A 57512-nucleotide genomic window follows, 5' to 3' on the forward strand; every position below is an offset into this window, starting at 1 on the left:
CAAAAGCGGCCTCGTTGTGACGGTTGTCATTACCGAAGGGGATCAGTACAAGACCGGCACCATCGGCTTCAAGGGCGATCTCCTCGAACCGGAAGCCGTCCTTTCCCAGAAGATCAAACTGAAATCGGGTGAAATTTTCAACCGCTCGAATCTCCGTGCCGACGTGGCGATGCTGACCGATTTTTACGCCGACAAAGGATATGCCTTTGCCAACGTTACCCCGCTGTCGAAGATCGATTCCGAGAAGAAGACTGTCGATATCACTTTCGACTTTGAAAAGGGAGACAAGGTCTTCATCGACCTGATCAATATCAGCGGCAACAGCAAAACCCGCGACAAGGTAATCCGGCGCGAAGTTCGCGTCAACGAGGGGGGGACCTACAGTAGCACCGGCCTCAAGCGGACCAAGCAGAATCTGATGAACCTCGGCTTCTTCGAGGATGTCAATATCAACACCATCAAGGGCCGGGCGGACAACAAGCTTGATGTGAACATCGATGTCAAGGAGAAGCCGACCGGCACCTTCAGTATCGGCGCCGGGTACAGTTCCCTCGACGGCCTGATCGGCCAGGGATCGGTGTCGCAGAGCAACTTCCTCGGTCTGGGGCTCAAGGCCAACCTTGCCGCTTCGCTGGGGGGGAAATCGTCCACCTACAACCTCGGCCTTACCGATCCTTATTTCCTCGACAGCAGATGGACCCTTGGCGGCGATATCTACCGGACCGAGCGCGACTACCTGGACTTCACCCGGCGTTCCACCGGCGGCGACATCAAGGCCGGCTATCCCCTGAGCGATACCATGAGTACCCTCTGGATGTACAAGTACGAGGATAAACAGATCTACGATATCTCGCAGGCGTTGCGACTCGTGCCGGAAACGAGCTCGACCACGAGTTCCATCTATCTCAGCCTGACCCGGAACACCACCGATTACCGCCTCGATCCGACCACCGGGATGATCAACAATCTCTCAATCGAGTTTGCCGGTCTGGGGGGCACTAACCGTTTCCTTCGCTATTTCGGCGACACGACGGTGTTCTTCCCCTGTAAATGGGAGACGGTCCTCAGCCTGCGGGGTTCGCTCGGTTATGTCCAGGGACTGGGCAAGGACGTGCCGATCGACGAGCGGTTCTATGCCGGGGGGATCAGCACCCTGCGCGGCTTTGAAGGGCGGAGCGTCAGCCCGTACATCCTTACCGACGTCCAGTCAACGTCCCAGAACTCCGGCGCCGTTACGTCGAGCCTGGAGCGGGCATTTGTCGGCGGCGACAAGGAAGCGATCTTCAATGCCGAGTATACCATTCCCCTGCTCAAGGATGCCGGCCTGAAGGGGGTACTTTTCTTCGATGCCGGCAACGTCTATGGCGAGAACCAGAGCATGTTCTCCAGCGTGCTGATGAGCTACGGCGCGGGGATTCGCTGGATTTCGCCGCTGGGGCCGTTGCGGCTCGAATACGGCATTCCGCTCAACCCCCGCGATGGGATCGACAAGAAAAGCGGCCGGTTCGAGTTCTCGATCGGCAGTTTCTTCTAGCTGTTTTCCGCTCTGCCGGGCAACTGCCGGGGAGCATTCAGAACTAAAAAAGGAGAAGATATGAAAAGGGTAATTACCGCGGTGGTTGTCCTGTCGATTTTGGGCCTGGCGTCTTTCGCTTTCGGGGCGGAAGGGGCCAAACTCGGCTATGTCGACATGCAGAAGGCGCTGAATCTTTCCGAAGCCGGCAAGGGGGCCAAAGAACAGCTGGCGGCCAAGGTAAAGAAATACCAGGACGAGATCAACGCCAAGCAGGATGAATTGAAAAAGCTGAAGGATGATCTGGAAAAGCAGAGCGTGCTCCTTTCCGAGACGGCCCGCGTTGCCAAGGAGAAGGATTATCAGCAGAAACTCAAGGAGTTCCAGCGGTTCACCAAGGATGCCCAGGATGAACTGCAGGCGAAGGACGAGGAATTCACCCGTAAGATCATCGAAGACCTCGAACGGGTGATTCAGGATTACGGGAGAAAGAACGGCTATACCTTTATCTTCGTCCGCAATGACAGTATGGCGTACGTTGACGACAAGGCCGACCTGACCGAAGAAGTCCTGAAACTGTTCAACGAGTCACGGAAGAAGTAAGACGATGGCGGGACCGAAAACAGTCAACGAACTGGCCGCGTACCTCGGCGGCACGGTGGCCGGCGACGGAGATAAAGTCATTACCGGCGTCTCCAGCCTGGATGATGCCGGCGCCGACCAGATCACCTTCCTGGCCAACCCCCGCTATGCGGCCAAGGTCGCGACGACCGGTGCCGGAGCGGTGGTCCTGCCGCCGGGTGCCGAACGCCACGGCCGCAATGCAGTTGTCGTGGCCAATCCCTACCTGGCGTTCGCCAAGCTGCTGACGCTGTTCTATGTGGCGCCCTGCCAGTCGCGAGGGGTGATGGACGGCGCGGTCATCGGCCGGAATGTCACGCTCGGCGCCGATGCCACGATCTATCCGGGGGCGGTAGTCGGCGATGGGGTCAAACTCGGCGACCGGGTGACCATTCATCCCGGCGCGGTACTCTATGACGGGGTCGCCCTTGGCGACGACGTCACCCTGCACGCCAACGTCGTCGTCTACCAGGGATGCCGGCTCGGCAACCGGGTCACGGTGCATGCCGGGACGGTGATCGGCTCCGACGGCTTCGGTTATGCCCCCGACGGGGCGGGTTACTACAAAATTCCCCAGTTGGGGATCGTGGTCATCGAGGATGATGTCGAAATCGGGGCCAACTGTGCCGTCGACCGGGCCGCGCTCAACGCGACGATCATCGGTCGGGGGACCAAGCTCGATAACCTGGTGATGATCGCCCATAACTGCGTCATCGGCGAAAACTGCATGATCGTTTCCCAGGTGGGGATTTCCGGTAGCACCAAAGTGGGTAACCATGTGACCCTGGCCGGTCAGGTGGGGGTTGCCGGGCACCTGCAGATCGGCGACAACAGCATGGTCGGGGCGAAGTCCGGCATTCCGGGCAATCTTCCCGCCGGTTCTATGGTCAGCGGCATTCCCGCCTTCAACCACAAGGAGTGGCTTAGAGCTTCCGCCGTCTATCAGAAACTCCCCGAGATGCGCAAGAGTGTCGCCGAATTGGAGAAAAAGGTCCGCGAACTCGAAGCGAAGCTTGCCGCCGAGTGATCCATCCTCCGAAGGAGCCCGAGATGTTCGATATTAATGAAATCATGAAGATTTTGCCGCACCGCTATCCGTTTCTGCTGGTCGACCGGATTGTCGAGCTGGAGGAGGGGAAACGGTGTGTCGGCATCAAGAACGTTTCCATCAACGAGCCGTTTTTCCAGGGGCATTTTCCCGGCCACCCGGTGATGCCCGGGGTGCTGATCGTCGAGGCGATGGCCCAGGTCGGCGGGATCCTCGCTTATCTTGCCTCCGACGACGAAGTGCGGAACAAGGTTTGCTATTTCGCCTCGATCGACAACGTCAAGTTCCGCAAGCCGGTGGTGCCGGGCGACCAGCTACGGCTCGAACTGGTGGCCACCGGCTGCCGGCGCGGTCTCTGGTGCTTCACCGGCAAGGCGTATGTGGACGACAAGCTGGTTACCGAAGCGGAACTGAAGGCGACCTTCGCGGACAAGAACCGCTAGCCGCATTGCCGCCGGGAGCTGGCATGAATCCCGGCGCGGCGTCTGTTTCATGCCGGGAGACGATTCGTTGATTCATCCTACAGCAATCATTCATCCAGCAGCGCAGCTGGCCGACGGTGTCGAAGTCGGCCCTTACGCGGTCATCGGCGAGCATGTCCGGATCGGCCGCGGTACCACCATCGGTGCCCATTCGGTCATCGATGGCTGGACCGAAATCGGCGAGGAGAACCAGATCTTCCACTTCGCCTCGGTCGGCGGTATCCCGCAGGACCTGAAGTACAAGGGCGAGGCCACCTGGCTGCGGATCGGCCGGCGCAACATCATCCGGGAATTTACCACCCTCCAGCCGGGGACGGTCACCGGGATCGGCGAAACGGTCATCGGCGACGGCAACCTTTTCATGGCTTACTGTCACGTCGCCCATGACTGTGTGGTCGGCAACCGGGTAATCATGGCTAACGGCTCGACCCTGGCCGGTCACGTGGTGGTCGAAGATTTCGCCCTGCTCGGCGGCCTGTCGGCCATCCACCAGTTCACCCGGATCGGCGAGAGCGCCATGCTGTCCGGCGGCGCCATGGTCGGGCAGGATGTGCTGCCGTATACCGTCGCGGCCGGGAATCGCGCGGCGCTGGCCGGGCTCAATGTCATCGGCCTGAAACGGCGCGGTTTTTCACCCGCCCTGGTCGCCGATATCAAGAAGGCTTACAAGATCCTCATCCGCTCGGGGTTGCGGCTGGAGACCGCATTGGCGCGAATTCAAGACGAAGTGCCGGCTTCTCCCGAACTCAACCATTTCGTGGAATTCGCCCGCAAGTCTGAAAGGGGGCTTTGTCGCTGATGGACAGGATACGGACGGCGGTTGTTGGGGTCGGCTACCTGGGGCAGTTCCACGCGGAAAAGTATGCCCAGCTGGCCGAGGCGGAGCTGGTGGCGGTGGTCGATACCGATCGGACGCGCGTCGACGAAGTAGCCGCGAAAGTCGGGACGAGCGGCTTTACCGACTACCGGGAGATTATCGACCGGGTTGATGCGGTCAGCATCGTCGTCCCGACCCATTATCATTTCCCGGTAGCGAAGGCCTTTCTCGAGCGGGGGGTGCATGTTCTCCTCGAAAAACCGATTACCACCACCGTCGAGGAAGCCGATGAACTGATCCGGATTGCCGACGAGCGGCAGCTGGTGTTCCAGGTGGGGCACCTGGAACGGTTCAATCCGGTGGTGATGGCGCTGGATAACATCCTGACGGCGCCCCGCTTCGTCGAGTCGATCCGGATCGCGCCGTTCAAGCCCCGCGGCACCGATGTCAACGTGGTGCTTGACCTGATGATCCACGACATCGATATCATCCAGCATATCGTCGATTCGCCGGTCAAGCAGATCAATTCGATCGGTGCGCCGGTCTTCACCGACGAGGAAGATATCGCCAACGCCCGCATCCAGTTCGAGAACGGCTGCGTTGCCAACGTTACCGCCAGCCGGATCAGCATGAAGAGCGAGCGGCGGATGCGGATCTTCCAGTCCGATTCCTACATCACCGTCGATTTCCAGAACAAAAAGCTGGCCCAGTTCCGGAAAGGGACGGGCGAGATGCTTCCCGGCGTTCCCAACGTGATCGTCGACGAACAGAATTTCGAGCCGGGCGATGCGCTCAAGGCGGAAATCGCTTCCTTTCTGGAGTGTATCCGGACCGGCGCCACGCCGGTGGTTTCCGGCCGGGACGGCAAGCGCGCCCTGGAGACGGCGCTGCTCATCAACAAGAAATTGTAGGGCGCGGCAGCGGACCCTGCGGGAAGAGGAGAGACGATGATTCCGATGGTGGACCTGAAAGGTCAGTATCTGGCGATAAAGGAAGAAATCGACCGGGGAATTCTGGAAGCCCTGGAGAAGACCCAGTTCATTCTCGGCCCCAACGTCACGGCCTTCGAAGAAGAAGCGGCGGCGTTTCTCGGCACCCGTTACGCCGTCGGCGTCGCCTCGGGAACCGACGCCCTCCACCTGGCGCTGGCGGCGGCGGGGATCACCGCAGGCGATGAGGTGATCACCACCCCCTTCACCTTTATCGCCACTGCGGAGGCGATCCGCTACGTCGGGGCGACGCCGGTGTTCGTCGACATCGACCCGCGTACTTTCAATATCGATCCGGCCCTGATCGAAGCGGCCATCACTCCGAAGACCCGGGCGGTGCTGCCGGTCCACCTGTTCGGCCAGCCGGCCGATATGGCGGCGATCGAGGCGATCTGCAGCAAGCACGGCCTTTTGCTCATCGAAGACTGCGCCCAGTCGTTCGGTGCCGAAGCGGCCGGGCGGATGACCGGCTCACGCGGGGCGCTCGGCGCCTTCAGCTTTTTCCCGAGCAAGAACCTTGGCTGTTACGGCGACGGCGGCCTGGTAACCACCTCTTCGCCCGAACTGGCCGAACAGGTGAAGGTGCTCCGCAATCACGGCAGCAAGGTACGGTATCACCATTCGGTGATTGGCTTCAACAGCCGGCTCGACGAGGTCCAGGCGGTCATCCTGCGGGTCAAGCTCAAGCGGCTCCGCGAGTACAACGAGGGGCGGCGTCGCGTCGCCCATCTGTACAGCTCGCTCTTGGCCGGCAGCGGCGTGGTCACTCCCTTCGAGGACGGGAAAGGGGTGCATGTCTATCACCAGTACACCCTGCTGTCCGATCACCGCGAGGCGATCATGAAGGCCCTGGGCGAGGCGGGGATTGCCTCGGCGGTCTACTATCCGATCCCGCTGCACCGGCAGGACGTCTTTGCCGCCGACTATGCAGGGGTAACGCTGCCGGTGGCCGAGGAGGTGGCGGCCCGCTGCATGTCGCTGCCGATCTTCCCCGAGATGACCGCGGCCCAGGTGGAAGAGGTCGTGGCGGTTATCAAGAGGGTTGTCGCGGCCTGAGCGGCGGCGGCAGCAGGCGTTGGTCAGCGAGAGACGCCCCCGGTGGGCGTCTCTCCGATTTTTGAATGGGGAATTCCTTGGCAAAACGGGTGATGATCGTGGCCGGCGAAGCTTCCGGCGATCTCCATGGCTCGAACCTGGTGAAAGAGACGCGCCACCGCGATCCGGAGGTGGCGTTCTTCGGCATCGGCGGGCCGCTGATGCGGGCGGCCGGCGTAGAGACGCTGGTCGATTCGTCGGAAATGGCGGTGATCGGGCTGGTGGAGGTCCTTGCCCATTCGGGAGTCATCTACCGCGCCTACCGGGCCCTGAAAGCCGTCATCAAGAACGATCCCCCCGATCTGCTGATCCTGATCGACTACCCCGATTTCAATCTGCTGATCGCCCGGCTGGCGAAGAAAGCCGGGGTCAAGGTCCTCTATTACATCAGTCCGCAGGTCTGGGCGTGGCGGGTCGGCCGGGTCAAGAAGATCGCCCGGCTGGTAGACCGGATGGCGGTGGTTTTCCCTTTCGAAGTTCCTTTCTACGAGCGGGCGGGGGTGCCGGTTTCCTTCGTCGGCCATCCGTTGGCCGAGACGGTCCGGCCGACCATGGGCCGGGAAGCGGCGATCGCCGCCTTCGGCCTGCAGCCGGCGCGGCGGACGGTGGGGCTTTTCCCCGGTAGCCGCCATGGGGAGATATCCCGCCTTTTCCCGACGATCCTGGCCGCCGCCGGCGCGCTCAGGGAGCGCTATCCGGAACTGCAGTTCATCCTGCCGCTCGCCCCGAGCCTGACCCGCGAGGATCTCGAACCGCAGCTGTCGGCGGCGGGGTTGGACGTCACGGTGATCGAGGGGCGGACCTACGACGTGATGCAGGTCTGCGATGCCATCGTCACCGTTTCCGGCACCGTGACGCTGGAGATCGCCCTGATGGGGGTGCCGATGGTGATCATCTACAAGGTGTCGCCGTTGACCTATCAGGCGGGGAAACGGCTGATCCGGGTCGATCACATCGGGATCTGCAATATCGTGGCGGGTGAGCGGGTGGTCCCCGAGCTGATCCAGCACGATGCGGAGCCGGCGATCATTGCCGATGCCATCGGCCGGTTCCTCGATGATCGGGATTATGCGGCGGCCGTGCGCGAGAAGCTGCGGCAGGTCAAAAATAACCTCGGGAGCGGCGGCGGTTCGGCCAAGGTCGCTGCGCTCGTTCTGGAGATGCTGGGTAGCCCATGAATACCTTCAAGCGACTGGTTCAATACAGCAAGCCGTACTGGTGGCGCTTTGTCATCTCGATGGCGGCCTCGTTCGGCGTCGGCGGTACCGACGCGGCCCTCGCCTACTTGGTCGAACCGCTGATGCGGAAGATCTTCACCGAGAAGAACATGATGATTTTCATGATGCTGCCGGCGGCGATCATGATCCTCTATGTGTTCCGCGGCATCTGCCGGTTCCTGCAGGACTACTTCATCCGGACCGCCGGCCAGTTGGCGATTCAGGACATCCGCAACGAGATCTATGCGCGGACCATGGGGCTGGCGCTCCGCTTTTTCCAGCGCAATCCCACCGGGGTGCTGATGTCGCGGATCATGAACGACGTCGGTTCGATGCAGGACGGGGTGGCCAACGTGGTCACCGGCCTGCTCCGCGACGGGGTGACGGCGATCGGGCTGCTCGGGGTGATCTTCTATCGTGACTGGCGGCTGGCGATCATCTCGTTCCTGGTGATTCCCGTTACCGCCGTCCCCGCCCAGAAGATCGGCCGGCGGATCAAAAACCTGTCGAAGCAGTCGCTGGGGCGGATGGGGGACATTACCAGCATCCTCCAGGAGACCTTTTCCGGGATCAAGGTGATCAAGGCCTTCGGCCTGTCGGAGCGGGAGGTCACCAAATTCCGTGCCACCAACCGCGACTATTACCATTACATCCGCAAGACCTACAAGTACGATGCCCTGAATGCGCCGAGCATGGAGATCATTATGGCGATCGGCATCGCCGCCGTGATGTGGTTTGGCGGCAAGGCGGTGCTCAAGTCCCACATGACCCCGGAGGAGTTCTTCTCGTTCGTGGTGGCGATGGGGATGCTTTACAGCCCGATCAAGCGGCTGCTCAACTCCTATTCCGCCGTCCAGCGGGCGATCGGCGCCGCGGAGCGGGTCTTTGAGGTCATCGACGAACGGCCGGAAATCACCGATCCGGCGCAGCCGGTCCCCTTCGACCGGGCCAGCGGCAACGTGGAGCTGCGCAACGTCTCGTTCCGCTACGGCGACGATTATGTCCTGAAGAACGTCTCGCTGACCGCCCGTCGGGGGGAAGTGGTGGCGTTGGTCGGGCCGTCGGGGGCGGGGAAGACCACGGTGGTGTCGCTGATCCCCCGGTTCTACGATGTGACCGACGGGGCGGTGCTGTTCGATGGCATCGATGTCCGCCAGCTCCGGCTCGACGACCTGATGCGCCAGATCGCCCTGGTCGATCAGGAGACGACGTTGTTCAACGATTCGATTGCCGACAATATCCGCTACGGCAAGACCGATGCCAGCGATGCCGAGGTGGAGGCAGCGGCGCGGGCAGCCTACGCTCATGAATTCATCATGGAGATGCCCGAAGGGTATGCCACCAATATCGGCGACCGAGGCGTCCGGCTGTCGGGGGGACAACGGCAGCGGCTCTGCATCGCCCGGGCCATCCTGAAGAACGCGCCGATCCTGCTGCTCGACGAGGCGACCAGCGCCCTCGACACCGAGAGCGAGCATATGGTGCAGAAGGCGCTCAACAACCTGATGAAGAACCGGACGACCTTCGTTATTGCCCACCGGCTGTCGACGATCCTTCATGCCGACCGGATCGTCGTTCTTGAGCGGGGCGAGATCGTCGAGAGCGGGACGAACGACGAACTGCTGGCCCGGGGCGGACTCTATCGAAAACTGTACGACATGCAGTTCGGAGCGGCCGAGACCCCGGCCTGATCCGACGGCCGGGTACACACGACATGCTCTATGTCCTCTACGACATTCTCTTCTACCTCCTGACGCCGCTCATTATCCCCTATCATCTCTACCGTTCGCTCAAGCGTGGACGGAGTCTCGCCGGGTTCGGGGAACGGTTCGGCTTTATCCCGGCCGACAAGCTGTCCCGGCTGGCCGGCGCCCGAACCGTCTGGATTCATGCGGTGTCGGTAGGCGAAACCATGGCGGTCCGGCCGCTGTTGAAGGAGTTGAAACGGCGCCATCCCGCCTGGCGGCTCGTCCTCTCCAACGGCACGGAAACCGGCCAGCGGATTGCCCGGGGGATCGCCGAGGTCGACCTCTGCCTGTACGTTCCCTTCGATTACCGTTTCGCGGTCGGCCGGGCGCTGCGTGCCGTTGCTCCCTCGCTGGTGATCATCGTCGAAACCGAGCTCTGGCCCAATTTCCTCCTGGCCGCCCGGCGCCGGGGCATCCCGACAGTCCTGGTCAACGGCCGGATTTCCGATCGTTCGTTCCCCCGTTACCGGCGTTTTTGCCGCTTTTTCGCCCCGGTCCTCGCCGAGGTCAGTGCCTTCTGCATGCAGACCGAGGAGGATGCCCGGCGGATCGTGGCGATCGGGGCTCCGCCAGCGCGGGTTCATGTGGCGCGGAACCTCAAATACGATCTGCCGGTCGCGGAAGTCGGTCCGGCCGAACGGCAGCAGTTGCGGCAGACGTATGCGATCCCCGCCGGCGTGTCGGTCATCACCGCCGGCAGCACCCATCCGGGGGAAGAGGAACAGGTCGTGGCCGCCTTTGCGCGGTTGCGGCAGGAACGTCCGTTGGCGCTGGTCCTCGTTCCCCGCCATCCGGAGCGGGCTGCGGAGGTCGGTGAACTGTTGCGGCAGTGGGGTATCCCGTTCATCGTTCGTTCGCGGCTCGCCTCGCCGGCGGCACCGGCGCCACCGGGAACGGTGCTTCTCGTCGATACCATCGGCGAGCTGATGAAGTTCTACGCCCTCGCCGACGTCGTTTTCGTCGGGGGCAGCCTGGTGGACACCGGCGGCCACAATCTGCTGGAGCCGGCGTCGGTTGGGGCGCCGGTCGTGTTCGGTCCGCACATGCACAATTTCCGGGAGATCACCGCCCTGGTGCTGGAAGCCGGCGCCGGCAGCCAGCTGGCCGACAGCGCGGCGCTGGCCGGGGAACTCGACCGGCTGCTCGCCGCCCCGGCGCAGCGACAGCGGATGGGGGGGGCGGGGCTGCAGCTGCTGGCCCGCTGTGGCGGCGCTGCCGCCCGGCACTTGGAGATCATCGACCGGCTGATCCCCGCGGGGGAACGGTCGTGAAGGGTGAGGCCTATTTCCGCCGCCTGGTCGCCGGCGAACGGCGAAGTGTGCTGGAACGGCTGCTCATGGCGCTGCTGGGACTGCTCGCCGTCCCTTACGCCCTGGTCCTTCGGCTGCGGGCGCTGGCCTACGCGACGGGACTCGTGCGGACCCGGCGGCTCGCCCGTCCGGTTATCTCGGTGGGGAACCTGACGGTCGGCGGTACCGGCAAGACGCCAACCACGGCCCTGGTTGCCCGGCTGCTCATGGCGCGGGGGAAGCGGGTAGCGGTTCTTTCCCGTGGCTACGGCGGTTCCCTTGAAGGCGAAGCCCGACTCGTCGCCGATGGCCGGACCGTTTTTCATTCCGCCGCCGAGGCGGGGGACGAACCGGTGCTGCTGGCCGACATGGTCCCCGGCCTGATGGTGGTCATCGGCCGGGACCGCTATGCGGCGGGGCTGTTGGCCCAGGAGCGGCTCGATCCCGATGTCTTTATCCTCGACGACGGCTACCAGCATCTCCGCCTCCACCGGGACCTGAATATCCTGCTCCTCGATTGCCGGCAGCCGCTCGGCAACGGCAGAACGCTGCCGGCCGGCCTGCTCCGCGAGCCGCCGTCGGCTCTCGGCCGGGCCGACCTGCTGATCTATACCCGCTGTCCGGATGCCAGTCCACCGCTGCTTCCCGGCGCCGTTCCCGCCTGCCGGGCCCGTCATCGGCTGCTCGGCCTGGAGCCGGCTGTGGGGGGGCCGCTGCTCGGTTTCTCGGCCCTCCATGGCCGGCGCGGGGTTGCCTTCGCCGGGATCGCCGACCCGGAAGCGTTCTTCACCGCCTTGCGGCAGGCGGGGCTCGACCTGGCGGCGACGGTCCGCTTCCCCGATCACGCCGGCTACGGCGATGCCGAGCGCGACCGGCTGCTGGCGGCCCGTGACGCTTCCGGTGCCGATTACCTGGTGACCACCGGCAAGGATGCGGTAAAACTGGCTGCCCAACTTCCGCGGCTCGGCGCCGTTTACGTTGCGGCGCTGGAGCTGCAGCTCGACGATCCCGCGCCCCTGCAGACGGCGCTCGATAAAGTTCTTCAAAGGAGTTGACCGCTATGGTACTATCATCCGGATTACGTGAAATCCTGGTCTGCCCGCGCTGCAAGGGTGAACTGGCTGCCACGGCCGACGGTCGCTGGCTCACCTGCCGGCCGTGCCGGCTCAAATATCCGATCCGGGAGGGAATCCCGGTTATGCTCGTGGAGGAAGCGGAACCTGTCGATGAGGAGTAATGAGTGAGCAGTGACGAGCCCTTTCCCGACCGCGCCGCGATTCGCAACGTGCTCGTCCGGTCGACCAACTGGATCGGCGATGCGGTGATGACCACTCCGGCGCTCGGTGCGCTCCGGGCGAGTTTCCCCGGTGCCCGGCTGACCGTGCTGGCCAATCCCATCGTCGCGCCGCTCTTCATCCCCCATCCGGCGGTCGACGAGGTGATCGTCTACGACCGGCAGGGGCGCCATCGCGGCTTTGCCGGCAAGCTCCGCCTGGCCGTCGAACTGCGTCGCCGCCGCTTCGATCTGGCCGTTCTGCTGCAGAATGCCATTGATGCCGCGCTGCTTGCCTGGCTGGCGCGGATTCCCCGCCGGATGGGCTACCGGACCGATGGCCGGGGGCCGCTCCTTACCCATGGCGTGCCGCTGGCCGAGGAGACCAAGCGGCTCCATCACGTCGACTATTATCTGACGATGCTTGGCCGGTTCGGTATCTGTGGCGGTGAGCGCCGCCTGGCGCTGCAGACCACCCCGGCAGAGGATGCTGCCGTGGCCGACCTGCTCGGTGCGCGGGGGATCGCTCCCGGCGATTTCCTGATCGGCATCAATCCCGGCGCCAGTTACGGTTCGGCCAAGCGCTGGTATCCGGAACGGTTTGCGGCGGTCGCCGATCAACTGGCCGCCCGCTGGGGCGCCAAGGTGGTGATTACCGGCGGCCCGGGAGAAGCGGCCATTGCTGCCGAGATTGCGGCGACGATGCAGGGGGAGGCCGCGGATCTGGTCGGCACAACCTCGGTCCGGGAACTGCTGGCTCTGATCAAGCGCTGCAATTTCTTCGTCACCAACGATTCGGGACCGATGCACGTGGCCGCAGCCTTTGCCGTACCGCTGGTGGCGATTTTCGGTCCCACCGACCATATGACGACTTCACCCTTCGCGGAACGGACGGCGGTCGTTCGTGCTGTCACCCCCTGTGCCCCCTGTCTCAAGCGGGAATGCCCGACCGACCATCGCTGTATGCTGGCGGTTACCGTTGAGGATGTAGTTGCGGCGGCCATCGATCTCGGCGAGCGGCCGGCCGGCGGCGGAGGTGCGGCGTGACGAACATCTCGGCGACCATCATTGCCCGCAACGAGGAGCGGAATATCGGCGCCTGTCTGGCAAGCCTCGATTTCGTCGCCGAGATCGTGGTTGTCGATTCCGGCAGCAGCGACCGGACCGAGGAGATTTGCCGCGCCGATCCCCGGGTGCGCTATTATCACCACGAGTGGCGCGGATTCGGCGCCCAGAAGAATTTTGCCGCCGACCAGGCGACCCACGACTGGCTTTTGAACATCGATGCGGACGAGCGGGTGTCGCCCGAGCTGCGGGCCTCGATCCTGAATGCCGACCCGACTCGCTGCGACGGCTACCGGGTGGCGCGGGAGAATTACTTCGGCGGCCGGCGGATTCGCCATTGCGGCTGGTATCCCGACTACAATCTGCGACTTTACAACCGGCAGCGCTGCCGGTTCGGCGACCGCCTGGTGCACGAGGCGGTGGAGTGCCCCGGGCCGGTCGGGACGCTGGCGGGCAACCTGATCCATTTTACCTATGCCGGGATCGCCGATTATCTCCAGCGGATGGACCGTTACTCGACCCTGGCGGCGGCGGAAGCCGTCAAGGAGAGACGTCGCTGCCCCGGCTTACTGGCGGTGGTCGGCCGTTCGCTGTTCACCTTCTTCAAGATGTATATCCTGAAGCGGGGGATTCTCGACGGGGCCGACGGCTTCCAGCTGTCGGTGCTCTACGCGTGTTATACCTTTGCCAAGTATGCCAAAATCCGGGAACTTCTCACGGCGCCCAACGATGAACACAAAGCCCAACATCTTTACTAACGTCGAGCGGATCCTGGTGATCAAGCTGCGTCATATCGGCGATGTGCTGCTGACGGTGCCGGTATTCCGCGCCCTGAAGGAAACCTTTCCCGCCGCCCGGGTAGTGGCGCTGGTCAACCGGGGGACCGAGGAGGTCCTGGCCGGCAATCCGCTGATCGATGAGATCATCCCCTACGACCGAGGGATCAAATCGTTGCCGTGGCGCGAACGGCTGGGACGGGAGGCGGCCTTCCTGCGGGAGATTCGCTCTCGCTGCTTCGACATGACGGTGGACCTGACCAGCGGCGACCGGCCGGCGCTGATTTCCTTTCTCTCCGGCGCCCGCTACCGGCTGGCGGCAGATCCCGGCCGCCGGGGCTTCCTCGGCAAGCGGCGGCTGTACACGCACCTGGCCGCCATCGATCGCCAGGCCCACACCGTGCTGCAGAACCTCCAGACGGTGAGTGCTTTCGGGATCACTACCGCCACGCCGGCGGTGACGTTCGCCATTCCCGAGCCGGCCCGGCGGAAGGTGGCGGAAATCTTTGCCCGGGCGGCGATTGCCGACAGCGACACGGTGGTCCATATCCACCCGACGTCCCGCTGGCTCTTCAAGTGCTGGAACGACGAGGCCATGGCCGAGGTGATCCGGCGGCTGCTCAGCGAGGGGCTCAAAGTCGTGATCACCTCGTCTCCGGACCCGCGGGAGATGGCAAAGGCGCAAGGCATCCTCGCCCTGCTCCCTGACGGGTGTCGGCCGCTCGTCCTCCTGGGGGAAACCACCATCAATGAGCTGGCGGCCATCACCGCGCGGGCGGCGCTCTTCTTCGGCGTTGATTCCGCCCCGATGCACATCGCGGCGGCAGTCGGGACGCCGGTGGTCGCCCTGTTCGGTCCGTCCGGCGTCTTCCACTGGGGCCCCTGGGACAATGAGGCGGCCACGGCGGGCATTCCCGCCTATGCGCAACGCAACGGCCTGCAGCGGTTCGGCCGGAACGTCGCCATCCAGGGGGCGGCGGACTGCATCCCCTGTGGCCAGGATGGTTGCGAGGGGAGCAAGATCAGCCGGTGCCTGGAAGAAATCGATGTCGACACCGTCATGTCGATCATTACCGCACAGTTGAAGGAGACACGACCGGGATGCTGACGGTGCTCCATACGGAATCGTCGAAAGGATGGGGTGGCCAGGAACAGCGGACGCTCCGGGAAGCGAGCGGCCTGAAGGCGCTTGGCCAGCGGCCGCTGATCCTCTGCCCGGCCGAAGCGGAGCTGGGTCGGCGGGCCGCCGCCGCTGGGATCGAGGTCCTGCACGCCCCGATGCGGAAGAGCTTCGATCTGCCGGCGATCGTCCGGATCATGCGGGTCATCGCCCGGGAACGGGTCGACGTCGTCAATACCCACAGCGGCCGGGACAGTTTCCTCGCCGGGCTTGCCGGCCGGCTGGCCGGCCGGCGGCCGGTGATCGTCAGGACCCGGCATCTGGCGCTGCCGATCACCTCGAAGATCAGCTACAGCGTGCTGCCACACCGGGTGGTCACGGTCAGCGAATACGTCCGGAGCTATCTGCTCGGCGAAGGGATTGCCCCGGAACAGGTGACGGCAATCCCCACCGGCATCGACCTCGAACGGTTCTGCGCCGAGCGGGCGCCGGCCACCCTGCGTCAGGAACTGGGCCTTGGCGCCGACGAACCGTTGATCGGTACCGTCGCCATCCTCCGTTACCGCAAAGGACACCATATCCTGCTGGAGGCAATCCCGCAGGTGCTGACCCGCTTTCCCGAGGCGCGGTTCGTCTTTGCCGGCAACGGCCCCCAGGAAGAGAACATCCGCCAGGCGATCGACCGGCTCGGGCTGGCATCGCGGGTAATCATGCTCGGTCTGCGCAACGACATTCCCAATCTGCTCAATGCCTTCGACCTGTTCGTGCTGCCGACCCTCCAGGAAGCGCTCGGCACCTCGTTCCTCGAAGCGATGGCGATGGGCAAGCCGGTCATCGGCTGCGGGGTCGACGGTGTCGGCGAGGTAATCCACGACGGGGTCAACGGGTTCCTGGTGGCGCCGAACGAGCCGCAGCAGCTTGCCGAACGGATCATCGCCCTTATCGAGGATCGCCGGCTGGCGGCGACCATGGGGCGGGCGGGGCAGGAAATCGTCCGCCGCGATTTTTCGGTGGAGCGGATGTGCGAGCGGATGCTTGCCCTTTACCAGGAGCTCGTTGAGGGGAGGGCGCGATGAGGCCGGTGCCGGTGCTGATGTACCACCATGTCAACCCGCACCGCGGCGATACGGTCACCGTCACGCCGGAGGTCTTCGACGGCCAGATGCGCTATCTGGCCGAGCAGGGGTACCGAACCCTCAGCCTCGACGAACTCGGCGCCTATCTGCGCGGCGAATTGGCACTGCGGGAGCGGGCGGTGGTCGTCACCTTCGACGACGGCTGGCTGGACAACTACCGCTACGCCTTCGCCACCCTGGCGCGCTACCGGATCAAGGCGACCATCTTCGTGGTGACCGGCCGCACCGGCCAGTGCGGCTGCCAGGAAGGCGCCGCGGCGGCGGAGATTCCCTCCCACGGCGCGGCCAAACGGCTGATTGCTGACGGCGATGCCGACAAGGTGGTCCTGGGGTGGGAGCTGATCGAGGAGATGGCCCGCGGCGGCCTGATCGAATTTCATTCGCACACCGTCTCCCATCGGAAATGCGGCGAGCTGGCGGGCGAGGAACTGCGGACCGAGATCGAAGAGTCGAAGCGGGTAATGGAAGAACGGCTGGGGCGGCCATGCCGCTTTCTCTGCTGGCCCTACGGCAGTTTCAATGCCGAAGGGGTGGCCCTGGCGCGGCAAGCCGGCTACGAGGGGGTATTCACCGTCCGTCCGGATGTCGTCCGGCCCGGCACCGACCCCTATGCGATTCCCCGCATCGTCGTCAAGGATAGTGTTTCGTGGTTCAAGAGCCGGCTGCGGATCTATACCAGCCCGTTTTGGGCGCCGCTGTACCTGGCGACGAGAAAAAAAGCCTGACCAGGCGTCGGCCCGCCGACCCCATTTCATTTACGGAAGCCCATGGCCAGATTCCTCCACAAACTGCTCGACCGGTACCTCGAACGCTACCTGCGAGCCCACCCGCAGCAGTTGCAGCCCATTGAGCGGCTCGAGCGCCCGCCGGCCCGTCTTCTGGTCATCTCTTCGACGGCGCTCGGCGACACGCTGCTCTCGACGCCGGCGATCAAGAGCCTGCGCAAGTCGTTTCCCGAGGCGCGGATCACCTTCCTGGTCCATCGCAACGTGGCGCCGCTCTTTGCCGGTTTTCCCTATGTCGACGAGACGGTTCTCTATCATGGCGGCTACAGGCGTTTTTTCAGCACCGTCGCCGAGTTGCGTCGGCAGCAGCCGGAGGCGGCACTCATCTTCCACGGCAACGGCCCCCAGGATATCGCCCTGGCGGTCCTGAGCGGTGCCCGGTTCATCCTCAAGCACCCGACGGCGAGTCCGCAGCGGATTTACCTTTCGCACCAGTTCATGCCGAAACGGCAACACACCATCGAAGATCGGCTCGACTTGGTCCGGCTGCTCGGCGGCACGGTGATCGATCCGACCATGGAAATCCCGCCGCTTAGGGACGGGAACCGGGACGCCGCGGTCCTGGCCGGTCTGGGCGGAGCGGGGAAAATAGTCGGCTTCCAGGTAGGGGCGTCCCATCCCTACAACATGTGGCCGATCGACAACTTCGGCCGGCTGGCCGAAAAGATCCTGGCGGCCGATCCCGAGGTGACCATCGTCGTTACCGGCGTCGACCGGGAGCGCCCCCTGGGAGAAAAGCTCGTCCATGCCTGTGGCAACAGGGTGCTGAACTGCTGCGGCCGTTACGGGATCGCCGATTTACCCTATCTCATCCGGCGTTTTTCGCTGCTCGTCACCGGCGACACCGGCCCGATGCACTTGGCGATCGCCCTCGGCGTCCCGACGCTGTCGCTCTTCTCGGCGGCCAACCACTTGGGCACCGGCCCGTACCAGGACCCGACCCTGCACCGGGTGATCCAGAAAGACGGGAGCTTTGTCCATCGCCTCCCCAAGAAGCAGCGTGACGACAGCGCCATGCGCCTTATCTCCGTGGAAGAAGTCTTTGCCGCCTATGAAGCTTGTCTGCATCACTGATCAGTTCGAAGGTTCGGATCACTCGTCGATCGAGGGGATTTTTGGCGGCTATCTGCAGGCGCACTGCGATGTTCAGCTGGTCTACTTCTCCCGGGAGCGGCGCGAGCCGTACTGCGATGGGCGCCGGCTTATCCTGCCGTACCGCTTCAAGCGGCACGGGGCCGCCGGCCAGATCGACCGCTTCGTTTCCCTGTCGAGCGTTGACTTCGTCATCGTCCGCAATTTCTTTCCGGTGCTGCGGGACGTCGTGCGCCAGCGCAAAGGGGTGGGGTTCAGGATCGGTTTCTGGAATTCCTTTCCCCATACCTATCGGCGGCTTTTCGAGGCCGAGCAGGAGCGGCGGGCGGTCCTGCGGAAAAGCGTCGAATACCGGGTCCGGAGCTACTTCGAACGGCGCCTGGTCGACCGGTGCGATTTTCTTGTCACCATGTCGCCGGAGTTTCAGGCCAGTTTCTACCCCGGGCTGGCCATTCCCCACCTGGCGCTACCGATGGGGATCGACTTCGCCGGGCTGCCGACCTATCAGCCGGCAGGGGGGGGGCGAAAGCGGCTCATCTATACCGGCACGGTCGATTCGCTCCGCCAGACCGACCTGATTGCCGAGGCGCTGGCCGGGCTCGACGAGGATTTTGCCCTCGATATCTATACCCGGAGCGACAATGCCACCACACGGAAGATTGCGGCACTCGGCGACCGGCGGATCACGCTCTGCCCGCCGCTGCCGCGGCCGGAACTCTTCAGGAAGATGGCCGGCTACGACGCGGGCATCGGACTGATCCCGGAGAACCGGCTCTACAATGTCTCGTCGCCGACCAAAACGCTCGAATACTACGGCATCGGCATGCCGGCGATCGTCAATTACCTTCCTGAATACGTTGCCCTCTTCGATGAACGTTCGGCGTTTTTCTGTGATTTCAGGAAGGATGCCATTCAGAAGGCGGTCCGGCAGGTGCTTGCCGCGCCGGCGCACCGGCTTGCCGAAATGGGCCAGCGGGGCAGGGAGATCGTGGTCAACGGCCGCAGCTACGAGAGTCTGGCGCAACGGCTTTTCCGGTTTCTGGAGGGATTGCAGTGATAGTGGCGCTGTGGTTTCGGCGGATTTATCCGGGGAGTGAGGTTTGCTGACGATGAACGATAAGGTGCCCCGCAGGGTGTTGATTGTGTCGCCGGATGCCTTCTTGCCGCGCTACAACATGTTCCCGGATTTCGTGATCGGCAAGAAGCTGGCGGACGAAGGGACGCTGCAGGTGTTTTTTGCCACCCGGAAAACCGCCGGCACCAGGATGTTCGGCAGCTACGAAGGGGTCCGGACGTACCGGCTCCCCGGCCTGTTTTACCGTAACAACCGGCTCTGGTCGCTGTGCCGTTCGTTTTTTGCCGCGTTGCTGCTGCTACTGTTGGTTCGCCCGGATCTGCTGTTCGTCAACCATTTCCGTTCGGGCTGCTTCCCGCTCGTCTTCCTGGCGCGGCTGTTCGGGTGCCGGACGGTGCAGAGCGAGGCGGGAATCCTCCATGACGACTACATTACCGACGACCGGGACAACCCGCTCCGGGCGCCGGTCAAGGTCGACAATATCATCTGGCGGCTCGGCGCCGTCGGCGGGGGGCGCGGGGCGAAAAAACGGCTCTTCAACTATTTCCGGCACTGGCCGTGGTATCATGTCGACCGGCTGGTGTTCTATTCGCGCCACAACCTCGACTATGCGCGGCTGATCGGCCTCGACGAGCGAAAAATCAAAACGGTGCGGCATTTTTTCAACGCACGCTACCTGGAGCGGAGCACCGCGGCGATCGAGCAGTATCGCCTGCCGGGCAAGAAAGTGGTCTTTCTCATCTGCCAGCTCAAGCTGCGCAAAGGATACGACCTGTTCCTCGAAGCGGCGAAACGGGTTGCCGGCAGCCGCGAGGACGTAGTCTTCATCCTGGCCAGCTCCAGCCCGGACAAGGCCAGGCGGGAGGCGATCCGGGAGTTTGTCGAGGTCAATAACCTGGATGGCAAACTGCTCTTTCTGACGAGTATTTCCAACGAGGTGCGCAATTACCTCTATGAGCGGGCCGATGTCTACCTGATGCCGTCGCGCTACGAGGGGTTCGGCCTGCCGGCGATCGAAGCCGGCCATTCCGGCTGCGTCGTGGTCGCCTCCGACGTGCCGGCGCTCAACGAATTTCTGGAAGATGGCACGAACGCCCTGCTGTTCGCGGTTGACGATCTGGATGACCTCTACCGGCAGGTCCTGGCGGCCCTCGACCTGAACGATGACGAGAAGGCGAAGCTGGCTGCCGGGATGGCCCGGTCGAGCGAGTGGTTCGACATCGGCCGGCTGGAGAACTTTACCCGGGAGTTTCTGGAATTGGTGCAATGAAAAAGGAAAATTATTCGGCGGCATACTACGACGACATCGTCGCCCAGTCCCTCGGCGGGCTGCGGAAGAAATACGCCAAGTTCATCTCCTATGTCAGGGAGCCGCTCCAGCCGCGGCGGATCGTTGACCTGGGCTGCGGTTCGGGGACACTCTGCGCCTATCTGCGGGAGCGTTTTCCCACGGCGGAAATCCTCGGTCTGGACAAGTTCGAGACCCCGCTTGCGTCGGCGCGGCAGCGCTATCCCGGCCTGCTGTTCAAGTCCTGCGATCTCGAAAACGAGGACTTCCCGGTCGAGTCGGCCAGCGTCGATCTGGTGACCTCCCATGAGGTTATCGAGCATCTCGACTCGATCGACCATTTTTTCCGGGAGACGTGCCGGATCCTTGCCCCGGGGGGCATCATGATCCTGAAAACGCCAAACGGCCTCGACCTGATGCGCTATGTCGCCCGGCTCACCGGCTCGATCTGGTATGCCGATCACGACAAGACGCACCGCCGGTATTACGACTACTTCTCGGTCAAGGATGCGCTGGCCCCGTTCGGCTTCAGCCGGCTTTCCGCCCATACCGGCACCAAACCCCTGTATCGCAAGGGGATCGTCATTATTCCGGCAATTCCTTTCCTGGGGAACGGGCTGGTGGTCGTTGCCGGAAAATGAGCCGGCGGCCGCCGCGACCGGGGTGACGCCGGTGATACCCGGCGGCTCGGGCGGCGGCTGTGCCAAGGATTGATCTGTTCCGGAACGACATGCGGAGGAATACCATTCAATGACTCATCCGATTTTATGTGCCCTGCTGCGGGGGGCGGCGCCGGACCGCAGCGCCGCGTTGTGCGGGCGGATTGCCGTGCTGGCTGCCGAGGCCGCGCTGCCGGCCCACTTCCTAATCCGCAACGATCTGGCGGACGCCGTGCCGGCACCGGCTGCCCGAACGACCGTTGCTGCCACCGCCGGCACCGCCGAGCTGCTGCGGACTATCGGTGCGCTGTACCAACAAACGCCGTTCCGGGTCGTCCACGTCCATAACGACGACGATCTGCGCCTGTTCCTCCTTTGGCGTCTCCTGACCCGTCAGCCGTTCATGATCGTCAGGACCTGGTTTCCTGACGACGCCGTCCAGCCGGGGAGGCTGAACAATCTGATCTACAACCGCCTTACCGCCGTCAACCTGCTGCTGGCCGGCACCAGTGGCGACGATGGGGCGGTCATTGCCCTGCTTGACCGTTTCCGGCTGAAGAACCTCTTCACCGTTCGCGACGACCGGCAATTGGCGAACGGCGGCGCCGCCATGTTCGAGCACTGTTATCGCTCGATGACCCAGCCGAGCCGGCAGCAGGCGATCAGCGGCGTCAAGAACGACTGGTCGCACATTGCGCTGACCTATATCACCCATTATTATCTCAATCAGGGATCGCCCAACGCGGTCTTCAACCTGTTGAAGCGGTACGAACAGTGCGACCGGGCGGTGCTCGACCGGCTCCACTTCGTCATCGTCGACGACGGTTCGCCGCTGCAGCCCGAGATCCCGGAACTGAATCTCAATATCACCTGGCTGCGGGTCAACGAGGATATCCGCTGGAACCAGAGCGGCGCCCGCAACCTCGGCGCCGTCTATGCGAAATCGGACAAAATTCTCCTGACCGACCTCGACCACGAATTCCCGGAAGAAACCCTGCGGGCGATGATCGAGGCCCCCGAGTGCGGCCGCTCGATCTACAAGATTTATCGCATCGACCAGCACAGCGGCAAATCCCGCAAGGGGCACGCCAACACCTTTTTCCTGTCGCGGGCCCGTTTCATGCGGTTCTGGGGGTATGACGAAGAGTTCAGCGGACATTACGGCGCCGAGGATTACCGGTTCGTCAAATTCCAGAAAGCCCACGGCTGCCGGCAGCGGTACTTTAATTCCCGTTACCGGTGCCACATCCGGGCCGATATCGACCGAAAGCGGGAATACCACAGCCTTTCCCGGGATCTGAGCTGCAACACGCCGGTCGATGCACGGAAGAAGTTTGAGCTTGATACCTTTGGGCCGGCGGCCGGCCATAGCCGGACATTTCTCGACTTTACCTGGACCACGGTGCGGGAGCACCGGCGCGAGATCTCGACCGAGCCCGCCGTTAACCGGGGCTGGAAGCGGCGCTGGCTGTGGCGGTGGCTGGTCGGGGAACGGTAAACGGAGCGGCCGTGAAGATTGCCCTGATCAGACAGCGATATACGCCGTTCGGCGGCGCCGAGCGCTATATGGCCCGACTGGTGAGCAGCCTGCTGGCCGCGGGGCATGCGGTGCACGTTATCGCCGCTGCCTGGGAGACGGACGATACCGCGGGGGTCACGTTTCACCGGGTGCCGGTCCGGGCGCCGTTCGGCTGGCTCCGGGCGATCGTCTTTGCCCGGAATGCCCGGCGGCTCGTGGCGAACGAACGGTTCGATCTGGTGTTCAGTCTGGAACGGACCCTCCGGCAGGATGTCTACCGGGCCGGCGACGGCTGCCACCGCCGCTGGCTACGGCAGAAGAACCTCGGCAAGGGGTGGCCGGCGCGGCTGGCCACCATGCTCAACCCACTTCATTGGACCTATCTGGCGCTGGAGCGTCGGCTGTTCACCGACCCGGCGCTGCGGGGGGTGATTGCCAACGCGGCGTTCGTTCGGGATGATATCGTTAATATCTATGGCGTGGCGCCGGAGAAGGTCAGAATAGTCCGGAACGGCCTGGAACCGGCCGCCTTTGATCGCAGCGCGGCTCCGGAATCGCGGGCCGGCCTGGCGGAGGAGTTCGGCCTGGGGGATGAGTTGCGGCTCCTCTATGTCGGCTCCGGTTTCGAGCGGAAGGGGGTGCCGGCCCTGATCCGTGCCGCGGCGCGTCTTTCCGTGCCGTTCCGCCTGTTCGTCGTTGGCAAGGGGCGGGCGGCCAAATACCGCCGCCTGGCGGCCCGGTTGGGGATCGGCGACCGTGTGGTCTTTACGGGGCCGAGAAAAGATGTTAATCGTTTCTATCTCGGCTGCGACGTCTTTGCCTTTCCCACCCGTTACGATCCGTTCAGCAATGCCACTCTGGAAGCGATGGCGGCGGGACTGCCGGTGGTCACCAGCCGTTTCAACGGCGTAGCCGAACTGATCGACAGCGGAAAAAACGGCTTCGTGGTTGACGATCCGCTCGACACGGCGGCAATTGCCGCGGCGCTCGAACGCCTGGCGCCTCCCGCAGTGCGGGAGCGGCTGGGCGAGGAGGCGTACCGGACAGTCCTGCCGCTGACTATGGAACGGAATGTTCGGGAAACCCTAGAGGTGCTGCTGTCCGTCTTGCCGGCTTCGGTCGGTGGGCGACCCGGCCGGCCATGAGGTTGTTGCGATGCGTGTACTGATCGTCAAAGTTTCCGCCCTCGGCGACGTGATCCATACCCTACCGGTCCTCGATTATCTGCGCCAGGTAGTGCCGGGGATCGAGATCGACTGGGTGGTGGAGGAGGGGAACCGCGAGGTCCTCGAAGGGCATCCGCTGCTGCGACGGCTCCATATCGTCAAGACCAAGGTCTGGCGCAAGCATCCTTTTGCCGCCGCCACCCGCCGGGAGATCGGGGCACTGCGCGCAGCGTTTCGCGAGGCTTCGTACGACATCGCTTTCGATCTGCAGGGAAACTTCAAAAGCGGCCTGATCGCCTGGCTTTCCGGTGCCGAGCGCCGTTACGGCTTCGATGCCGAGGGGGTACGGGAATCGCTCAACCTCCTCTTTACAACGAACCAAGTGCCGCTCCGCCGCCAGGATTACCATGTTTCCACCCGGTCACTGCGCGTGGTCAGTGTTCCCTTCGGCAAAGACTACGCCGGGATGGGCATCGGCACCGATATTTACACTACTCCTGACGACGACGCGGCGGCCGAAGCGCTCTTGGCAACCCTCGCCGACGGTTTCGTCTTCCTCTTCCATAACGGCACCACCTGGCGGACCAAGCTCTGGCACGAAGAGGGGTGGATCGAACTCGGTCGGCAGGTGGCGGCACGGTACGCCGACGCTTCGATTGTTCTCTCCTGGGGCAATGAAGAGGAGCGGAAGGCTGCCGAAACCATTGCCGCCGGCATTGGCGGCGCGGCAAGGGTTCTGCCGAAGCTGACCGTCAAGGGGCTCTGTGCCCTGATCAAAAAAGTCGATCTGGTTGTCGGCGGCGATACGGGGCCGGTCCACCTGGCGGCAGCCGTCGGTACCCCGACCGTTTCTTTCTATCGGTCTACCGACGGACAGCGGAACGGGCCCCGGGGAGACAGCCATGTGCTCGTCCAGTCGCCGCTACCCTGTCGCGCCTGCCTGCGCAAGGAGTGCGACAAGGATCGCGCCTGCCGATCGAGCATCACTGCCACCGCCCTGCTGGCGGGGATTGATAGGCTGCTGTCGCCCCCCTTTCCATCGGTCGGGTGATATGTTACACTTCCAAACTCACTGCAAATGAGCGGGCGTAAAGGAACCACGATATGCGTAATGTGCTCGTGACCGGCGCTGCCGGTTTTATCGGCTTTCATCTGACGAGGAAGCTGCTGGCTGCCGGCGACCGGGTTGTCGGCTACGACAACCTCAATAGCTACTACGACGTCAATCTCAAACTGGCGCGGCTGCAGCAGCTCGAAGGGAACGAGCGGTTCCGCTTCGTCAAGGGAGACCTGGCCGACCGGGACGCCGTCAACCGGCTCTTCGCCGCCGAGCGGTTCGACATCGTCGTAAACCTGGCGGCCCAGGCGGGGGTCCGCTACTCGCTGGAAAATCCCCACGCCTATATCGAAAGCAATCTTGTCGGCTTCACCAATATCCTGGAAGGGTGTCGGCACAACGGCGTCAAACACCTCGTCTATGCCTCGTCGAGCTCGGTGTACGGGGCGAATACCAGTATGCCGTTCTCCGTCCACGACAACGTCGACCACCCGCTGTCGCTCTACGCCGCGACCAAAAAGGCCAACGAGTTGATGGCCCACACCTATTCGAGCCTCTACGGGCTGCCGACGACCGGTCTGCGCTTCTTCACCGTCTACGGGCCATGGGGGCGGCCGGACATGGCGCTGTTCCTCTTTACTCGCGCCATCATCGAGGGGCAGCCGATCGATGTCTTCAATCACGGCAAGATGCAACGCGATTTTACCTACATCGACGACATCGTCGAGGGGGTGGCGCGGGTAATGGCGCGGCCGCCGGCGCCGAATCCGGCTTGGCGGGGCGATGCCCCCGACCCGGGGACCAGCTTCGCTCCCTACCGGATTTACAATATCGGCAACAATAACCCGGTGGAACTGATGACATTCATCGAGACCATCGAGCAGTGCCTCGGCAAAACGGCGAAGAAAAATCTGCTGCCGCTCCAGGCGGGCGACGTACCGGCTACCTATGCCGACGTCGACGACCTGATGCGGGATGTCGGCTTCCGTCCTGCGACTCCCGTTGCCGAGGGAATTGCCCGCTTTGTCGCCTGGTATCGCGACTATTATCGAGTCTGATCTGTGTTGGCTGCCGGCAGGGAAGGTTGCAGCAACCCGGGCGGCCGCCGATGAGGAAAGAAGGGGGGAGCAATGAAGATTCTGGTAACCGGTGGTGCCGGCTACATCGGCAGTCATGTGGTGCGGCAACTTTCCGAGGCGGGGTACCAGGTGGTGGTCTACGACAACCTCTCCACCGGCAGCGCCGATGCCCTCGTCTGCGGCGAGCAACTGGTGGTCGGTGACCTGGCCGACACGGCCCGTCTCGATGCCTTCTTTGCCGAGCACGGCTTCCGGACGGTACTGCACTTTGCGGCCTCGATCGTCGCTCCGGAATCGGTCACTGCGCCACTCAAGTATTATACGAACAATACCCGCAACACGCTCAACCTGCTGACTGCCTGTGCCAAGCACGGCGTCGAGCGGTTTATCTTCTCCAGCACCGCCGCCGTCTACGGGATGCCGGAAAACGGCCTTGCTGCCGAAGACGGTGCGACGAGCCCGATCAATCCCTACGGGACGTCCAAGCTGATGAGCGAATGGATGCTGCGGGACGTGGGGCTTGCCCACGGACTCCGTTACGTCGCCCTGCGCTATTTCAACGTGGCTGGTGCCGATCCGTTGGCGCGGATGGGACAGCGGACCCCGGAAGCGACCCACCTGATCAAGGTCTCCTGTCAGGCGGCCCTCGGCCTGCGCGATCAGGTGGCGATTTTCGGCACCGACTATCCGACGCCGGACGGTACTGGGATTCGCGACTATATCCATATCGAAGACCTGGCTGCCGCTCATCTCGCCGCCCTTGGCTATCTTGAGCGGGGGGGCGAATCGACGGTGCTGAATGTGGGCTACGGGCGCGGCGAGAGCGTCCGGGAAGTGATCGAGGTTGTAAAGCGGATTTCGGGCGTTGATTTCCCGGTGGTCGAAGCGCCCCGGCGCCCCGGCGATCCGGCAATGCTGGTGGCCCGGGCGGAACGGATCCGCTTGCTGCTCGGCTGGAGTCCCCGCTACGACGATCTGGCAACGATTATCGGCGATGCGTGGCGCTGGGAGCAGAAACTGACTGCCGCCCGATAGAACGTCCCGCGGTGGTCTCTGCCGCCGGCTGGAAGAACGGAGCAACTATGATCAAGAGTATGACCGGGTACGGCAAGGCCGTCACGGAAACCGAGCAGGGGCGGACAACCGTCGAACTGCGGGCGGTGAACCATCGCTACGGCGAGGTGTCCGTCAAGCTGCCGCGCAATCTGATCGCCTTCGAAACTGATGTGCGCAAGCTGGTGGGAAGCCGGCTGAAACGGGGGAAGATCGATGTCTTCATTCAGCGCGAAGAACATGGCGACGCCACCGTCCAGCCCCAGGTCAATCTCCCGCTGGCGCGAGCTTACCGCGACACCTTCAATCAGATGCGCGCCGAGCTCGGTCTCCCCGACCAGGTGACGCTGCAGCTGGTCCTGGCCCAGCGGGACGTCTTGGTTACCGGCGAGGTCGGCGAGGACGAAGAACTCCTGCGCGACGAGGTGCTCCGGACGGTCGGTGCGGCGATCGAGGCGATGGAAGCGATGCGCGGCAGGGAAGGGGCGGCACTGCTTGCCGATCTCGTTACCCGTCGGACAACGCTCGGTCGGCTGATCGACCGGGTGGCCGAACGGGCGCCGGCGGTGGTCACCGAGTATGCCGGCCGGCTTCGGGAACGGCTGGCCCAACTGATCAGCGGCAGCGGCGTTGACGAAGCGCGCTTCGTCCAGGAAGTGGCGATCATGGCGGATCGGAGTGATGTCACCGAAGAACTGGTCCGGTTCAGAAGCCATCTCGTCCAGTTTGACGATACGCTGGCGCTGGCCGAGCCGATTGGCCGAAAACTCGATTTTCTGATGCAGGAGCTGAACCGCGAGGTCAACACCATCGGCTCGAAAGCCAATGATGCGGAGATGGCCGCCCTGGTGGTAGAGCTGAAGGCCGAGCTGGAGAAAATTCGCGAGCAGGTACAAAACATCGAATAGGTAGGTGTGACGAAGTATGAAACGCGAGGGGGTTCTCTTTATCATCTCTGCCCCGTCTGGGGCGGGCAAGACCACGCTGTGCAAGGAAATAATTGACATTTTCCCGGGCCTGCGGCATTCTGTCAGCTACACGACGCGTCAGCCGCGGGGCGGCGAAGTCCACGGCAAGGATTATTTTTTCGTTTCTCCGGAGGAATTCCGCCGGATGGCCGACGCCGGCGAGTTTGCCGAATGGGCGGAGGTCCACGGCAATTTTTACGGGACCTCGATTCGCACGTTGGAAGAGTGCCGCAGCCAGGGGATCGATATCATTCTGGATATCGATTGCCAGGGCGCCCGCCAGCTTAAAGAGCGCTACCACGGTGGCGTTTATGTATTCATCCTTCCCCCGAGCTACGAGGAACTGCGCCGCCGACTCAATGGCCGTTCTTCAGACAGCGACGAGGTGATCAGCCGGCGGATTGGTGCGGCGGCCGGCGAGATCCGTGAATCCCGCTGGTATGATTACATTATCGTCAACGACCAGTTCAGCCGGGCGGTCGAAGAGCTCAAATCGGTGATCATCGCTGAACGGTGCCGGACATCCCGGGTCCTTGAAGGGGTGGCCGAACTTTTTGCCCTGACTTGACTGTCCGGTCGGGCTTTTGGCTATTTTCCGGCCGTTGAGGGCCGGGTTTAAGAAAGGAGCAGTAATGGCACGGGTTACGGTAGAAGACTGTCTGGAGCAGGTTGATAACAGATTTCTCCTGGTGATGCTGGCATCGAAACGGGTGAAACAGCTCTATAAAGGGGCGCGGCCGCTGATCGAGAACAAAGCGGTCAACAAGAACGTGGTGGTGGCGCTGCGGGAAATTGCCGCCGGCAAGGTCGGCTACGAGATGATTTCGCGCAAGGCCCGTTAATCGGTCCCTCCAGAGGGCAGAAGCTCGCCGCTTCCGCCCTTTTTTTGTCTTCACCCGTCCCAACGCTGCGGATCGCCACGCTCCCCGGACAATTCTCCATGATCAGGCTCAACGACATACTTGACAAGGTTGCGTCGTACAACCCCGCCGCCGATTTCGACCTGGTGCGCAAGGCCTACGTTTACTGCGCCAAAGTTCACCAAGGGCAGACCCGGCTCTCCGGCGAGCCTTATCTTATCCACCCCATGGAAGTGGCGGGGCTCCTGGCCGATCTGAGGCTCGATGTCCCAACGGTGGTGACCGGCCTGCTCCACGACACCATCGAAGATACCCTGACGACCCGCGAAGAGCTTGAAACGATGTTCGGGGTCGAGGTTGCCAACCTGGTGGACGGTGTCACCAAGATCAGCAAGATCCACTTCAAGACCAAGGAAGAGAGTCAGGCGGAGAACTTCCGCAAGATGCTCCTCGCGATGTCCAACGATATCCGGGTCATCCTGGTCAAACTCGCCGACCGACTGCACAATATGCGCACCCTGCAGTACCAGCCCGAGCCGAAGCAGCGTTCCATCAGCCGGGAAACCCTCGATATCTACGCCCCGCTGGCCAACCGGCTCGGGATTTCCTGGATCAAGAGCGAACTGGAAGACCTTTCCTTCCGCTACCTCGACCCGCAAATTTATTACGATCTGGCCTCCAAGGTCGCCAAGAAGAAAAAGGAGCGGGAGAGCTACGTCGAAGATGTCCGGCAGATCATCGTCGACAAACTCGCCGATCATGACCTCAAGGGCGAGGTGTACGGGCGCAGCAAGCATCTCTATTCGATCTGGCGGAAAATGCAGAACCGCAACGTCGATATCGACCAGATATATGACCTGATTGCCATCCGGGTGATGGTGGAAGATATCCGGGAGTGCTACGAAGTGCTCGGGATCATCCATTCGACCTGGAAGCCGATTCCCGGACGGTTCAAGGACTATATCGCCATGCCGAAGGGGAACATGTATCAGTCGCTCCATACTACGGTGATCGGCCCGGCAGGCGAGCGGATGGAGGTACAGATCCGTACCGGGGAGATGCACCGCGTGGCAGAGGCGGGGATCGCCGCCCACTGGAAGTACAAGGAGGGCAAAGGGTACGACGAGAAGGAGGTCAAGCGCTTCGCCTGGTTGCGGCAACTCTTGGAATGGCAGCAGGAGCTGCAAGACTCCCGCGAATTCATGAACACGGTGAAGGTCGAGCTGTTCCCGGAAGAGGTCTACGTCTTTACCCCCAAGGGCGACGTGAAGAGTTTTCCCAAAGGCTCGACGCCGATCGACTTTGCCTACAGCGTGCATACCGACATCGGCCACCGCTGCGTCGGCGCCAAGGTCAACGGCAAGCTGGTCCCGCTCAAGCACGAGCTGAAGAATGGCGATATCGTCGAGGTGGTCACTTCTCCTCACCATACGCCGAGCAAGGACTGGCTAAAGATTGTCAAGAGTTCGCGGGCGCGCAACAAGATTCGCGCCTGGGTCAAGACCGAAGAGCGGAAACGGAGTATCTCTCTCGGCCGGGAGATTGTCGAGAAGGAGTTCCGGCGCTATTCGCTCAGTCTTTCCAAACTACAGAAATCGGGTGAACTGAAACGGGTTGCCGGCGATTTCGGTTTCGTCGGCGAAGACGATCTGATGGCGGCGGTCGGCTATGGCAAACTCTCCAGCGGTCAGTTGCTCGGCAAGCTGTTGCCGCCGGAAAAACTCGAAAATCGTCCCGAACCCCAGGAGTCCCGGATTGGCAAGGTTATCGGCAAGCTGACCGGGAGGGCATCGACCGCCGCCATCCAGATCGGCGGCATCGATGATGTGCTGGTCCGCTTTGGCAAGTGCTGCAACCCGGTACCCGGTGACGACGTGGTCGGCTTCATCACCCGCGGTCGGGGAGTGACGGTTCATACGGCTGACTGCCCGGTGGCACTGGAAAACGATCCCGAACGGCGCATCGCCGTCGATTGGAACCGTGAGCGCCGGGTGGCCCTGCCGGTCAAAATCCGTGTCTCCTGCCATGACCAGAAAGGTATCCTGGCCAATATTACCCAGGCGATCACCTTCTGCGAGGCGAACATCTCCAGTGCGTCGATCCAGAGTACCGTCGACAAGCGGGGGGTGAATATTTTTGAGGTCGATGTCACCGACCTGGATCACCTCAATCGGGTGATGAACAATATCATGAAGGTCGTCGGCGTTACCAAGGTCGAGCGGCTCAAGAGCTGAGCGAGTGCCGTGCCTGCCGTCGCCACGTGGCGGGTCGATGCTCGCAATAACGGCTTTGCGGAGGGGAAGATGAAGAAAATTATCGCGACGTCGGCAGCGCCGCAGGCGATTGGCCCGTATTCTCAGGCGGTCAAGGCGGGCGGGTTCCTGTTCCTGTCCGGGCAGATTCCTCTCGACCCGGCAACAGGCGAACTGATTACCGGTGATATTGCGTTGCAGGCATCGCGGGTGATGGACAACATTGCCGCAGTGCTCGCTGCGGCCGGCCTCGACTTTGCCGCGGTGGTTAAAACGACCATCTACCTGACCGACCTAGCCCATTTTGCGGTGGTCAACGAAGTGTATGGCAGCCGCTTTGCCGCCGCTCCTCCGGCGCGCTCCACGGTCGAGGTGCGGGGGCTGCCCAAGGGGGCGCAGGTCGAGATTGAGGTGGTGGCTGCCTGCGGTAACTAACTGATCCGGCGATCAAGCGGCTGCGGTGCAACGACAAAAAGCCGCAACGCGTGAGCGCTGCGGCTTCTCATTCGCCCCCGGCCGTTGCGGGCCGGGGCGTGACCGTATGTGATTACAGGGCCTTGGTGACGTGGCCCGAGCGGATGCAGCGGGTACAAACCCGGATGCTCTTGACGCTGCCGTTACGCACCGCCTTGACTTTCTGGAGGTTGGGGTGCCACGTGGTGCGGGTTTTATTGTTGGCGTGGCTGACGTTGTTACCGAAACTGGGCCCTTTGCCGCAGATTTCACAGACCTTGGACATGGTTCAACTCCCTCTCTAAAGTATCTGAAGCGTTTTTTTATAGCAGAGCTGTAGAATTATTGCAAGTGAAATGTTTCGCTAAGGTGGCATAATGGCACTCTTCTTTCGGGGACTGCTCTCCCTGTTGATCGTTCTGGCGATTATTACCACGGTGCTCTTCGTCGACTTCGTCTACAAGACCTTCTCGCTGCGCCAGCGTGACGTCCATACCGATGCCATCGTCGTCCTGGCGGGGGGGCGGGGACGTGTCGAGGAGGGGGTGAAACTGTTCCGAGAGCGAAAGGGCGACTACCTGTTCCTGATCGGGGTCGACCCGGTGGTGAAAAAGGGGGAACTGTTCCACGAACAGCCGGGCGAACATCTTGCCGGCCGGGTTTTCCTGGAAAACGTCTCGACGAATACCCTGGAGAACGCGTTGTACGGGCGGGAGCTCTTGGCGGGTAAGGATATCCGTTCACTGCGGCTGATCACCTCCCGCTACCACATGAAGCGGGCGACGTTGATCTTCCGGCAGGTATTGCCGAAGGACGTTGCCATCTATCCCCATCCGGTGGACAGCAAGAACCTGAAAGAGGAATGGTGGAGCCACGGTGGCAGTTTCCGGCTGCTGTTCAGCGAGTTCTACAAGTATTGCCTGTTTCGGTTCTTCTTTCTGTTTGCCTCGGGTGAATTGCGGCCGGGAGCCGGCGGCTGACGAAAAGGATGGGGTAATCGGGGGGCGCGACGCCCCCCGTTGCATTTTGATGAAGGTCAGGCTTCGGTTTTTTCTTCGATTCGCGGGAAGAGGGGCTCGGCTTTGATAATCGTCGTCCCCGGCGCCAGCCGACCCCAGGTCAGGTCATCCGCCTTGGGGGGCTCAACCCAGTTCAGGTAACGGAGCCCCTTGGCTGCCGAATTGGGCATGAACGCGGTCAGCAGCAGGTAGACGAGCCGTTGGGCCTCAAGCAGCGTGTACATGACGGTGCCGAGGCGTTCCTGCTGTGCGGGGTCTTTGGCGAGGGCCCAGGGGGCCGTCTCGTCGATGTACTTGTTGCCGGCGGAAATGACTTCCCAGATCGCCTGCAGGCCCTTGCTGAAGGCCAGCTCGTTGATGCAGGTGTCGAGCTGTTCGATCATCGCCTCTGCTTTGGCCCGGAATGCCGTATCGACCTCCGTAAACGGGCCGGGCGCCGGCAGCGTGCCGCCAAAGTACTTGTTGACCATGGCGGTGGAGCGGTTGAGCAGATTCCCCAGATCGTTGGCCAGGTCCGAATTGATCCGGTGCACCAGCGCCGCATGGGAGAAATCGCCGTCGAGGCCGAACGGCACCTCGCGGAGCAGAAAGTAACGGACGGCGTCGATACCGTACTTGTCCACCAGCATGTTCGGCTCGACCACGTTCTGCAGGCTCTTGCTCATCTTCTGCCCTTCGACGGTCCACCAGCCGTGGGCGAAGACCCGCTTCGGCACCGGCAGACCGGCGGCCATCAGGAAGGTCGGCCAGAAGACCGCATGGAAGCGGAGGATGTCCTTGCCGATCAAGTGGACGTCAACCGGCCAGAATTTTCCGAAGTTGCCCCCCTCTTCCGGGTAGCCGAGGGCGGTGATGTAGTTGGTGAGGGCATCGAACCAGACGTAGATGACGTGCCGGTCGTTCCCCGGCACCGGGATTCCCCAGTTGAAGGAGGTGCGGGATACCGACAGGTCGCGCAGCCCTTCCTTGACGAAGGAGATGATTTCGTTGCGCCGCGATTTCGGCTGGATGAAGTCCGGGTTTGCCTCGATGTGGGCGAGCAACTGCTCCTGGTATTTGCTCATCCGGAAAAAATAGGATTCTTCTTTGAGTTTTTCGACCGGCCGGTTGCAGTCGGGGCACTTGCCGTCGATCAGCTGCGTTTCGGTCCAGAACGTCTCGCAGGGGGTGCAGTACCAGTCTTCGTACTCGCCCAGGTAGATGTCCCCCTTGTCCATCACCTTCTTGAAGAGGTGGGAAACCCCTTTCTTGTGCCGTTCCTGGGTGGTGCGGATAAAGTCCGAATAGGAAATGTCGAGCTTCTCCCAGAGCGCCTGGAAGCGTTTCACCACCCGGTCGGCCAGTTCGAGCGGCGTTTCTCCGGCCGCATTGGCGGCTTTCTCGACCTTCTGCCCGTGTTCGTCGGTCCCGGTAAGGAAGAAGACGTCATACCCCTTGAGCCGCTTGTAGCGGGCCAGAACATCGGCGGCGAGGGTAGTATAGGCGTGGCCAATGTGCGGTACGTCATTGACGTAGTAAATCGGAGTCGTGACATAGAACGTGCGGCTCATTTCTTCTCCTTTTTCTGTTTATCCCTGCGCCGGTCGCGATGCTGGTGCCCGTTCCGCTGTTGCTCGTCGCCGCCTTTTTCGGTAGCCTCCCCGTCCGGTGAAGCCTTCGGTTCCTTCTCTTTGCCGCCATCCTTGCGCGGTTGCTTGGGGCGGTCGAAAATCTGGTCGGGTTTGATGTCCGCGCCTTTCAGGATCATTTCCCGATCATCGTCGGTGCGGATGGCGACCGTCCCCTCCAGGATGTTCAACTTAACGACCTCTCCCTCGACGGCGCCGCAGCGAACCCGCTTACCGCACTTGGGGAGGCATTTTTTCAGTGAGCAGTAGGTCTCGAATTCATAACCGAGACAGCAGAGCAGCCTGCCGCACTGGCCGGAGATCTTGGTCGGATTCAGGGCCAGGTTCTGTTCCTTGGCCATCTTCACCGATACCGGTTCGAAGTCGCGCAGGAAGGACGAACAGCAGAGTTCCCGGCCGCAGATGCCGATGCCGCCGATCATCTTCGATTCGTCGCGCACACCGATCTGGCGCATTTCGATCCGGGTGTGGAACTGGTGGGCCAGGTCCTTGACCAGTTCGCGGAAGTCGATCCGCCCGTCGGCGGTGAAGTAGAAAATCGCCTTGCTCCCATCGAACAGGTATTCCACCTTGACCAGCTTCATCTCCATGTTCCGTTCGCTGATCTTGCGCAGGCAGAATTCGAAAGCATCACGCTCTCTGGTGGCGTTGCGGGCCGCCGATTCGAGGTCGGCCGCATCCGCTTTCCGCTGGATGGTCTTCAGCCCTTCCGGGGCGTGTTCATTCTCGAATTCGCGGGGGGGCGTCACCACTGTGGCAAGGCTTCTGCCACGTTCGGTTTCGACGATCACCCGGTCGCCCGGCTTCAATTCGAGGTCGCCGGCGCCGAAGTCGTAAAGTTTTCCCGCGATGTGAAACTGAACTTTGACTATTTTGACCAAACTATCCTCCCGGGAATGATCCCGTGTTCGTGTGGTATGATCCGCGCCGGCAATCCGGAGCGGCTTCTGCCGCCCGGTTAGGCGGCCAGGCGCATCAGGAGCCGGTCCATCGTCAGGCGGGGATTGGCGTTGCGCTGCAGCGCGAGTTGGGCCTCGCTCACCCAGGCGATTCGTTCCATGATGGCGTTTTGCGGCAGGCGTCCCGCTTCTTCGTGCAAAATCTCGCTCAGGTCGCGGTTGACGATGGCGTCGCTTCCCGCCTGGCAGAGCAGGATATCGCGAAACAGCGTCACCAGCAGTTCCAGTTGATTGATCGCCTGCTCCCGGTCCCCGGCCAGCTCTTCCGCCGCGGCGAAGAGGGGGGTGATGTCGTTGAGCGACAGGGCGCGCAGCCGTTCGAGCAGTACCCGGCGCTGGGAGACGTCGGTTTCATCGCCCTCTCGTTCCCGCGCCCGGGAAAGGCTGCCGCCGGCCAGCGAAGCCGCCAACCGGGCAGCGTCCGGCTCGACCCCTTCCGCGCGGAGCTGCTCCTCGATGAGGGGGGCGGGGAGGGGGGCGAAACGGAGAAGCTGGCAGCGGGAGCGGACGGTCGGCAGGACCCGAGCCGGATTGGTGGTCAATAGAATCATGAGTGCGTTTCCCGGCGGCTCCTCCAGGGTCTTGAGCAGGGCATTGGCCGCTGCCGGGTTGAGCCGGTCGGCGTCGTCGATGATACAGGCCTTGACCGGCGCCTCCACTGGGCGCAGGTTCATTTCCCGCTGGAGCTCCCTGATCTGGTCGATCTTGATGAATGCCCCATCGGGTTCCACCAGGTGGAGATCGGGGTGTTGGCGGTTCCCCATCTTGCGACAGGATGGACAGCTGCCACAGCCGTCGTCCGTACCGCAGAACAGCGCTTCGATAAAGGCCAGGGCGGTACTTTTCTTGCCGCAGCCCTCGACTCCTTCGAAGAGGTAGGCATGGGCTGTCTTGCCGGAGCGGAGAGCGCGGCGCAGGACATCGATCGGAACCTGTTGGCCGAGAATCCGGGCGAATGGCATGGTCAGCTCCGCGGAAGCCGGGCGGCGATGGCTTCCGTAACGACGGTTTCGGTTTCCTCGACGGTGCGGCTGCCGTCGAGGACGACAAAGCGTTCCGGCTCGGCGACTGCCAGCGCAAGAAAGCCGTCCCGGACCCGTTCATGGAACAGCAGCGATTCCTGTTCGAAGCGTTCCTCTTTATTCTGTTCCAGCATGGCGATACGCTGCATCGCCCGCCCGAGACCGATCTTGACCGGGCAGTCGAGAAGCAGGGTCAGGTTCGGCTTGAGCGTGTCGACTGCCAGCGCGTTCAGCTGTTGGATCATCTGCCGGTCGAGGTTGCGGCCGTATCCCTGGTAAGCAATGGTCGAATCGGTGAACCGGTCGCAGAGCACGATCTTGCCGGCCGCGAGGGCCGGAGCGATTACTTCGGCGACATGCTGCGCCCGGGCGGCGGCATAGAGAAGCAGTTCCGTCGTCGGCACCATGGCGCCGTTCGCCGCGTCGAGCAGGATGCCCCTGATCGCATCGGCGATCGGGCAGCCGCCCGGTTCGCGGGTTACCACGACCGGAAAGCCCTGCTTTTCAAGGGCGGTTGCGACCCGGCGGAGCTGGGTCGTCTTGCCGCACCCCTCAATCCCCTCGAACGTTATGAAAAAGCCCATGCGCCAGGAAGTGCCTTTCGCTTTGTAAAAGCTGAATTATAGGGAATACCCCCTTATTAATCAAGACAAAAATCCCCGGCAAGCGGCATATCTATTGATAAAAACAACGAATTCAGGTTATACTGTCCAGTCATGAATGAAACCGGTAAGAAAGAGGCGGATAGTTCCGCGGCGGACAATTCGGCCGGGCTGGAAGCGGTGATCGGTTATCGCTTTGCCAATCGCCCGCTGCTGGACGAGGCGTTGACCCATCGCTCGTTTGCCAACGAGGCGCGGGGCCAGGGGGTCGCAGACAACGAGCGGCTCGAATTTTTCGGTGACGCGGTACTCGGCTTCTGTGTCGGCAAGCTTCTGCTCGACCGCTATCCCGGCCGGCGCGAGGGGGTGTTGGCCCGGATGAAGGCGGCGCTGGTCGGTGAAGAGCTGTTGGCCGAACTCGCCGCGACGATCGGTTTGGGACGCTTTCTCCGGCTTGGCCGGGGAGAGGAGCGGAGTGGCGGCCGGGAGCGAAAATCGCTCTTGGCCAACGCGTACGAGGCGCTCTTGGCTGCCGTCTATCTCGATGGCGGTCTGGAACCGGTCGAACGGCTGGTTCGGGAGGCGTTCGGACCCCGTCTGGCCGATGTCGCCTCCGGCGTAGCCGGCCGCGATTTCAAAACCGAATTCCAGGAGTATGTGCAGACATTGTACGGCGCACCGCCGGTTTACATCCTGACGGCCACCGACGGCCCTCCCCACGAGCGCCGCTTTACGGTCAAGGCTTTTGTCGGGAACGAGCCGGTTGGCGAGGGGCAGGGAAGGAGCAAGAAAGAAGCCGAGCAGGCCGCAGCCCGGGCCGGGCTTGAGCTGCTGGCGACCTCGCGGCGGACCGCTGCCGAATGAGATCGCCGATCGTTCCGTTTTTTATTGCCCATCAGGGCTGCCCCCAGCGCTGCATCTTCTGCGACCAGCGCGCCATTGCCGGTTCTGGTGGCGAACTGCCGGCTTCCGGCGAGCTGCTGGCCCGGATAGAACGGTATGCGCGCAGTGCCGCCCTGCCGCTCGAGATCGCCTTTTTCGGCGGTACCTTTACCAGTCTTCCCCGTGAGGAACAGGAACGTCTCCTGGCGCCACTGCAGCCGTTGCGGGCCGCCGGCACGGTGGGGGCGATCCGGGTATCGACCCGTCCCGACGCCCTTGACCCCGAAACGGTCGCGTTGCTCGGCGGGATGGGGGTTACGGTTGTCGAGCTGGGAATCCAGTCAATGGACGATCGGGTCCTGGCGGCTGCCGGCCGCGGTCACACGGCGGCGGATGTAGCGCGGGCCTTCACCCTGCTGCGTGCCGGGGGCATCGCTGTCGGCGCCCAGCTGATGCCGGGGCTGCCCGGCGATTCGGCCGACTTGGCGCTCGACTCGCTACAGCGGGTGCTGGCGCTGGCGCCGGCGATGCTCCGCATCTATCCCACGCTGGTTCTTGCCGGAACCCGGCTGGCGGAGCGTTACCGGGAGGGGAGCTATATCCCGCTCTCGCTCGACGAAGCCGTGGCGCTCTGCGCCGCCATGCTCCTCGAATGCCGGAAACGGGGGGTGCCGGTGATCCGGCTCGGCCTGCAGGCGACGGCGGAACTCGCCACGCCGGGAAGGGTGCTGGCCGGACCCTGGCATCCCGCTTTCCGACAGGTGGTGGAAGGCGAACTCTGGTACGCGCTCCTTGAGCGCTTGACCGGCGGCCTGGTTTCCGGTACCGCGGTGGCCGTAAACTGCCCCCCCGGCCGGGTTTCCGACGTGGTCGGCCAGAAGCGGGGCAATCTCGACCGGCTCAGGGTTCGGCGGGGGATTGCGGTGACACGGGTCACCGCCAACAATTCGCTTCCCCCCCATGGCCTGGCAGTCGTCCATCCCGGCGGGCATCTCGCCGGCGCGTTGTTTTAACCGTATTACCCGAGGAGGTTTTTCGTGTCCGCTTCCCCTTTCCGTTCCGGTTTCGTGGCGCTGATCGGTCGGCCGAACGTCGGTAAATCGACGTTGCTCAACAGCATTCTCGGTGAAAAGATCGTTATCACCTCGGACAAGCCGCAGACCACCCGCAACCGGATCCAGGGAATCCATAATCTGCCCGACGCCCAGCTGATCTTTATCGACACGCCGGGGATCCATCGGGCGAAGTCGCGGCTTAACAAGTCGATGGTTGACCAGGCGCTTGCCGCTATCACGGAGGTGGATCTGATCCTGCTGCTGGTGGAGGCGCAGCGGCCGCCGGGCGAGCAGGAGCGGGAGCTCGTCGGGCTCCTTACCGGTGCCCGGGTACCGGTGATGCTGGTGATGAACAAGATCGACCTGGTCGACAAGACGGCCATTCTCGACCGGATTGCCGCCTACCGCGAGCTTTATCCCTTCCGGGAGATCGTTCCCGTGTGCGCCGAACGGGGGGAGGGGGTGGAAATGCTGGTGGAACTGGTGCGGGCGGCGCTGCCGGAAGGGCCGGTCTATTTCCCCGACGATATCATCACCGATGTGCCGGAGCGTTTCATTGCCGCGGAAATCATCCGCGAGAAGGTCTTCCGGTTGACCCGCGACGAGATTCCGTTCTCGACTGCCGTAGAGGTGGACAGCTTCAAAGAACGGGAGGACGGCAGCCTTATCTCGATTTCCGCGACGATTACCGTGGAACGGGATTCCCAGAAGGGGATCATCATCGGCCGCCAGGGGACGATGCTGAAGCGGATCGGGACGGAGGCGCGGCGGGAACTGGAACGGTTCCTGAACAGCAAGGTGTTCCTTGAGCTGTTTGTCCGGGTCCGCAAGGATTGGAGTGAGGATCCGAAACTGCTGAAAGATTTCGGTTACCTGTAAGCGTGCGGCCGGTGCCGGAACGGCAACCTGTCCGCCGTATCAATTTCGAGGAGAGTTCATGATTCCGATAGTAGCAATCGTCGGCCGTCCCAATGTCGGCAAGTCGACGTTATTCAACCGGCTGGTCGGCCGGCGCAAGGCGATCGTCGACGATCTGCCGGGGGTGACCCGCGACCGTAATTACGAGACGGTGACCCGCTTCGGCCGGCCGTTCATCCTGATCGACACTGGGGGCTTCGAGCCGGCCAGCGAAGACCGGCTGCTCCAGCAGATGCGGGAACAGTCACAGCTCGCCATGGAAGAAGCGGACGTTATCATCTTTCTGATGGATGGCCGCGCCGGCCTGACTCCTTCCGATGTGGAGGTGGTGGAGATGCTCCGCCGGGTCGATAAACCGGTCTTTTTCGTCGTCAACAAGGTCGACGGCGAGAAGCTGGAGGTTGAATCGGCCGAGTTTTATACGCTCGGCGTGGACAACATTGCCACGATCTCCGCCGAGCACAACCGCGGGGTCAACGACCTGATGGACGAGGTGGTGGCGGCGCTTCCCGAGGGGAAAAAGGGAGCTGCCGAGGAGGATGTGACCAGGATCGCGGTGGTCGGCCGGCCGAACGTCGGCAAGTCGTCGCTGGTCAACCGGTTGCTCGGCTACGAACGGGTGGTGGCCAATCCCACTCCCGGCACCACCCGCGATGCGATCGATACCTACTTTACCTGCAACAAGAAGCGGTACCTGCTGATCGATACCGCCGGCATCCGCCGGAAGGGGAAGACCACCCAGAAGCTGGAGAAATACAGCGTCGTCGACTCACTGCGCAGCATCGAGCGGTCCGACGTGGTGCTGATCGTCATCAGCGCCGAGGATGGGGTCACCGAGCAGGACGAGCGGATTGCCGGCTATGCGTACGAAGCGGGCCGGGCCTGTATCTTCGTCGTCAACAAGTGGGACGCGCTGACCAAGGATAATTCGACGATCGGCAAATTCGTCGACCAGATCCGGACCGAATTCAAGTATCTGCCGTTTGCGCCGATACTGTTTGTATCGGCGCTGACCGGCCAGCGGATCAACAAGGTGGTCGAAGAGGTCGACAAGGTGATGGCCCAGTATGCAAAACGAGTCTCGACCGCCGACCTCAACCGGGTCTTCTCTGAGGCGGTGACCAGCCATCATCCGCCGCTCTCGCAAGGGAAGCGGGTGAAATTCTACTATGCGACCCAGGTGGGGACCAGACCGCCAACATTCGTTGCCTTCACCAACCGGCCGGAGGGGATTCATTTTTCCTATGAACGGTACCTGCTCAACAAACTCCGGGAAGCCTTCGATTTTTCCGGCACCCCCCTCCGGCTCATCTTCCGGGGACGAGAGCGGAAAGCGCCGTAAAACACTTTACTTGCATGGGTCGATAGTTTATGATGAGCGCCGCTTTAGCTGCCGTTTTCCGGCTTTTTACCGTGTGGGCACATGAGTCTTGTCGGTAATCTGGAAGACCTGGGTCTCGGAGAGATCCTTCAGATCGTCAGCCTGAGTCGCAAATCAGGAATTCTCCGCCTCCATAGCCGGGGTCGGCAGGGGACGATCGTTTTTCGCCTCGGCCAGGTGATCCAGGCAACTTCGAGCACTCATCAGGACAACCTTGGCGAAGCGCTGATCCGCAAGGGAGCGATCGATCTTGCCACCTTGCGGAGCGCCCTTGCCTACCAGGACCGGGAAGGGTTCCGGGAGCGGCTCGGCTCGATTCTCTGCAATCACCATGACGTTCCGGCGGAAATCGTCGAAGAGGTGGTCCGGGAGCAGATCGAAAGCGTCGTTTATTCGCTGTTTGCCTGGGCGGAAGGGACCTTCGACTTCGAACTCCAGGAAAATCTAGAGGCGGTCGACGCCATTCGTCTCGACCCAATGCAGTTCATGCTCAGCCAGGGGCTCAATCCGCAGTTCCTGGCCATTGAGGGGTCGCGGATCGTCGACGAGCAGCGGCACTTCGACGCCCAACCCTCGCCTGTTCCGCCCGGGAGCGGGCAGCCGGAAGCCGGTCGGCACGAGCCGGACGTAGACGAGGCCTTCGACCTGCTGCAAATGTCGCCACCCGCCCGGGCTGTCCTGCCGGAGGCCGATGTCCCGCTGGTGCTTGTGGATGATGACGAAGATACCCTGCGGGAGCTGACCGTGTTGTTGAACCGGAACGGTTTCCGGGTATTTCCCTTTGCGCGGAGCGAAGATACCCTGATCCAGGTGGACAGCCTCCATCGCCAGGGCGAACAGCCGCTGGTGGTGGTCGACCTGATCATGCCGCGGATGGACGGCACCGGCATCCTTGGCGGTATGGAACTGCTGGAATTGCTCCGGAGCAATTTCCCCACCCTGCGAGTGCTGGTCGTTTCCGACTACCACAATCTGGAGGCCGAGCGCCGAATCGGCCAGATGGGGTATCCCTTCATTCTGAAGCCGCGGCGCGCCCAATTGGCCGATTATCAGGAATTGGCGGCATTTGCACCGCTATTTCTCGACAATCTTGCCACATTGATGGCCGGCAAGGCGGTGCCCTGTCCCAGTGACGTCGTCAATCTGGCCGACGAACTGCGCCTGGAACTGGGCGAGGATTTCGCCGTGATGTCGGAACGGGTTGAGCCGAGCACCGGGATTTCACTCTTGCGCAGCATGCTCAGCGAACTCAACGATCCGGGGCTCGGTGGCGGCATTACGCTGCTGGTCCTTCGTTTCGCCGCCGAATTTGTCAACCGGGCGGTTATCTTCGTGGTCAAGCGCGACGAGATCGTCGGCCTGGGGCAGTTCGGCATTGCCGACCGCGAAGGTTCGGCGGATGAGCAGGTACGGCAGTTGCGAATCCCGCGCGATGCCGATTCCGTATTCGCCGAAGTGCTCGAAGCCGGTCATCCGGCAGTGATCCGGCCGGAACAGATTTTCTGGAACCGTTACCTGTTCGACAAGCTGGGCGATGGGCTGCCCGACGAGGTGTTCCTCGGTCCGATCGTCAGCGAGGGGCGGGTGGTTGCCGTGTTGTACGGCGACAATTTGCCGGAGCTGAAGCCCATCTGTAATACCGAGTCGTTGGAGATTTTTCTCTCCCAGGCCGGCATCGCCATGGAAAAGGCCTTGTTGGCGCGCAAACTGCAAGAAAACAGTCGAGAGGGATTGTGAAGAAAATCCTCGTTGCCGAAGATTCAGCCACCATGCGTTCGCTGCTGGTTGAAACCGTCGAGTCGCTCGGCGGTTTCCAGGCCATCGAGGCGGCCAGTGGTTTCGAGGCGCTGCGGCTGCTCCCCCGGGAAGCGCTGGATCTGATCATTACCGATATCAACATGCCCGACATCAACGGGCTCGAACTGGTCAGCTTTGTGCGGCAGAGCGATATTTACCGGCATATTCCCATCTTTATCGTCAGTACCGAGGGGAGCCAGCGTGATCGGGACAAGGGGCTGGCCCTTGGGGCGAATGAGTATGTGGTAAAGCCGTTTGACCCGCGCCAGTTGCAGGAACTGATCGTCAAGTATCTCCCCTGATCGCGGGAGTTCATTGAAGTGACGCCGACTTTCCACTAACAGAGAGTCCCATGACCAACTCACACGATGCGTCCGGCAGAGCTGTAGAAGACTTCCTGGCAGAAGCGGAAGAGATCGTCGATCGGCTTAACGCGGACATGGTGACGCTGAGCGACTGCGCTGACAGTGGCGAATGCGATCCCGATCTGCTCAATGCCATCTTCCGGGGAGCCCATTCCCTGAAGGGGCTTGCCGGCATGTTCGGCTTTACCGACATTCAGGGGCTTGCCCACAATCAGGAGAATCTCCTCGATGCCCTCCGTCTCGGCAAGGTTGCACTGACCGGCGAGACAATGAACGTGTTGTTCGATGCGATGGAGTTGCTGGCGACAGTTGTCCGGGGCCTCGGCAGCAACGAGGATTTTTCCCAGCCGATTGCTGATGCGGCGGCCCGCTTGAACGCCTGCGCATCAGCCACCCCCGTCGATGCCGTCTCGCCGCTGCAGAAAATCGGCCTCCCCGACAAGGTTATCAACTCCCTGACGGAATATGAAGAGCACCGCCTCATCGAGAATGTTAAAAAGCGGCGCACCATCTACTCCATCCATGCCTCATTCAACCTGATGTCCTTCGACCAGGATCTGGGGGAGATCACCGATCTCCTCAAAACGGCCGGCGAAGTCGTCAGCACCCTGCCAAGCGCCAGCGCCACCCCCGAATCCTCCATCGACTTCGATATCCTCTACGGCACCGACCTTGACCAGAGCGGAGTTGTCGCCCTGCTCGACCGGGAGAGCATCGACGTGCACCAGTTTGGTGCGCCGCTTCCCGAGCCCGCTGCTGGCGAAGTCGCGCCCTCGCCGTCAGCCGTGCCGGCCGTGGCTGCGGCAGGGGCGCCGGCGGTCGTCGGAGGAGATGATCAGCTCTCCGCCAAGAGCATGAGCCAGACCGTCCGCGTTGATATCGGCAAGCTGGACGACCTGATGAACATCGTCGGCGAACTGGTGCTTTCCCATTCGACCATCTCGGCGCTGGCGACCCGGATGCGGCTCGAAGGGTTTTCCTCGCTGGCCATCGAGCTGGGAAAAGCCGCCAAGGGACTGGAGCGGAAGCTGACCGAACTGCAGAAGGGGGTCATGGAAATCCGGATGATCCCGGTCGGCCAGCTGTTTGAGAAGATGGCCCGGATTGTCCGCAAGGTGTCGCGCGAGCAGGGGAAAAAGGTCGACCTGAAAATGTTCGGCGCCGATACGGAGCTGGACAAGCTGATCATCGAGGACATCTCCGACCCGATGGTCCATATCATTCGCAATGCCATCGATCACGGGCTGGAGCCCACCGACGAGCGGGTGGCCGCCGGTAAGCCGGAGCGGGGGACGATCCGCCTTTCCTCCTACCAGAAGGGGAATCACGTCGTCATCGAGGTGGCCGATGATGGCCGGGGATTCAATATCGAGAAGGTCAAGAAGAAGGCCCTGGAAAAAGGACTGATCAGGACCCTGGAAGGGGTGTCCGACAAAGATGCCCTCGATTTTATCTTCCTGCCCGGCTTTTCCACTGCCGACAAGGTGAGCGAACTGTCGGGGCGGGGCGTCGGGATGGACGTGGTCAAGAACAACATCGCTGCCGTTTCGGGGATGGTCGACATCGAGAGCGAATTCGGCAAGGGGAGTCGGATCATCATCACCCTGCCGATCACCCTGGCGATCATCAAGGCGCTGCTCGTCAGTACCGCCGGTCGGACATACGCCATTCCGATCACCTCGGTGCTGGAGACGATCATCGCCGAAGAACAGGATATCCTGACGGTCGAACGGAAAGAGGTCTTCCAGTTGCGCGAAACGACCCTGCCGCTCGTCAGGCTGGAACGGTTTTTCGATATCGACCGGCGCGGCGAGCTGTCGGAAAACTTCTACGTCGTTGTCGTCGGCGTGGCGGAGAAACGGCTCGGGCTGGTAGTCGACGATCTGATCGGCCAGCAGGATATCGTCATCAAGTCGCTGGGCGAGCTGTTCAAAGGTTACCGGGGCATCTCCGGCGCCGCTGACCTGGGCGACCAGCGGACCATTCTGGTGCTCGACGTGGGCGGGATCATCGGCGAGGCGTTTCGGAGCGGGGTGTAGATGTATCGGGAATTTTACGGCCTCAGGGAAAAGCCGTTTTCGAAGACGCCCGATCCCCGCTATCTCTTCCTGTCGCGGGGGCATCGGGAGGCGCTGGCGCGGCTGCAGTACGCCGTTGAGGAACGGGAGCTGGCACTGCTGACCGGCGACATCGGTTGCGGCAAAACAACCATTTCCCGCGCCCTGATGGATGCGATGGGCGAGTCGTGCCGCTTCTGCTTCGTTTTCAACCCCCGGCTGACGGCGTTGGAATTCCTGCGGGTGATTGCCCGCAGCCTTGGCGTCGACAATCCGGCGGCGGCCAAGGATGAGTTGTTGAAGCAGCTGGTGGAGGCGATTTATGCGCTCCATGGCGAACGGCGTTGCCCGGTGATCGTTATCGACGAGGCACAGCTGATTCCGGACCGCGAGATTTTCGACGAAATCCGCTTGCTGACCAATTATCAGCTCGACGATCAGAACCTGATGAGCGTGGTGATCATGGGACAGCCGGAACTGCGCCAGATTCTTGCCGATGCGGCCCATGAGCCCCTGCGGCAACGGATCGCCCTCCACTATCACCTCCAGCCTCTGACCCTGGAGGAGACGCTCGAATATATCGATTTCCGCCTGGAGGTTGCCGGCGGCCCGCCGGGACTCTTCTCTCCGGACGCGGTACAGCGGATCTTCGAGCTTTCGGGCGGGGTGCCGCGAAAGATCAACATCCTGGCCACCAATGCGCTGCTTGTCGGTTTCGGCAAGGATGCCGCCTGGATTGACGCCTCGCTGGTGGAGACCTTGCGTGACGAGGCCAGTCTCTACTGATATACTACTTTCGGGACAGGGCGAACGGGTATGATGGATATTGCCGAAATCAGGAAGAAGGCGCAGCGTGAGCGGAACCAGGGCGAGGGGGGAACGGTAGCCCCGCCGTCGCCGTCTGCGGCCGCTCCGCCGCTCGCCGCGGTGGAAAGCGAAGGAGAGATCTACGAGGAACTCTTTTCCGCCGAGCCGCTTCGCTATCCGGTAGCTTCACCTCCGTCGCTGCCGGCGGTCAGCGATCCGCTGGCCTTGATCCTTGCCGGCCGTCGCGCCGCGCTCGTCGAAGATGAATTGCCGGCAGACGATGTCGAGCAGGCCCAGGAAACGGCGACCGCCCTGGAGATCCTCTGTTTTCGCGTGGCTGACGAACTCTACGGCATCGACATCATGGAGCTCAAGGAGATCATCAAGCCCCGGGAGACCACCGATGTTCCCCGGGCGCCGTCGTTCATCGCCGGGGTACTGTCGCTGCGCGGGCTCATTATCCCGATCTTCATCCTGCGTGAGCGGCTGGGCCTGCCCTCTGCCGAGAGCAAAGGGAAAGAACGGATCATCGTCGTCAAGCGGGGCGATGGGCTCTGCGGCCTGCTGGTTGATGAAATCACCCAGGTGGTCAGAATTGCCGCGGATACGGTGGAAAATCCTCCCGCGGTCCTCGATGGCATCGACCGTGAGTTCGTCAGCGGCATAGGCCGTCACGACGGATCGATCATCATCCTGCTCCATCTCGATAAAGTTCTTGATGCCGCCCTCATCTAACTCGTCCGCGAAAGGTGCGTAGCATGGAAAAAAAGAAGATCCTGATCGTCGAAGACGAAGAGAGCCTGTTGAAGCTGGAAAGCATCCTCCTGTCGTCGCGGGGATATAACGTCGGCGGCGTGGCGGATGGCATCACGGCGCTGGAGGAGATTACGCGGTTTCGCCCCGACCTGATCATTCTCGATATCATGTTGCCTGGCATGGATGGTTTCGAAGTCTGCCGGCGGATCAAGGAAAACCCGGAGAGCCAGCATATTCCCGTCATCATGCTGACAGCCAAGAAAAGCAGTCAGGATCGGGAACGAGGGATGGCAATCGGGGCGGCCGCTTATATCACCAAGCCGTTCAAGTCTGCCAAGATCATGGAGATAATTCAGAGGCTTCTTACCTCGTAGCCTGTCGTGCGGTAGCTCCGGGCTCGCGGCCCGCGAGACTCAGTTCGCAGTAAAAGGATGGCGATGGAGACGGATATTCAGGAAATTCAGCTGGCCTGTTTCCGGATCGGTGAGGCGCTGTTTGCCGCCGATATCATGCGGATCAAGGAAATCATCCGCCCACAGCGGCTGACCAGACTTCCCAAGGCTCCCGTGTTCATGGAGGGGGTGATCAATCTCCGGGGGGCGGTCATTCCTGTCGTCGACCTACGCAAGCGCTTCGACCTCGCTGAGGCCTGCACCGTCGAGGAGGCCCGGCTGTTGGTGGTGGCGGTTGCCCGGCAACTGGTGGGGCTGATGGTCGATGATGTCACCGAGGTGGTGACCGTCCAGATCCAGGATATCAAGCCGGCACCCCAGGTGGTTGAAGGAATCGGCTCCGAATACCTGATCGGGGTTTGTCTGGTGAAAGATACCCTGATCATGCTTCTGAACCTTGACCGGATTCTGACCAGCCGGGAAACGTCCGCCCTTGCCGGGATCTCCCGCCGGGCGGAAGCCCCGCTGCCACGCTGAGGGGACGATGCTGGCCGGTTGTCCCGTATGCAGCGCCCGATACCGGCTTGACGAGCGGCGGATCGGTGCGGCGGGGATCAAGCTCCGCTGCGGCACCTGCCGGACCATCTTCAGGGTTCGTGGCGTGCCGACCGGGTCCGTACTGCCACAGGGGGCCGTCGCGGTGGTGCCGCCCCGGCCGCTACGGGTGCTGGTGGCCCATGATAGTGCCACCTCCCGCTCGACCGTCGCTGAAGCGCTGGCCGCCGAACCGTTCGCCGTCTCGTTCGTCAGCGATGGCCCCGCCGCCTATGCCGCGATCCTCGACACATCTCCCGATGTGGCGATCTTGGATGTGGCGCTGCCGGGAATGTTCGGCTTCGAAATCTGCGAAGCGGTCAGGCGGATTCCCGGGGGCGCCGACGTCAAGATCATCCTGATCGCTTCCATTTTTGACAAGACCAAGTACAAAAGGGCGCCGGTATCGCTCTACGGTGCCGACGACTACATTGAGAAACATCATATTCCCGACGAGTTGGCGCTCCGGATCTATCGTCTGCTGGCGATGACCCGTGCCGACGGGGCGGATGACACCGTTGTGGCCGGGTTGCCGGCAGCTTCGGCGCTGGTGACCGGCGAGGTGGCGGAAGCTGCCGCCGCCCCGCTTTTATGCCGGGAATTGCGTCACGACGAGGATCGGCCCGATTTTCCCGCCGGGCCGGCGAGCGAGCGGGACAAAGCCGGCAGACTGGCGCGGTCGATCGTTTCGGACATCGTGTTGTATAACCAGCCGCTGGTCGAAGAAGGGGTGCGCACGGGGATGTTTTCCAACCTCCTTGCCGAACAGCTTGCCGAGGGGCGGGCCTTGTACGAGCAGCGGGTGACGGAGTCGGTCCGGAGCGGCACGTCGTATTTCGATGATGCCGTGGCGGAGGTCGTCGAGCGGATCAGAGCCGATCAACGGCGGTAAGAAAAGTCAGTTCTGCGGATGGGCCCGGAGGGGTTGGGGTGCCCAGAAAAGGTGCTGCGGAAGGCCCCGGAGCGCGGCAGGTAGTCCGGCCGGGAGTGTTAGCCCAAGGAGAGAGTGTTGGTGGATGAACTGAAGACCCTCGTCAGCCTGCTGGAGGCCCCGGAGGAGGAAGAGCGGCGGCGCGCTGTAATCGGGCTTGCCGGCTATCCTGTCGAAGTGGCAAGGGCCCCGCTTTTTGCCGCGATGGGCGACAGCAGCTGGCGGGTGCGAAAAGAGGCGGTGAATGTCCTGGTCGGCATGTCCCCCGATGAAGCGACGATCGACGCCATTGTCTCCCTGCTGGCGGCGCCGGACAATGCCGGACTGCGGAATTCGGCTGTCGAGGCGCTGGAACGGTTGGGCGAACAGGCTACGACGTCATTGCTTCACACCATCACGGACCGGGATCATGATGTCCGCAAGTTTGTTATCGACATCCTTGGCACCATCGGCGACCGGACGTGTCTTCCCGCATTGATCGCCGCGCTCGCCGATCCGGATGCCAATGTCTCCGCGGCAGCGGCGGAAAACCTCGGCAAACTTGGCGACCCGCGCGCCGTTTCTCCGTTGGTGGCTGCCCTCGCTGCCCCCGACGTCTGGTTTCGCTATTCGGTGCTCGGCGCCCTTGCCCGGCTTGGCGTGCCGGTACCTTACGCGGTGCTGGCGCCGCTGGCGGCGGAAAATCTGCTTAAGCGGCCGGTCTTCGACTGCCTCGGGGCAGTCGGTACGGTCGAGGCTGCAGGCCTGTTGGTCAGCGGGCTGACCGATCGGGTACGGACGGTGCGGGAAGCTGCTGCCGTGGCCCTGATGCGGTTACGCGACCGGCTGGACGATCCGGCCGCGCTCACGACGCTCGATCGCCAGCTGGCGACCTTGCGGGGGACGGCCGGCATCAACGGACTGCTCGCGTCGCTCGATGCCGCCGAGCAGACGACTGTCGAGGCGGTGGTCCGTATTCTTGGCCTGATCGGCGATACGCGCGCTGCCGTTCCCCTCGTGCAGGGCGTGCGCAATGAACGGTTGCGGCGACTCTGTCTCGACGGCCTGAGAGACTTGGGCGTGACCGGGCTTGCGGCCCTGGCGGCGGCGTACCCCGAAGCCGATGACGAGGAACGGACCCTGATCCTTCATGTCTGGGGCGAACTCGGTTATGCGGCGGGGGAAACGTTCATCGAAGAGGCAATGACGGCTGGCCAGCCGGCATTGCGCCGGGCGGCCGCGGTTGCGGTCGGCAAGATCGGCCTGACCTCCCTGCTCGGGAATATCGAGGCGTTGCTGGCGGATAGCGATAGCGACGTCCGCGATGGATGTATTGGTGCTCTGGTCCGGCTGGCACCGGCCGAAAGCAATGCTGTCAGGCCGATCGCCCAGTCCCTGGCCGGCGCAGCGGCACCGGAGCGCCGGCGGGACGCGGTCCTCCTCTACGCAGCGCTGGCTGATGTGGAGCGATTGGCGCTGCTGGCCAAGGATGAGGATTCGCTGGTGCGCCGGAGCGCCGTTGTCGCCCTGGCGGAAGCCGGGCGCCGGGAAAGCCTGGGCAGCCTGGTGATGGCGCTGGTTGACGAAGATGCCGAGGTGCGGATTGCCGCGGCGACGGGGCTCGGCGAATCAGGCAACGCAGAGGTACTGGCGCCGTTGTTCGTCGCGCTGGAAGATGAGGACCCCTGGGTGCAGTGCGCCATCCTCAGAAGCCTTGGCAAGCTCGGCAGCGAGAACGCTTTGGATGCGATCGAGCAGCGGCTTTCTTCGTTCGAAGGGGTGGTGCTGATCGCCGCGCTCGAAACGCTTTCCTGTATCAAGGGGCCGCGCGCGCTGGCGCTGGTCCGGAGGGCTCTGGACAACCCCGACGAAGAGGTCGTCAAGGCGGCCATTGGCATCCTCGCCAATGATGGCACCGAATGGCTGGCCGAATCCGGCGAGCGGTTGTTGCGTCATCCTCATTGGGATGTGCGGATCACCTTTGCCCGGGCGCTGGCCCAGCTTCTTGGCGAAGCGGCGGTGCCGCAGCTGTTGGCGGCTCTCGATGCAGAAGAAGACGACCTGGTGCGCGGCCAGTTGCGCGACCTCCTCGGCAGGTGGCGGCAATGCTGAGCTTCGAGCCGGAAATTCCAATGTCCGAAGAAGAGTTCCGCCTGATCAGGGATCTGATCTACAGTCACTGTGGCCTCTTTTTCGAACCGGATTCCACCTATCTTCTGGAGAAGCGGCTGGCCAAGCGGGTGCTGCTCCACCAGTTGTCCGGGTTCCGGGACTATTACCATTTTCTCAAATACAACCGGAAGAAGGATCAGGAACTGTCGGATATCATGGACATCCTGACAACCAACGAAACGTACTTCTTCCGGGAATCCTTCCAGCTGAGGGCGTTTACCGACGAAATCATTCCGGAAATCCGCGAGGCCAAGCTGAAGGCTGGCGATCGGACGCTGCGGATCTGGAGCGCCGGCTGTTCCAGCGGCGAGGAGCCGTATACCATTGCCATGCTGCTGCTCGACATGGGCGGATTCAGCGGCTGGAACGTCGAAATCGTCGGTACCGATATCAGCCAGCGGGTTATCCAGCAGGCCCGCAAGGGATTGTACGGCAAGTCGTCGTTCCGGGTTACCGACGATTCGTACATCAGACGTTACTTCACCGAACAGGACGGCATGTACCGGGTGGGGGACAAGGTGCGGGAGCTGGTGACCATCAGTCATCTCAACCTGCTCGACTGCAGCCGGATCGCCCTGCTCGGCAGGATGGACCTGATCTTCTGCCGCAACGTGATCATCTACTTCGACCAGCTTGCCCGGAAGACCGTCATCGAGTCCTTTTACCGGACGCTCAAGGATGGCGGTTACCTGCTGCTCGGCCATTCCGAATCGCTGATGAATATTTCCACGGCATTTACCCTGAAGCATCTGAAGAACGACATGGTCTACCAGAAACCGCTGGCGGGCGCGGTGGGAGGTCGATCATGAAAAAGAAGATCAGGGTGGTAGTAATCGACGACTCGGCCTTCAACCGCCGGGCGATCACCAAAATGCTCGAAGGGATGCCCGAAGTCGAGGTGGTGGGCTATGCCGCCGACGGCGAAGAAGGGATCAGGAAGATCATCGACCTCCGGCCGGACCTGGTCACCCTCGATCTGGAAATGCCCCGTATGGACGGCTTTACCCTGCTCCGGATCGTCATGGGGTACAGCCCGACCCCGGTAATCGTCATCAGCGCCAACAGCGATGACGAAAAGGTCTTCAAGGCGTTGGAACTGGGGGCGGTCGATTTCGTGGCCAAACCTTCCCAGGGAATCTCCGAGGAACTGCTGACCATCCGCGATGATCTGCAGCAGAAGGTCCGCTCGGTTATCCATCTGAACATGGCGGGGATCATTCGCCGGGAGCGGAAAGTCGTTTCGCCGCCGGCGGTCCCCGAGGGCAGGAAGCGGCCGGCCGTTCCGGCCCGGCGCGTGCAGGAGCAGGTCGCGATCGTGGCAATCGGTGCATCGACCGGCGGCCCGCCAGCGCTGCAGAATATCCTCACCTCGTTCACCCCGCCGTTGTCGTTCAGTGTGGTTATTTCACAGCACATGCCGGCTGGCTTTACCAAGACCTTTGCCGAACGGCTCAACCGGCTCTCTCCCTTCGATGTCAAGGAGGCGGTGGATGGCGACCCGGTCAAGCCCGGTCGGGTGCTGATTGCCCCCGGCGGCTACAACCTGGTCTGTGAGCGCTCCGGCGACCAGGTGGTGGCGCGGGTGGTGAAACCCGCCAAGGAGGACCGTTACATCCCGTCCGTCGACGTCATGCTGGTTTCCTGCGCCGAGGTGTTCGGCCCGCAGACGCTGGGGGTGGTGCTGACCGGAATGGGGAACGACGGCAGCAAAGGGGTTCGTGCCGTCAAAGCGGCCGGCGGTCAGGTCCTTGCCGAGGCTGAAGCGACGGCGGTGGTTTTCGGGATGCCGAAGGAAGCGATCGCTACGGGGGTGGTGGACAAGGTGGTCCCGCTCGACCAAATGGGGCGGGAAATCCATCTGCGTTGCGGCGGTTCGGCCGAGGCTTGAGTCCCTGAGCCGGCATTCGGTCGTGGATGCCGGTATCCATAACAGGAGTATGTCATGTCGAGCGAAGAAGAGAAGGTCCTTTCAACGAGGGCCGACGAATTCCTGCAGGTTTTCAAAAAGGGGGCGGAGTTTACCCAGGATTTGCTGAAGGAAAACGAACGACTCCGCTACCGGGTTTTCCAGCTGGAGGAAGCGGCACGGGGTGGCGGCAGCTCTGTCAGTCTGGCTGACGAGAACCGCACGCTCCAGAAACGAGTCGAGGAGCTCGAACGGGAAAAGGATGAAATCCTGGGCCGGATCAGGCAGATCGAGGCTGAGAATAACGATTTTGCCGCCCGTTACGTCGAAATCGAAGAGGAGAACAACAATCTGGCAAACCTGTACATTGCCAGCTACCAGCTCCACTCGACCCTCGATTACCGGGAAGTGCTCCAGATCATCACCGAGATCATCATCAATCTGATCGGCGCCGAAGAATTCGCCGTCATGCTGCTCGACGAGAAGACCGAGGTGCTGAGCACCGTTGCTGCAGAAGGGGTGGCACTGGCGGAACTGCCGGCGGTCCGGCTCGGCGAGGGGCTCATCGGCTCCATTGCCAGTACCGGTGACAACTATTTTGCCGAAGATCCAGCGAGCTATGCCCACGATCCCCTGCATCCGATGGTCTGCATCCCCTTGAAAATCAAGGATCATGTTATCGGGGTGATCGTGATTTACAAACTGCTGGTCCAGAAAACTTCATTCGTCCAGGTCGACTACGAGCTCTTCACCCTGCTGGCCGGACATGCGGCGACGGCGATTTTCAGTGCCAGACTTTACGCCCAGTCCGAACGAAAACTCTCAACGATGCAGGGGTTCATCAATCTTCTCACCAAGTGAGCCACTTTTCTTCCGGGGGGCATGTACGATGGCGAACCGAAAAATCCTGATAGTTGAAGATTCACCGACCATGCGCCAGTTGATTGCGTTTGCCTTGCGGCGACTCCCCGGTCTGACTGTCATTGAGGCGTCGGACGGCGTCGACGGCTTGAAAAAGCTGGCGGCCGAGCAGGTCGACCTCATCTTTACCGATATCAACATGCCGATCATGGACGGCCTCAAACTGGTGAGCCTGGTCCGCAACGATCCGGCTCACTGCCAGATTCCAATCGTCATCATCACCACTGAAGGGGCAGCGGAGGACCGTGACCGGGCCATCGCCCTCGGCGCTAACGACTATATTACCAAGCCGATCCAGGCTGGGCGAATCATCGCGGTGGCAAGGGAATTGCTAAAGTTACCGTAACCGACGTTGCCGGTGCTACGCCGGCAATCCGGAACCGCCGCAATTCCGCAGCCTCTGCCGCTCTCCAAGGGGGTGAATGAAGCTCGGCCATCCAAGGAGCTGATCGTGAAACGCCTGCTGGTTCCCGCCATTCTGCTGTTTCTGTTGCCCGTCGTCCTGTTTGCCGCCGATTACCGGGTCGTCACATTCTCTACGGATAATGCCGGTAAGATCGTCTTCGAGCACCCGCTCCATCTCAAGGCGCTCGGCAGTGATTGCACCCTGTGCCATAACTCCCTGTTCGCCATCGGCAAGAAGGCCGCGCCGGTTTCCATGGCGGAAATGGAGAAGGGGAAGTCCTGCGGTGCCTGCCATAACGGCAAACGGGCCTTCCCTTTGGCCGAATGCATCCGTTGCCATGTCACCAAGGAAGTGCCGATCAGCATCCCCGATTTCGGTACCGTAACCTTCAGTCATCGCTTCCACATGGGCCTTGGCGCTTATGGCTGCGCCGACTGCCACAACGCCATCTTCAAGGCAAGTACCGACAATTCCCATGCGACGATGGCCCAGATGGAAAAAGGGGCATCCTGCGGTGCCTGCCATGACGGCGCTACCGCTTTCACCGTCAAGGCGAACTGCACCAAGTGCCATATGGTCCGGGATATCTCCTTCGCCGCCGATGCGCATTTCAGCCATGATTACCACCTCGGCCTCAGCTACAATTGCACCGACTGTCATAGCAGGTATTTCATCGCCGGGCCGAACAGCCATCGCTATACCATGAAAGAGATGGAGACCCAGCAGTCGTGCGGTGGCTGCCACAACGGCAATACCGCCTTTTCCGTCAAAGGTGACTGCGGCAAATGCCACACTGACGTCCGGGAGGTGACCTTCAGCCAGGGCAACGCCTTCTTCAGCCACCGTGTCCATACCAAGATCCTCAATTGCGACAACTGCCACAGCGGAATCTTCATCGGTGGCGTCAACAGTAAGCGCTATACGATGGCCGACATGGAAAAAGGACTCTCCTGCGGCGTCTGTCATGAAGGGAAAACCGTCTTCGGCGTCGACGGCAACTGCGACAAATGTCACGTCAAGACCGACGATGTCAAATTCAAGACTGCGACGGCCGGGACGGTCACTTTCAGCCATGGCTTCCACCGCCAGCTCTATGGTTGCAGCGACTGCCACAACGGGATTTTCCGTGCCGGGGCGGAGCGGAAAAGTTATACCATGGCGGAAATGGGGCAGGGCAAATCGTGCGGGGCCTGCCATGACGGTACCACCGCTTTTGCTGCCACTGCCGCGGCGAACTGCGGCAAATGCCATCCTCTCGGCGACGTGACCATGGCCGACGATTCCCGCTTTCCACACGTCAAGCATCTTGAATCGCTGGGGTGTGGCGACTGCCACAACGATCTGTTCCGTCCCGGTCCCGGTAACCCGCGCACGACTATGCCGCAGATGGAGGAAGGGAAATCCTGCGGCGCCTGCCACGACGGCAAGACCGCCTTCAGTGTCCGCGGCGATTGCAGCAAATGCCACCGCTCAACCACCGATATCGTCTTCAATGTCCCCCAGACCGGCGCCACCCGGTTCAGCCATGCCTTCCATACTGGTCTCTATTCCTGTGGCGATTGCCACTACGCCGTCTTCGGCGCCGGGGCGACGGCGAAGCGGTATACCATGAAGGAGATGGAGGGGGGGAAATCCTGCGGTGCCTGCCACGACGGGAAAACTGCCTTTGCCGTAACCGCCGATTGCACCAAGTGCCATCCGGTCCGGGAGATATCGTTCAAGAAATCGGGCGCGTCCTTCAGCCATTCCTTCCATATCCAGGCCTATCGCTGTTCCGATTGCCACGATGCGCTTTTTCGCCCTGCCGCCGACAATCGCCATACGACGATGCCGGAGATGGAAAAGGGTAAATCGTGCGGGGCCTGTCACGACGGCAGCACCGCCTTTGCCGTGACCGGTAGCTGCGGACGGTGCCATCCGGTGACCAAGGCGGTGAAATATGCCCTGCCGGATTCGGTCGGCAGCGTCACGTTTAGTCACCATTATCACCTCGGCAAAGGGTATGGCTGTGTTGACTGCCACAGCAAGATTGTCGCCGCGGGAGCTGCCAGCCGCTCTTTCACCATGAAGGAGATGGAGGCCGGCAAGTCGTGCGGCGCCTGCCACGGTTTCAGCATGGCCTTCAGCGTCAAGGACCCGATCAACTGCGAGAAATGCCACCAAAAGTGGAACTGAGCGCTGTCAGGCGCTGATGTTTGTGCCGGTTTCGCCCCCGCCGGCCATGGCAAACATGTTTGCATGGCCGGCGTTTTTGTGCTAATAACAAACCTTTGCTGCATACCGATTGACCCTGGTGGAGGTTACCCGTGGACGAAAAATATATCCCCCGAACCGTCGAGGAAAAGTGGCAACGGATCTGGGAGGAAATGAAGACTTACAAGGTCACCGAAGATTCTGCCAAGAGCAAATATTATCTCCTCGAAATGTTCCCCTATCCCTCGGGGCGAATCCATATGGGGCACGTCCGCAACTACTCCATTGGCGACGTGGTGGCGCGTTACAAGCGGCTGCGCGGCTATAACGTCCTTCATCCCATGGGGTGGGACGCCTTCGGCATGCCGGCGGAGAACGCGGCGATCCAGCACAAGAGCCACCCGGCCCACTGGACCTACGAGAACATCGCCTACATGCGCGGCCAGCTGAAAAAGATGGGGCTCTCCTACGACTGGGACCGCGAGCTGGCCACCTGCGACCTCGACTACTATCAGTGGGAACAGCGGCTGTTCCTGCAGATGTATGAGAAGGGGCTGGTCTACAAGAAGTCCTCGTCCGTGAACTGGTGTCCCACCTGTGAGACGGTGCTGGCCAACGAACAGGTGGAAGACGGCTGCTGCTGGCGCTGCGACAGCGAGGTGGTGCTGAAGGAGCTTGAACAGTGGTTCTTCCGGATCACCGAGTATGCCGAAGAGTTGCTCGACAACACCTGGCAGCTCCCCGGCTGGCCGGAGCGGGTGTTGGTGATGCAGCGCAACTGGATCGGCAAGAGCTTCGGTTGCGAGATCGACTTTCCCGTGGAAGGGAGCCTGGCCAAGGTCACAGTTTTCACCACCCGCCAGGACACGCTCTACGGCGCCACCTTCATGTCGCTGGCCCCGGAGCACTCCCAGGCCCTCGAACTGACCACGCCGGAAAACCGGGCCGAAGTCGAGGCGTTCATCGAGCGGGTCAAGAAGACCGACAAGGCCCGGCGGACCGCCGAAGATTTCGAAAAGGAAGGGGTCTTCACCGGCTCCTACTGTATCAACCCGGTGACGAACCGGCGGATGCCGATCTATCTTGCCAACTTCGTCCTGCTCGACTATGGGACCGGTGCAGTGATGGCAGTGCCGACCCACGACCAGCGCGACTTCGAGTTTGCCGCCAAATACCGGCTGCCGTTGCAGGTGGTGATCCAGCCCGAAGGGGCCGTCCTCGACCCCGGGGCGATGACCGCCGCTTATACCGAGGTGGGGATCCTGACCAACTCCG

Annotated in this window: 56 protein-coding genes (2 of these 56 running past the window's edge); 51 read left to right on the top strand and 5 right to left on the bottom strand. The window is 62.2% G+C overall.

The window, feature by feature from the left end:
* The 31 genes from bamA to QMN23_RS07555 all read left to right on the top strand — a co-directional run.
* On the top strand, positions 1-1534 hold the 3' portion of the coding sequence (gene bamA, locus QMN23_RS07405) for an outer membrane protein assembly factor BamA (protein ID WP_282003045.1). It extends 761 nt beyond the left edge of the window; the window shows 1534 of its 2295 coding nt (coding positions 762-2295); the start codon falls outside the window, past its left edge; the stop codon is at positions 1532-1534.
* 60 nt (positions 1535-1594) lie between these two features.
* Positions 1595-2116: an OmpH family outer membrane protein gene (locus QMN23_RS07410; RefSeq protein WP_282003047.1), complete on the top strand. Its 522-nt coding sequence runs from the start codon at positions 1595-1597 to the stop codon at positions 2114-2116.
* Positions 2117-2120: 4 nt separating this feature from the next.
* Positions 2121-3161, top strand: coding sequence for a UDP-3-O-(3-hydroxymyristoyl)glucosamine N-acyltransferase (gene lpxD, locus QMN23_RS07415; RefSeq protein WP_282003048.1), 1041 nt, complete (start codon positions 2121-2123; stop codon positions 3159-3161).
* Positions 3162-3184: 23 nt separating this feature from the next.
* The gene (fabZ, locus tag QMN23_RS07420) at positions 3185-3625 is read left to right on the top strand and encodes a 3-hydroxyacyl-ACP dehydratase FabZ (RefSeq protein ID WP_282003050.1); all 441 of its coding nucleotides are present in this window, start codon (positions 3185-3187) and stop codon (positions 3623-3625) included.
* 67 nt (positions 3626-3692) lie between these two features.
* Positions 3693-4463 (top strand): acyl-ACP--UDP-N-acetylglucosamine O-acyltransferase, encoded by a 771-nt coding sequence (gene lpxA / locus QMN23_RS07425; RefSeq protein WP_282003052.1) that lies wholly within the window; start codon positions 3693-3695, stop codon positions 4461-4463.
* A complete protein-coding gene (locus tag QMN23_RS07430; RefSeq protein WP_282003053.1) occupies positions 4463-5392 on the top strand; it encodes a Gfo/Idh/MocA family protein in 930 nt (309 codons plus the stop codon). Before lpxA ends, QMN23_RS07430 begins: the two co-directional genes overlap by 1 nt.
* 36 nt (positions 5393-5428) lie before the next feature.
* Positions 5429-6526, top strand: a complete 1098-nt coding sequence (locus tag QMN23_RS07435) for a DegT/DnrJ/EryC1/StrS family aminotransferase (protein ID WP_282003055.1) — start codon at positions 5429-5431, stop codon at positions 6524-6526.
* Positions 6527-6591: 65 nt separating this feature from the next.
* Positions 6592-7743 (top strand): lipid-A-disaccharide synthase, encoded by a 1152-nt coding sequence (lpxB, locus tag QMN23_RS07440; RefSeq protein ID WP_282003056.1) that lies wholly within the window; start codon positions 6592-6594, stop codon positions 7741-7743.
* Complete coding sequence (gene msbA / locus QMN23_RS07445) at positions 7740-9473, top strand: lipid A export permease/ATP-binding protein MsbA (protein ID WP_282003058.1); 1734 nt, start codon at positions 7740-7742, stop codon at positions 9471-9473. Before lpxB ends, msbA begins: the two co-directional genes overlap by 4 nt.
* A gap of 23 nt (positions 9474-9496) precedes the next feature.
* Positions 9497-10801 (top strand): 3-deoxy-D-manno-octulosonic acid transferase, encoded by a 1305-nt coding sequence (locus QMN23_RS07450; RefSeq protein WP_282003060.1) that lies wholly within the window; start codon positions 9497-9499, stop codon positions 10799-10801.
* Positions 10798-11874 (top strand): tetraacyldisaccharide 4'-kinase, encoded by a 1077-nt coding sequence (gene lpxK, locus QMN23_RS07455; protein ID WP_282003062.1) that lies wholly within the window; start codon positions 10798-10800, stop codon positions 11872-11874. Before QMN23_RS07450 ends, lpxK begins: the two co-directional genes overlap by 4 nt.
* A gap of 5 nt (positions 11875-11879) precedes the next feature.
* Complete coding sequence (locus QMN23_RS07460; RefSeq protein ID WP_282003064.1) at positions 11880-12056, top strand: Trm112 family protein; 177 nt, start codon at positions 11880-11882, stop codon at positions 12054-12056.
* Positions 12057-12059: 3 nt separating this feature from the next.
* Entirely contained in the window at positions 12060-13139 is a 1080-nt protein-coding gene (gene waaF, locus QMN23_RS07465; protein WP_282003066.1) for a lipopolysaccharide heptosyltransferase II, read from the top strand.
* A complete protein-coding gene (locus QMN23_RS07470; protein ID WP_282003068.1) occupies positions 13136-13915 on the top strand; it encodes a glycosyltransferase family 2 protein in 780 nt (259 codons plus the stop codon). Before waaF ends, QMN23_RS07470 begins: the two co-directional genes overlap by 4 nt.
* On the top strand, positions 13887-15041 hold the full coding sequence (gene rfaQ / locus QMN23_RS07475; protein WP_282003070.1) for a putative lipopolysaccharide heptosyltransferase III: 1155 nt from the start codon (positions 13887-13889) through the stop codon (positions 15039-15041). The genes QMN23_RS07470 and rfaQ overlap by 29 nt, the downstream gene beginning before the upstream one ends.
* The gene (locus QMN23_RS07480) at positions 15035-16129 is read left to right on the top strand and encodes a glycosyltransferase family 4 protein (RefSeq protein ID WP_282003072.1); all 1095 of its coding nucleotides are present in this window, start codon (positions 15035-15037) and stop codon (positions 16127-16129) included. The genes rfaQ and QMN23_RS07480 overlap by 7 nt, the downstream gene beginning before the upstream one ends.
* Positions 16126-16914 (top strand): polysaccharide deacetylase family protein, encoded by a 789-nt coding sequence (locus tag QMN23_RS07485; protein ID WP_282003074.1) that lies wholly within the window; start codon positions 16126-16128, stop codon positions 16912-16914. Before QMN23_RS07480 ends, QMN23_RS07485 begins: the two co-directional genes overlap by 4 nt.
* A gap of 42 nt (positions 16915-16956) precedes the next feature.
* A complete protein-coding gene (locus tag QMN23_RS07490) occupies positions 16957-18048 on the top strand; it encodes a glycosyltransferase family 9 protein (protein WP_282003075.1) in 1092 nt (363 codons plus the stop codon).
* Complete coding sequence (locus tag QMN23_RS07495) at positions 18026-19123, top strand: glycosyltransferase family protein (protein ID WP_282003076.1); 1098 nt, start codon at positions 18026-18028, stop codon at positions 19121-19123. The genes QMN23_RS07490 and QMN23_RS07495 overlap by 23 nt, the downstream gene beginning before the upstream one ends.
* 52 nt (positions 19124-19175) lie before the next feature.
* Positions 19176-20411: a glycosyltransferase family 4 protein gene (locus tag QMN23_RS07500; protein WP_282003078.1), complete on the top strand. Its 1236-nt coding sequence runs from the start codon at positions 19176-19178 to the stop codon at positions 20409-20411.
* Positions 20408-21070, top strand: a complete 663-nt coding sequence (locus QMN23_RS07505) for a class I SAM-dependent methyltransferase (RefSeq protein ID WP_282003080.1) — start codon at positions 20408-20410, stop codon at positions 21068-21070. The genes QMN23_RS07500 and QMN23_RS07505 overlap by 4 nt, the downstream gene beginning before the upstream one ends.
* Before the next feature lie 109 nt (positions 21071-21179).
* The gene (locus QMN23_RS07510) at positions 21180-22586 is read left to right on the top strand and encodes a glycosyltransferase (protein WP_282003082.1); all 1407 of its coding nucleotides are present in this window, start codon (positions 21180-21182) and stop codon (positions 22584-22586) included.
* An 11-nt stretch (positions 22587-22597) separates the two neighbouring features.
* Positions 22598-23752 carry a glycosyltransferase family 4 protein gene (locus tag QMN23_RS07515; protein WP_282003083.1) on the top strand — a complete coding sequence of 385 codons (1155 nt, stop codon included), beginning with the start codon at positions 22598-22600 and terminating at the stop codon, positions 23750-23752.
* A 10-nt stretch (positions 23753-23762) separates the two neighbouring features.
* Positions 23763-24824 carry a lipopolysaccharide heptosyltransferase I gene (gene waaC / locus QMN23_RS07520; protein ID WP_282003084.1) on the top strand — a complete coding sequence of 354 codons (1062 nt, stop codon included), beginning with the start codon at positions 23763-23765 and terminating at the stop codon, positions 24822-24824.
* 53 nt (positions 24825-24877) lie between these two features.
* Positions 24878-25888: an NAD-dependent epimerase gene (locus QMN23_RS07525; RefSeq protein ID WP_282003086.1), complete on the top strand. Its 1011-nt coding sequence runs from the start codon at positions 24878-24880 to the stop codon at positions 25886-25888.
* A gap of 72 nt (positions 25889-25960) precedes the next feature.
* Positions 25961-26944, top strand: a complete 984-nt coding sequence (gene galE, locus QMN23_RS07530; protein WP_282003088.1) for a UDP-glucose 4-epimerase GalE — start codon at positions 25961-25963, stop codon at positions 26942-26944.
* A 47-nt stretch (positions 26945-26991) separates the two neighbouring features.
* Complete coding sequence (locus QMN23_RS07535) at positions 26992-27870, top strand: YicC/YloC family endoribonuclease (RefSeq protein ID WP_282003090.1); 879 nt, start codon at positions 26992-26994, stop codon at positions 27868-27870.
* Between the two features lie 16 nt (positions 27871-27886).
* Positions 27887-28498 (top strand): guanylate kinase, encoded by a 612-nt coding sequence (gene gmk / locus QMN23_RS07540; RefSeq protein WP_282003092.1) that lies wholly within the window; start codon positions 27887-27889, stop codon positions 28496-28498.
* 64 nt (positions 28499-28562) lie between these two features.
* Positions 28563-28772 carry a DNA-directed RNA polymerase subunit omega gene (gene rpoZ, locus QMN23_RS07545; RefSeq protein WP_282003094.1) on the top strand — a complete coding sequence of 70 codons (210 nt, stop codon included), beginning with the start codon at positions 28563-28565 and terminating at the stop codon, positions 28770-28772.
* Between the two features lie 98 nt (positions 28773-28870).
* Positions 28871-31024 carry a RelA/SpoT family protein gene (locus QMN23_RS07550; protein ID WP_282003095.1) on the top strand — a complete coding sequence of 718 codons (2154 nt, stop codon included), beginning with the start codon at positions 28871-28873 and terminating at the stop codon, positions 31022-31024.
* Between the two features lie 69 nt (positions 31025-31093).
* Positions 31094-31477 (top strand): RidA family protein, encoded by a 384-nt coding sequence (locus QMN23_RS07555; protein ID WP_282003096.1) that lies wholly within the window; start codon positions 31094-31096, stop codon positions 31475-31477.
* A 112-nt stretch (positions 31478-31589) separates the two neighbouring features.
* On the opposite strand, the gene rpmB is transcribed toward QMN23_RS07555, so the two are convergent.
* Positions 31590-31781, bottom strand: coding sequence for a 50S ribosomal protein L28 (rpmB, locus tag QMN23_RS07560; RefSeq protein WP_282003098.1), 192 nt, complete (start codon positions 31779-31781; stop codon positions 31590-31592).
* Positions 31782-31872: 91 nt separating this feature from the next.
* Here rpmB and QMN23_RS07565 point away from each other — a divergent pair, with 91 nt between their 5' ends.
* Positions 31873-32475, top strand: coding sequence for a YdcF family protein (locus tag QMN23_RS07565; RefSeq protein WP_282003100.1), 603 nt, complete (start codon positions 31873-31875; stop codon positions 32473-32475).
* Between the two features lie 56 nt (positions 32476-32531).
* On the opposite strand, the gene metG is transcribed toward QMN23_RS07565, so the two are convergent.
* The 4 genes from metG to tmk all read right to left on the bottom strand — a co-directional run bounded on the left by metG (position 32532) and on the right by tmk (position 36707).
* On the bottom strand, positions 32532-34064 hold the full coding sequence (gene metG, locus QMN23_RS07570; protein WP_282003102.1) for a methionine--tRNA ligase: 1533 nt from the start codon (positions 34062-34064) through the stop codon (positions 32532-32534).
* Positions 34061-35023 carry a PSP1 domain-containing protein gene (locus tag QMN23_RS07575; RefSeq protein ID WP_282003104.1) on the bottom strand — a complete coding sequence of 321 codons (963 nt, stop codon included), beginning with the start codon at positions 35021-35023 and terminating at the stop codon, positions 34061-34063. Before QMN23_RS07575 ends, metG begins: the two co-directional genes overlap by 4 nt.
* Positions 35024-35100: 77 nt before the next feature.
* A complete protein-coding gene (holB, locus tag QMN23_RS07580) occupies positions 35101-36063 on the bottom strand; it encodes a DNA polymerase III subunit delta' (RefSeq protein WP_282003106.1) in 963 nt (320 codons plus the stop codon).
* Between the two features lie 2 nt (positions 36064-36065).
* The gene (tmk, locus tag QMN23_RS07585; RefSeq protein ID WP_282003108.1) at positions 36066-36707 is read right to left on the bottom strand and encodes a dTMP kinase; all 642 of its coding nucleotides are present in this window, start codon (positions 36705-36707) and stop codon (positions 36066-36068) included.
* Positions 36708-36839: 132 nt separating this feature from the next.
* Here tmk and rnc point away from each other — a divergent pair, with 132 nt between their 5' ends.
* From rnc to leuS, 19 genes are all read left to right on the top strand, one after another.
* A complete protein-coding gene (gene rnc / locus QMN23_RS07590; RefSeq protein ID WP_282003110.1) occupies positions 36840-37589 on the top strand; it encodes a ribonuclease III in 750 nt (249 codons plus the stop codon).
* Positions 37586-38620 carry an elongator complex protein 3 gene (locus QMN23_RS07595; protein ID WP_282003112.1) on the top strand — a complete coding sequence of 345 codons (1035 nt, stop codon included), beginning with the start codon at positions 37586-37588 and terminating at the stop codon, positions 38618-38620. Before rnc ends, QMN23_RS07595 begins: the two co-directional genes overlap by 4 nt.
* A gap of 24 nt (positions 38621-38644) precedes the next feature.
* Positions 38645-39541, top strand: a complete 897-nt coding sequence (gene era / locus QMN23_RS07600; RefSeq protein ID WP_282003114.1) for a GTPase Era — start codon at positions 38645-38647, stop codon at positions 39539-39541.
* Between the two features lie 58 nt (positions 39542-39599).
* Positions 39600-40922, top strand: a complete 1323-nt coding sequence (gene der, locus QMN23_RS07605; protein WP_282003116.1) for a ribosome biogenesis GTPase Der — start codon at positions 39600-39602, stop codon at positions 40920-40922.
* Positions 40923-41003: 81 nt separating this feature from the next.
* A complete protein-coding gene (locus QMN23_RS07610) occupies positions 41004-42698 on the top strand; it encodes a response regulator (RefSeq protein ID WP_282003118.1) in 1695 nt (564 codons plus the stop codon).
* On the top strand, positions 42695-43060 hold the full coding sequence (locus QMN23_RS07615; protein ID WP_282003119.1) for a response regulator: 366 nt from the start codon (positions 42695-42697) through the stop codon (positions 43058-43060). Before QMN23_RS07610 ends, QMN23_RS07615 begins: the two co-directional genes overlap by 4 nt.
* A 50-nt stretch (positions 43061-43110) precedes the next feature.
* Positions 43111-45162, top strand: a complete 2052-nt coding sequence (locus QMN23_RS07620; protein WP_282003121.1) for a chemotaxis protein CheA — start codon at positions 43111-43113, stop codon at positions 45160-45162.
* A complete protein-coding gene (locus QMN23_RS07625; RefSeq protein WP_282003123.1) occupies positions 45163-45966 on the top strand; it encodes an ExeA family protein in 804 nt (267 codons plus the stop codon).
* Positions 45967-45996: 30 nt separating this feature from the next.
* Positions 45997-46722, top strand: a complete 726-nt coding sequence (locus QMN23_RS07630; RefSeq protein ID WP_282003124.1) for a chemotaxis protein CheW — start codon at positions 45997-45999, stop codon at positions 46720-46722.
* Between the two features lie 23 nt (positions 46723-46745).
* Complete coding sequence (locus tag QMN23_RS07635; RefSeq protein WP_282003126.1) at positions 46746-47117, top strand: response regulator transcription factor; 372 nt, start codon at positions 46746-46748, stop codon at positions 47115-47117.
* Between the two features lie 63 nt (positions 47118-47180).
* Positions 47181-47672: a chemotaxis protein CheW gene (locus tag QMN23_RS07640; protein ID WP_282003128.1), complete on the top strand. Its 492-nt coding sequence runs from the start codon at positions 47181-47183 to the stop codon at positions 47670-47672.
* Positions 47629-48621 carry a response regulator gene (locus tag QMN23_RS07645; RefSeq protein ID WP_282003129.1) on the top strand — a complete coding sequence of 331 codons (993 nt, stop codon included), beginning with the start codon at positions 47629-47631 and terminating at the stop codon, positions 48619-48621. The genes QMN23_RS07640 and QMN23_RS07645 overlap by 44 nt, the downstream gene beginning before the upstream one ends.
* Positions 48622-48741: 120 nt before the next feature.
* Entirely contained in the window at positions 48742-50751 is a 2010-nt protein-coding gene (locus QMN23_RS07650; RefSeq protein ID WP_282003130.1) for a HEAT repeat domain-containing protein, read from the top strand.
* Positions 50745-51620, top strand: a complete 876-nt coding sequence (locus QMN23_RS07655) for a CheR family methyltransferase (RefSeq protein ID WP_282003132.1) — start codon at positions 50745-50747, stop codon at positions 51618-51620. Before QMN23_RS07650 ends, QMN23_RS07655 begins: the two co-directional genes overlap by 7 nt.
* Complete coding sequence (locus tag QMN23_RS07660; protein ID WP_282003134.1) at positions 51617-52699, top strand: protein-glutamate methylesterase/protein-glutamine glutaminase; 1083 nt, start codon at positions 51617-51619, stop codon at positions 52697-52699. Before QMN23_RS07655 ends, QMN23_RS07660 begins: the two co-directional genes overlap by 4 nt.
* 54 nt (positions 52700-52753) lie before the next feature.
* Positions 52754-53578, top strand: coding sequence for a GAF domain-containing protein (locus QMN23_RS07665; protein WP_282003136.1), 825 nt, complete (start codon positions 52754-52756; stop codon positions 53576-53578).
* Positions 53579-53606: 28 nt separating this feature from the next.
* Positions 53607-53984 carry a response regulator gene (locus tag QMN23_RS07670; protein ID WP_282003138.1) on the top strand — a complete coding sequence of 126 codons (378 nt, stop codon included), beginning with the start codon at positions 53607-53609 and terminating at the stop codon, positions 53982-53984.
* Between the two features lie 105 nt (positions 53985-54089).
* Positions 54090-56219 carry a cytochrome c3 family protein gene (locus tag QMN23_RS07675; protein WP_282003140.1) on the top strand — a complete coding sequence of 710 codons (2130 nt, stop codon included), beginning with the start codon at positions 54090-54092 and terminating at the stop codon, positions 56217-56219.
* A gap of 131 nt (positions 56220-56350) precedes the next feature.
* Positions 56351-57512, top strand: the start of a protein-coding gene (leuS, locus tag QMN23_RS07680) for a leucine--tRNA ligase (RefSeq protein WP_282003142.1). It continues 1313 nt past the right edge of the window; only the first 1162 of its 2475 coding nucleotides appear in the window; its start codon is at positions 56351-56353; its stop codon lies beyond the right edge, outside the window.

Source organism: Geotalea uraniireducens (assembly GCF_027943965.1).
GTDB classification, from domain to species: domain Bacteria; phylum Desulfobacterota; class Desulfuromonadia; order Geobacterales; family Geobacteraceae; genus Geobacter; species Geobacter uraniireducens.

Bases quoted from the DNA above. Each gene is read 5' to 3' on its own strand.
- QMN23_RS07435 (WP_282003055.1), top strand. From the start codon at position 5,429: ATGATTCCGATGGTGGACCTGAAAGGTCAGTATCTGGCGATAAAGGAA.
- rpoZ (WP_282003094.1), top strand. From the start codon at position 28,563: ATGGCACGGGTTACGGTAGAAGACTGTCTGGAGCAGGTTGATAACAGA.
- QMN23_RS07655 (WP_282003132.1), top strand. From the start codon at position 50,745: ATGCTGAGCTTCGAGCCGGAAATTCCAATGTCCGAAGAAGAGTTCCGC.
- QMN23_RS07610 (WP_282003118.1), top strand. From the start codon at position 41,004: ATGAGTCTTGTCGGTAATCTGGAAGACCTGGGTCTCGGAGAGATCCTT.
- QMN23_RS07635 (WP_282003126.1), top strand. From the start codon at position 46,746: ATGGAAAAAAAGAAGATCCTGATCGTCGAAGACGAAGAGAGCCTGTTG.
- QMN23_RS07535 (WP_282003090.1), top strand. From the start codon at position 26,992: ATGATCAAGAGTATGACCGGGTACGGCAAGGCCGTCACGGAAACCGAG.
- lpxB (WP_282003056.1), top strand. From the start codon at position 6,592: ATGGGGAATTCCTTGGCAAAACGGGTGATGATCGTGGCCGGCGAAGCT.
- QMN23_RS07525 (WP_282003086.1), top strand. From the start codon at position 24,878: ATGCGTAATGTGCTCGTGACCGGCGCTGCCGGTTTTATCGGCTTTCAT.
- QMN23_RS07450 (WP_282003060.1), top strand. From the start codon at position 9,497: ATGCTCTATGTCCTCTACGACATTCTCTTCTACCTCCTGACGCCGCTC.
- QMN23_RS07500 (WP_282003078.1), top strand. From the start codon at position 19,176: ATGAACGATAAGGTGCCCCGCAGGGTGTTGATTGTGTCGCCGGATGCC.
- QMN23_RS07660 (WP_282003134.1), top strand. From the start codon at position 51,617: ATGAAAAAGAAGATCAGGGTGGTAGTAATCGACGACTCGGCCTTCAAC.
- rnc (WP_282003110.1), top strand. From the start codon at position 36,840: ATGAATGAAACCGGTAAGAAAGAGGCGGATAGTTCCGCGGCGGACAAT.
- rpmB (WP_282003098.1), bottom strand. From the start codon at position 31,781: ATGTCCAAGGTCTGTGAAATCTGCGGCAAAGGGCCCAGTTTCGGTAAC.
- QMN23_RS07495 (WP_282003076.1), top strand. From the start codon at position 18,026: ATGAAGCTTGTCTGCATCACTGATCAGTTCGAAGGTTCGGATCACTCG.
- QMN23_RS07490 (WP_282003075.1), top strand. From the start codon at position 16,957: ATGGCCAGATTCCTCCACAAACTGCTCGACCGGTACCTCGAACGCTAC.
- QMN23_RS07565 (WP_282003100.1), top strand. From the start codon at position 31,873: ATGGCACTCTTCTTTCGGGGACTGCTCTCCCTGTTGATCGTTCTGGCG.
- QMN23_RS07555 (WP_282003096.1), top strand. From the start codon at position 31,094: ATGAAGAAAATTATCGCGACGTCGGCAGCGCCGCAGGCGATTGGCCCG.
- fabZ (WP_282003050.1), top strand. From the start codon at position 3,185: ATGTTCGATATTAATGAAATCATGAAGATTTTGCCGCACCGCTATCCG.
- QMN23_RS07550 (WP_282003095.1), top strand. From the start codon at position 28,871: ATGATCAGGCTCAACGACATACTTGACAAGGTTGCGTCGTACAACCCC.
- metG (WP_282003102.1), bottom strand. From the start codon at position 34,064: ATGAGCCGCACGTTCTATGTCACGACTCCGATTTACTACGTCAATGAC.
- QMN23_RS07620 (WP_282003121.1), top strand. From the start codon at position 43,111: ATGACCAACTCACACGATGCGTCCGGCAGAGCTGTAGAAGACTTCCTG.
- gmk (WP_282003092.1), top strand. From the start codon at position 27,887: ATGAAACGCGAGGGGGTTCTCTTTATCATCTCTGCCCCGTCTGGGGCG.
- QMN23_RS07510 (WP_282003082.1), top strand. From the start codon at position 21,180: ATGACTCATCCGATTTTATGTGCCCTGCTGCGGGGGGCGGCGCCGGAC.
- lpxD (WP_282003048.1), top strand. From the start codon at position 2,121: ATGGCGGGACCGAAAACAGTCAACGAACTGGCCGCGTACCTCGGCGGC.
- der (WP_282003116.1), top strand. From the start codon at position 39,600: ATGATTCCGATAGTAGCAATCGTCGGCCGTCCCAATGTCGGCAAGTCG.
- tmk (WP_282003108.1), bottom strand. From the start codon at position 36,707: ATGGGCTTTTTCATAACGTTCGAGGGGATTGAGGGGTGCGGCAAGACG.
- QMN23_RS07480 (WP_282003072.1), top strand. From the start codon at position 15,035: ATGCTGACGGTGCTCCATACGGAATCGTCGAAAGGATGGGGTGGCCAG.
- QMN23_RS07625 (WP_282003123.1), top strand. From the start codon at position 45,163: ATGTATCGGGAATTTTACGGCCTCAGGGAAAAGCCGTTTTCGAAGACG.
- QMN23_RS07410 (WP_282003047.1), top strand. From the start codon at position 1,595: ATGAAAAGGGTAATTACCGCGGTGGTTGTCCTGTCGATTTTGGGCCTG.
- QMN23_RS07665 (WP_282003136.1), top strand. From the start codon at position 52,754: ATGTCGAGCGAAGAAGAGAAGGTCCTTTCAACGAGGGCCGACGAATTC.
- QMN23_RS07485 (WP_282003074.1), top strand. From the start codon at position 16,126: ATGAGGCCGGTGCCGGTGCTGATGTACCACCATGTCAACCCGCACCGC.
- holB (WP_282003106.1), bottom strand. From the start codon at position 36,063: ATGCCATTCGCCCGGATTCTCGGCCAACAGGTTCCGATCGATGTCCTG.
- waaC (WP_282003084.1), top strand. From the start codon at position 23,763: ATGCGTGTACTGATCGTCAAAGTTTCCGCCCTCGGCGACGTGATCCAT.
- QMN23_RS07595 (WP_282003112.1), top strand. From the start codon at position 37,586: ATGAGATCGCCGATCGTTCCGTTTTTTATTGCCCATCAGGGCTGCCCC.
- QMN23_RS07430 (WP_282003053.1), top strand. From the start codon at position 4,463: ATGGACAGGATACGGACGGCGGTTGTTGGGGTCGGCTACCTGGGGCAG.
- msbA (WP_282003058.1), top strand. From the start codon at position 7,740: ATGAATACCTTCAAGCGACTGGTTCAATACAGCAAGCCGTACTGGTGG.
- galE (WP_282003088.1), top strand. From the start codon at position 25,961: ATGAAGATTCTGGTAACCGGTGGTGCCGGCTACATCGGCAGTCATGTG.
- QMN23_RS07670 (WP_282003138.1), top strand. From the start codon at position 53,607: ATGGCGAACCGAAAAATCCTGATAGTTGAAGATTCACCGACCATGCGC.
- QMN23_RS07505 (WP_282003080.1), top strand. From the start codon at position 20,408: ATGAAAAAGGAAAATTATTCGGCGGCATACTACGACGACATCGTCGCC.
- rfaQ (WP_282003070.1), top strand. From the start codon at position 13,887: ATGAACACAAAGCCCAACATCTTTACTAACGTCGAGCGGATCCTGGTG.
- QMN23_RS07630 (WP_282003124.1), top strand. From the start codon at position 45,997: ATGATGGATATTGCCGAAATCAGGAAGAAGGCGCAGCGTGAGCGGAAC.
- QMN23_RS07460 (WP_282003064.1), top strand. From the start codon at position 11,880: ATGGTACTATCATCCGGATTACGTGAAATCCTGGTCTGCCCGCGCTGC.
- QMN23_RS07640 (WP_282003128.1), top strand. From the start codon at position 47,181: ATGGAGACGGATATTCAGGAAATTCAGCTGGCCTGTTTCCGGATCGGT.